51 protein-coding genes and 2 pseudogenes (2 of these 53 only partly in view) are annotated in these 55,118 nt (G+C 73.5%); 25 read left to right on the top strand and 28 right to left on the bottom strand.

What is annotated here, in order from left to right; all coding sequences use genetic code 11:
* Positions 1-68 carry the 5' end (the start) of a hypothetical protein gene (locus ACZ7EC_RS12690; protein ID WP_471061650.1) on the bottom strand. It extends 736 nt beyond the left edge of the window, so only the first 68 of its 804 coding nucleotides appear in the window; its start codon is at positions 66-68; its stop codon lies beyond the left edge, outside the window.
* A gap of 318 nt (positions 69-386) precedes the next feature.
* Between ACZ7EC_RS12690 and ACZ7EC_RS12685 the strand changes: the two are divergent.
* A pseudogene (locus tag ACZ7EC_RS12685) lies at positions 387-481 on the top strand.
* Positions 482-494: 13 nt separating this feature from the next.
* Here the strand turns inward: ACZ7EC_RS12685 and ACZ7EC_RS12680 are convergent.
* The gene (locus ACZ7EC_RS12680) at positions 495-1,373 is read right to left on the bottom strand and encodes a universal stress protein (RefSeq protein ID WP_471061648.1); all 879 of its coding nucleotides are present in this window, start codon (positions 1,371-1,373) and stop codon (positions 495-497) included.
* A 385-nt stretch (positions 1,374-1,758) separates the two neighbouring features.
* Between ACZ7EC_RS12680 and ACZ7EC_RS12675 the strand changes: the two genes are divergently transcribed.
* Positions 1,759-2,394: a CBS domain-containing protein gene (locus tag ACZ7EC_RS12675; protein ID WP_471061644.1), complete on the top strand. Its 636-nt coding sequence runs from the start codon at positions 1,759-1,761 to the stop codon at positions 2,392-2,394.
* A 44-nt stretch (positions 2,395-2,438) separates the two neighbouring features.
* Here ACZ7EC_RS12675 and ACZ7EC_RS12670 read toward each other — a convergent pair whose 3' ends face one another.
* Positions 2,439-3,131 carry a helix-turn-helix domain-containing protein gene (locus tag ACZ7EC_RS12670; protein WP_471061642.1) on the bottom strand — a complete coding sequence of 231 codons (693 nt, stop codon included), beginning with the start codon at positions 3,129-3,131 and terminating at the stop codon, positions 2,439-2,441.
* A 257-nt stretch (positions 3,132-3,388) separates the two neighbouring features.
* Between ACZ7EC_RS12670 and ACZ7EC_RS12665 the strand changes: the two are divergent.
* Together ACZ7EC_RS12665 and ACZ7EC_RS12660 are read left to right on the top strand one after the other, a co-directional pair.
* Positions 3,389-3,483: pseudogene (locus tag ACZ7EC_RS12665) on the top strand.
* Between the two features lie 99 nt (positions 3,484-3,582).
* Positions 3,583-3,975, top strand: coding sequence for a VOC family protein (locus ACZ7EC_RS12660; RefSeq protein WP_471061639.1), 393 nt, complete (start codon positions 3,583-3,585; stop codon positions 3,973-3,975).
* 144 nt (positions 3,976-4,119) lie between these two features.
* On the opposite strand, the gene bla is transcribed toward ACZ7EC_RS12660, so the two are convergent.
* A complete protein-coding gene (gene bla / locus ACZ7EC_RS12655; protein WP_471061637.1) occupies positions 4,120-5,031 on the bottom strand; it encodes a class A beta-lactamase in 912 nt (303 codons plus the stop codon).
* 126 nt (positions 5,032-5,157) lie between these two features.
* Between bla and ACZ7EC_RS12650 the strand changes: the two genes are divergently transcribed.
* Together ACZ7EC_RS12650 and ACZ7EC_RS12645 are read left to right on the top strand one after the other, a co-directional pair.
* Positions 5,158-6,138 carry a LysR family transcriptional regulator gene (locus ACZ7EC_RS12650; RefSeq protein ID WP_471061634.1) on the top strand — a complete coding sequence of 327 codons (981 nt, stop codon included), beginning with the start codon at positions 5,158-5,160 and terminating at the stop codon, positions 6,136-6,138.
* The gene (locus ACZ7EC_RS12645) at positions 6,135-7,103 is read left to right on the top strand and encodes a serine hydrolase (protein WP_471061631.1); all 969 of its coding nucleotides are present in this window, start codon (positions 6,135-6,137) and stop codon (positions 7,101-7,103) included. The genes ACZ7EC_RS12650 and ACZ7EC_RS12645 overlap by 4 nt, the downstream gene beginning before the upstream one ends.
* Positions 7,104-7,262: 159 nt before the next feature.
* Here ACZ7EC_RS12645 and katG read toward each other — a convergent pair whose 3' ends face one another.
* The 4 genes from katG to ACZ7EC_RS12625 all read right to left on the bottom strand — a co-directional run bounded on the left by katG (position 7,263) and on the right by ACZ7EC_RS12625 (position 11,948).
* Complete coding sequence (gene katG, locus ACZ7EC_RS12640; protein WP_471061628.1) at positions 7,263-9,491, bottom strand: catalase/peroxidase HPI; 2,229 nt, start codon at positions 9,489-9,491, stop codon at positions 7,263-7,265.
* A 33-nt stretch (positions 9,492-9,524) separates the two neighbouring features.
* A complete protein-coding gene (locus tag ACZ7EC_RS12635) occupies positions 9,525-9,962 on the bottom strand; it encodes a Fur family transcriptional regulator (RefSeq protein WP_471061626.1) in 438 nt (145 codons plus the stop codon).
* A 430-nt stretch (positions 9,963-10,392) separates the two neighbouring features.
* Positions 10,393-11,130 carry a hypothetical protein gene (locus ACZ7EC_RS12630; RefSeq protein WP_471061623.1) on the bottom strand — a complete coding sequence of 246 codons (738 nt, stop codon included), beginning with the start codon at positions 11,128-11,130 and terminating at the stop codon, positions 10,393-10,395.
* 116 nt (positions 11,131-11,246) lie between these two features.
* On the bottom strand, positions 11,247-11,948 hold the full coding sequence (locus ACZ7EC_RS12625; RefSeq protein WP_471061620.1) for an acetate uptake transporter: 702 nt from the start codon (positions 11,946-11,948) through the stop codon (positions 11,247-11,249).
* 486 nt (positions 11,949-12,434) lie between these two features.
* Here ACZ7EC_RS12625 and ACZ7EC_RS12620 point away from each other — a divergent pair, with 486 nt between their 5' ends.
* Both ACZ7EC_RS12620 and ACZ7EC_RS12615 read left to right on the top strand, forming a co-directional pair.
* The gene (locus ACZ7EC_RS12620; protein WP_471061617.1) at positions 12,435-13,316 is read left to right on the top strand and encodes a trypsin-like serine peptidase; all 882 of its coding nucleotides are present in this window, start codon (positions 12,435-12,437) and stop codon (positions 13,314-13,316) included.
* 102 nt (positions 13,317-13,418) lie between these two features.
* On the top strand, positions 13,419-14,702 hold the full coding sequence (locus ACZ7EC_RS12615) for an alpha/beta hydrolase family protein (protein ID WP_471061615.1): 1,284 nt from the start codon (positions 13,419-13,421) through the stop codon (positions 14,700-14,702).
* A 34-nt stretch (positions 14,703-14,736) separates the two neighbouring features.
* Here ACZ7EC_RS12615 and ACZ7EC_RS12610 read toward each other — a convergent pair whose 3' ends face one another.
* Together ACZ7EC_RS12610 and ACZ7EC_RS12605 are read right to left on the bottom strand one after the other, a co-directional pair.
* Complete coding sequence (locus ACZ7EC_RS12610) at positions 14,737-15,048, bottom strand: hypothetical protein (protein ID WP_471061612.1); 312 nt, start codon at positions 15,046-15,048, stop codon at positions 14,737-14,739.
* A gap of 103 nt (positions 15,049-15,151) precedes the next feature.
* Complete coding sequence (locus ACZ7EC_RS12605) at positions 15,152-15,739, bottom strand: TetR/AcrR family transcriptional regulator (protein WP_471061609.1); 588 nt, start codon at positions 15,737-15,739, stop codon at positions 15,152-15,154.
* 86 nt (positions 15,740-15,825) lie between these two features.
* Here ACZ7EC_RS12605 and ACZ7EC_RS12600 point away from each other — a divergent pair, with 86 nt between their 5' ends.
* On the top strand, positions 15,826-16,755 hold the full coding sequence (locus ACZ7EC_RS12600) for an SDR family oxidoreductase (protein ID WP_471061607.1): 930 nt from the start codon (positions 15,826-15,828) through the stop codon (positions 16,753-16,755).
* A gap of 242 nt (positions 16,756-16,997) precedes the next feature.
* Here the strand turns inward: ACZ7EC_RS12600 and rox are convergent, their stop codons facing one another.
* Complete coding sequence (rox, locus tag ACZ7EC_RS12595) at positions 16,998-18,431, bottom strand: rifampin monooxygenase (RefSeq protein ID WP_471061604.1); 1,434 nt, start codon at positions 18,429-18,431, stop codon at positions 16,998-17,000.
* 328 nt (positions 18,432-18,759) lie between these two features.
* Here rox and ACZ7EC_RS12590 point away from each other — a divergent pair, with 328 nt between their 5' ends.
* Positions 18,760-19,566: an SGNH/GDSL hydrolase family protein gene (locus tag ACZ7EC_RS12590; protein WP_471061601.1), complete on the top strand. Its 807-nt coding sequence runs from the start codon at positions 18,760-18,762 to the stop codon at positions 19,564-19,566.
* 27 nt (positions 19,567-19,593) lie between these two features.
* On the opposite strand, the gene ACZ7EC_RS12585 is transcribed toward ACZ7EC_RS12590, so the two are convergent.
* The 9 genes from ACZ7EC_RS12585 to ACZ7EC_RS12545 all read right to left on the bottom strand — a co-directional run bounded on the left by ACZ7EC_RS12585 (position 19,594) and on the right by ACZ7EC_RS12545 (position 27,870).
* Entirely contained in the window at positions 19,594-19,842 is a 249-nt protein-coding gene (locus tag ACZ7EC_RS12585) for a hypothetical protein (protein WP_471061598.1), read from the bottom strand.
* Positions 19,829-20,086 carry a DUF6400 family protein gene (locus ACZ7EC_RS12580; RefSeq protein WP_471061596.1) on the bottom strand — a complete coding sequence of 86 codons (258 nt, stop codon included), beginning with the start codon at positions 20,084-20,086 and terminating at the stop codon, positions 19,829-19,831. The genes ACZ7EC_RS12585 and ACZ7EC_RS12580 overlap by 14 nt, the downstream gene beginning before the upstream one ends.
* Positions 20,087-20,281: 195 nt before the next feature.
* A complete protein-coding gene (gene rpmG / locus ACZ7EC_RS12575; RefSeq protein ID WP_019330754.1) occupies positions 20,282-20,446 on the bottom strand; it encodes a 50S ribosomal protein L33 in 165 nt (54 codons plus the stop codon).
* 174 nt (positions 20,447-20,620) lie between these two features.
* The gene (locus ACZ7EC_RS12570; RefSeq protein ID WP_471061593.1) at positions 20,621-21,577 is read right to left on the bottom strand and encodes a hypothetical protein; all 957 of its coding nucleotides are present in this window, start codon (positions 21,575-21,577) and stop codon (positions 20,621-20,623) included.
* A gap of 77 nt (positions 21,578-21,654) precedes the next feature.
* Complete coding sequence (locus ACZ7EC_RS12565; protein ID WP_471061590.1) at positions 21,655-22,950, bottom strand: FAD-dependent oxidoreductase; 1,296 nt, start codon at positions 22,948-22,950, stop codon at positions 21,655-21,657.
* 94 nt (positions 22,951-23,044) lie between these two features.
* Positions 23,045-24,184, bottom strand: a complete 1,140-nt coding sequence (locus ACZ7EC_RS12560) for an XdhC family protein (protein ID WP_471061587.1) — start codon at positions 24,182-24,184, stop codon at positions 23,045-23,047.
* Positions 24,177-26,312, bottom strand: coding sequence for a xanthine dehydrogenase family protein molybdopterin-binding subunit (locus ACZ7EC_RS12555; RefSeq protein ID WP_471061584.1), 2,136 nt, complete (start codon positions 26,310-26,312; stop codon positions 24,177-24,179). The genes ACZ7EC_RS12560 and ACZ7EC_RS12555 overlap by 8 nt, the downstream gene beginning before the upstream one ends.
* Positions 26,309-27,301 carry an FAD binding domain-containing protein gene (locus ACZ7EC_RS12550; protein WP_471061581.1) on the bottom strand — a complete coding sequence of 331 codons (993 nt, stop codon included), beginning with the start codon at positions 27,299-27,301 and terminating at the stop codon, positions 26,309-26,311. Before ACZ7EC_RS12550 ends, ACZ7EC_RS12555 begins: the two co-directional genes overlap by 4 nt.
* Complete coding sequence (locus ACZ7EC_RS12545; RefSeq protein WP_471061578.1) at positions 27,298-27,870, bottom strand: (2Fe-2S)-binding protein; 573 nt, start codon at positions 27,868-27,870, stop codon at positions 27,298-27,300. Before ACZ7EC_RS12545 ends, ACZ7EC_RS12550 begins: the two co-directional genes overlap by 4 nt.
* Positions 27,871-28,146: 276 nt before the next feature.
* Here ACZ7EC_RS12545 and ACZ7EC_RS12540 point away from each other — a divergent pair, with 276 nt between their 5' ends.
* The 3 genes from ACZ7EC_RS12540 to ACZ7EC_RS12530 all read left to right on the top strand — a co-directional run bounded on the left by ACZ7EC_RS12540 (position 28,147) and on the right by ACZ7EC_RS12530 (position 30,341).
* Positions 28,147-28,716: a TetR/AcrR family transcriptional regulator gene (locus ACZ7EC_RS12540; protein ID WP_471061575.1), complete on the top strand. Its 570-nt coding sequence runs from the start codon at positions 28,147-28,149 to the stop codon at positions 28,714-28,716.
* A gap of 142 nt (positions 28,717-28,858) precedes the next feature.
* A complete protein-coding gene (locus ACZ7EC_RS12535; protein WP_086807291.1) occupies positions 28,859-29,014 on the top strand; it encodes a DUF6131 family protein in 156 nt (51 codons plus the stop codon).
* 223 nt (positions 29,015-29,237) lie between these two features.
* The gene (locus ACZ7EC_RS12530) at positions 29,238-30,341 is read left to right on the top strand and encodes a PP2C family protein-serine/threonine phosphatase (protein ID WP_471062057.1); all 1,104 of its coding nucleotides are present in this window, start codon (positions 29,238-29,240) and stop codon (positions 30,339-30,341) included.
* Between the two features lie 38 nt (positions 30,342-30,379).
* Here the strand turns inward: ACZ7EC_RS12530 and ACZ7EC_RS12525 are convergent, their stop codons facing one another.
* Complete coding sequence (locus tag ACZ7EC_RS12525; RefSeq protein ID WP_471061572.1) at positions 30,380-32,893, bottom strand: SpoIIE family protein phosphatase; 2,514 nt, start codon at positions 32,891-32,893, stop codon at positions 30,380-30,382.
* 177 nt (positions 32,894-33,070) lie between these two features.
* Between ACZ7EC_RS12525 and ACZ7EC_RS12520 the strand changes: the two genes are divergently transcribed.
* The 4 genes from ACZ7EC_RS12520 to ACZ7EC_RS12505 all read left to right on the top strand — a co-directional run bounded on the left by ACZ7EC_RS12520 (position 33,071) and on the right by ACZ7EC_RS12505 (position 39,892).
* On the top strand, positions 33,071-34,720 hold the full coding sequence (locus tag ACZ7EC_RS12520) for a penicillin-binding transpeptidase domain-containing protein (RefSeq protein ID WP_471061569.1): 1,650 nt from the start codon (positions 33,071-33,073) through the stop codon (positions 34,718-34,720).
* A gap of 228 nt (positions 34,721-34,948) precedes the next feature.
* On the top strand, positions 34,949-37,831 hold the full coding sequence (locus tag ACZ7EC_RS12515) for a lectin (protein WP_471061566.1): 2,883 nt from the start codon (positions 34,949-34,951) through the stop codon (positions 37,829-37,831).
* Between the two features lie 129 nt (positions 37,832-37,960).
* A complete protein-coding gene (locus ACZ7EC_RS12510) occupies positions 37,961-38,812 on the top strand; it encodes an SCO2400 family protein (RefSeq protein WP_471061563.1) in 852 nt (283 codons plus the stop codon).
* 78 nt (positions 38,813-38,890) lie between these two features.
* Complete coding sequence (locus ACZ7EC_RS12505) at positions 38,891-39,892, top strand: NAD-dependent epimerase/dehydratase family protein (protein ID WP_471061560.1); 1,002 nt, start codon at positions 38,891-38,893, stop codon at positions 39,890-39,892.
* Positions 39,893-39,943: 51 nt separating this feature from the next.
* On the opposite strand, the gene ACZ7EC_RS12500 is transcribed toward ACZ7EC_RS12505, so the two are convergent.
* A complete protein-coding gene (locus ACZ7EC_RS12500) occupies positions 39,944-41,053 on the bottom strand; it encodes a sensor histidine kinase (protein ID WP_471061557.1) in 1,110 nt (369 codons plus the stop codon).
* A 2-nt stretch (positions 41,054-41,055) separates the two neighbouring features.
* Complete coding sequence (locus ACZ7EC_RS12495) at positions 41,056-41,883, bottom strand: response regulator transcription factor (RefSeq protein WP_471061554.1); 828 nt, start codon at positions 41,881-41,883, stop codon at positions 41,056-41,058.
* A 113-nt stretch (positions 41,884-41,996) separates the two neighbouring features.
* Between ACZ7EC_RS12495 and ACZ7EC_RS12490 the strand changes: the two genes are divergently transcribed.
* The 3 genes from ACZ7EC_RS12490 to ACZ7EC_RS12480 are packed head-to-tail and all read left to right on the top strand — an operon-like array spanning position 41,997 to position 44,058.
* Positions 41,997-42,695: a glycosyltransferase family 2 protein gene (locus ACZ7EC_RS12490; protein ID WP_471061551.1), complete on the top strand. Its 699-nt coding sequence runs from the start codon at positions 41,997-41,999 to the stop codon at positions 42,693-42,695.
* Positions 42,692-43,309 (top strand): TIGR04282 family arsenosugar biosynthesis glycosyltransferase, encoded by a 618-nt coding sequence (locus ACZ7EC_RS12485; protein WP_471061549.1) that lies wholly within the window; start codon positions 42,692-42,694, stop codon positions 43,307-43,309. The genes ACZ7EC_RS12490 and ACZ7EC_RS12485 overlap by 4 nt, the downstream gene beginning before the upstream one ends.
* Positions 43,306-44,058 (top strand): class I SAM-dependent methyltransferase, encoded by a 753-nt coding sequence (locus ACZ7EC_RS12480; RefSeq protein WP_471061546.1) that lies wholly within the window; start codon positions 43,306-43,308, stop codon positions 44,056-44,058. The genes ACZ7EC_RS12485 and ACZ7EC_RS12480 overlap by 4 nt, the downstream gene beginning before the upstream one ends.
* 322 nt (positions 44,059-44,380) lie before the next feature.
* Here the strand turns inward: ACZ7EC_RS12480 and ACZ7EC_RS12475 are convergent, their stop codons facing one another.
* On the bottom strand, positions 44,381-45,640 hold the full coding sequence (locus ACZ7EC_RS12475; RefSeq protein ID WP_471061543.1) for a molybdopterin-dependent oxidoreductase: 1,260 nt from the start codon (positions 45,638-45,640) through the stop codon (positions 44,381-44,383).
* 114 nt (positions 45,641-45,754) lie between these two features.
* Between ACZ7EC_RS12475 and ACZ7EC_RS12470 the strand changes: the two genes are divergently transcribed.
* Together ACZ7EC_RS12470 and ACZ7EC_RS12465 are read left to right on the top strand one after the other, a co-directional pair.
* Complete coding sequence (locus ACZ7EC_RS12470; protein ID WP_471061540.1) at positions 45,755-47,128, top strand: hypothetical protein; 1,374 nt, start codon at positions 45,755-45,757, stop codon at positions 47,126-47,128.
* Between the two features lie 147 nt (positions 47,129-47,275).
* Positions 47,276-47,977, top strand: coding sequence for a dienelactone hydrolase family protein (locus ACZ7EC_RS12465; RefSeq protein ID WP_471061537.1), 702 nt, complete (start codon positions 47,276-47,278; stop codon positions 47,975-47,977).
* Between the two features lie 87 nt (positions 47,978-48,064).
* On the opposite strand, the gene ACZ7EC_RS12460 is transcribed toward ACZ7EC_RS12465, so the two are convergent.
* Together ACZ7EC_RS12460 and ACZ7EC_RS12455 are read right to left on the bottom strand one after the other, a co-directional pair.
* A complete protein-coding gene (locus ACZ7EC_RS12460; protein WP_471061534.1) occupies positions 48,065-48,451 on the bottom strand; it encodes a DUF2267 domain-containing protein in 387 nt (128 codons plus the stop codon).
* Positions 48,452-48,484: 33 nt separating this feature from the next.
* Positions 48,485-49,354 carry an MBL fold metallo-hydrolase gene (locus ACZ7EC_RS12455; RefSeq protein WP_471061531.1) on the bottom strand — a complete coding sequence of 290 codons (870 nt, stop codon included), beginning with the start codon at positions 49,352-49,354 and terminating at the stop codon, positions 48,485-48,487.
* Positions 49,355-49,551: 197 nt separating this feature from the next.
* On the opposite strand from ACZ7EC_RS12455, the gene ACZ7EC_RS12450 reads away from it, so the two are divergent.
* The 3 genes from ACZ7EC_RS12450 to ACZ7EC_RS12440 all read left to right on the top strand — a co-directional run bounded on the left by ACZ7EC_RS12450 (position 49,552) and on the right by ACZ7EC_RS12440 (position 52,975).
* Positions 49,552-50,751 carry a mannosyltransferase family protein gene (locus ACZ7EC_RS12450; RefSeq protein WP_471061529.1) on the top strand — a complete coding sequence of 400 codons (1,200 nt, stop codon included), beginning with the start codon at positions 49,552-49,554 and terminating at the stop codon, positions 50,749-50,751.
* 188 nt (positions 50,752-50,939) lie between these two features.
* Entirely contained in the window at positions 50,940-52,628 is a 1,689-nt protein-coding gene (gene ctaD / locus ACZ7EC_RS12445; protein ID WP_471061526.1) for an aa3-type cytochrome oxidase subunit I, read from the top strand.
* Positions 52,625-52,975 (top strand): cytochrome C oxidase subunit I, encoded by a 351-nt coding sequence (locus ACZ7EC_RS12440; RefSeq protein ID WP_471061524.1) that lies wholly within the window; start codon positions 52,625-52,627, stop codon positions 52,973-52,975. The genes ctaD and ACZ7EC_RS12440 overlap by 4 nt, the downstream gene beginning before the upstream one ends.
* An 18-nt stretch (positions 52,976-52,993) precedes the next feature.
* On the opposite strand, the gene ACZ7EC_RS12435 is transcribed toward ACZ7EC_RS12440, so the two are convergent.
* Both ACZ7EC_RS12435 and ACZ7EC_RS12430 read right to left on the bottom strand, forming a co-directional pair.
* Positions 52,994-53,458, bottom strand: a complete 465-nt coding sequence (locus tag ACZ7EC_RS12435; protein WP_471061521.1) for a hypothetical protein — start codon at positions 53,456-53,458, stop codon at positions 52,994-52,996.
* A gap of 103 nt (positions 53,459-53,561) precedes the next feature.
* Positions 53,562-55,118, bottom strand: partial view of an MMPL family transporter gene (locus tag ACZ7EC_RS12430; protein ID WP_471061519.1) — the 3' portion only. 600 nt of this gene lie beyond the right edge of the window; the window shows 1,557 of its 2,157 coding nt (coding positions 601-2,157); its start codon lies off the right edge, out of view; the stop codon is at positions 53,562-53,564.

The following is a 55,118-nucleotide window of genomic DNA, read 5'->3' as shown; positions in this document are numbered from 1 at the left end:
GCGAGCACCACGCAGACGGCCGCGAACATCGCGGCCCGTACGACGCGGAACAGCCCACAGACAGACATGACGCCCCATCTTGGCATCCGGTGACCGGACCTCGACGAGCGGGATACGCACCACGCAGCATCCGTGCCCGACCCCGCTGGCGCAAGGCAACCCGCCGAGATCGCGGACGCGGCGGGGCACTTGGGCCGGGGCGTCGGCACGGTGCCGGTTCCGGAGGCGCGGTCGGCCCGGTGGTCCGGTGGTTCCCGCATCCCGCCCGCTGACGACTGTTCGGGGCCGGCCGTACGCGTCCGGGGTCAGCCGTGTGTCAGCCCTCGGTCAGCGCCTCCTGGCACTGTTGTTCCTGTGAGCGGGACGGGAAGCCGGACCGGTCACGGGGAGAGGTGCCCGGAGTGGTTTATCGGGGACCAGCGAGCACGGCTCACGGTCGGGCCCTCCGGGGCCCGCGCAGGTTCGAATCCTGCCCTCTCCGCCTGTCAGTCCGCTCAGTTGTGCGGTACGACCGCGACCGGGCACTCCGCGTGCTGGACGACGGCGTGGGCGACGTGTCCGAGGCGTTCGCCGAGCCTGTCGCCGCTGATCCGGCGGCCCACCACGACGAGTCCGGCCCCGTCCGTGGCCCGCACGAGTTCGTCGCCCGCCCGGCCCTCGGTGACGGTGGTGGCGACGGAGACGTCCGGGTACTTCTCGTGCCAGGGCCGCAGGAGCGCGACGACGGCGTGCTCGGCGGCGGCCGCGCCCTCGGGACCGGCACCGCCGTCCGGCTCGTGGACATGGCACACCCGCAGCTCGGTGTGGCGGCGCCGGGCGGCCTCGAAGGCGAACCCGATCGGCTCGTCGCACGGGCTGTCGGCGTCCAGGCCGAGCAGGACGGCGCGGTACGGGATGCTCGGGATCTCGTCCGGCGCGAGTCCGGGAGCGGTCGGCAGATGCTCGTCGGCGGCGCTGCGGCCGGCCCGCACCAGGACCACCGGGCAGGGAGCGCGGCCCGCGACCCGCAGCGAGACCGAGCCGACGAGGACACCGGCGGCCCGGCCGAGCCCGAGGGTGCCCACCACCAGCGTGTCCGCCCCGGCGGCCACGGACAGCAGCGCGGGCACGGGCGAGTCGGCGATCAGCCGTCCGGTCAGGGCCAGCGTCGGATGCGCCGCCCGCACGCTGTCGACCGCCTCCCGCAGCACGCGCTCCGCCCAGCCGCGTTCCGTGCTGTCCCGCGTCGCCAGCGGGGCGGGCCGTGTATGTGCGGCCCACGCGTGCGCCACGAGCAGCTCGGCGCCCCGGCGCACCGCCTCCTGCGCCGCCCAGTGGGCGGCGGCCACGCTCTGCGGGGACCCGTCGACTCCCACCGCGATATGACCAGCCATGACGTGTCCCTCCGGATCCGACCCGACGCTTCCCGCCGTCCACCGAGGCTCTCCCGTACGACAAGCGTGCCTCGTCGAGGTGACGCGCGCCCGTGGGCCGGACGGGTCGCCGCGGGGCCGGTGCCTCCGGAGAAGCAGCCCGGCAGCCGTCGCGGCGGTGCCGGCGGGGGCGGGGCCAGGACCGAAGGTCCCGTTAACGGGGGCGCCCGGCCCTCGGCCGGAGGTGAAGGAGGCGGCACGCTGGCGGTACCGGCTCGAAACGGACGGCGGGGACGCGTGTGACCGGGGCGTCGGGCGGCCCCGGTGAAGGTCGCGCGGGCCCGGTGAAGAGGAAGCCGACCGCACCGGCCGGCGAAGGGCCGCCCACCCCGGCAGGAGGAGAGCCGTGCTGCGCACCACGATCGGCGAGGTGATGACCGGCGATGTCGTCACCGCGTCGGAGACGACGTCGTCCACGGCCGTGGCCCGGCTGCTGGACCGGTACGGGATCGGCGGGCTGCCGGTGATCGACCACGACGACAGGGTGCTCGGCGTCGTCTCGGCCTCCGACCTGGTACGTGACCGGGCCGCCCGGCAGCCGCAGGGCCCCGACGAGCCGGTACGCGAGCCGTCGGCACGCGAGCTGATGTCGACGCCCGCCGTCACCGTCCATCCCGAGCAGCGGATCCCGGACGCGGCCCGGCTGATGGAGCGGCGCGGCGCGCGACGGCTGCCCGTGGTGGACGAGGAGGACCGGCTGATCGGCATCGTCACCCGCCGCGACCTGCTCCGGGTCTTTCTGCGCGAGGACGACGAGATCCGCCGTCAGGTGTCCGAGGAGATCGTGTCGGGCGAGCTGGGCCTGCCACCCCGGGCCGTCACCGTGTCCGTGCGGGACGGCATCGTCACCCTGGCGGGCGGCGCGGAACTGCGCGGTGCCCTCGCCCGCGCCGGTTTCGCCGCCTGGCGACTGGACGGGGTCGTCGGCGTGGTCAACCTGGTGCCGGCCGGGACGCCCGAGGGCGTGGCGCGACCGGGATGACGGGGGGTGCCGCCAGGCCCCGGCGGCGCACGTGACGCGGGCCGTCACCCCGCTTCGATACGACGCCCCGTGTACGCCGTGGACTCGATCCGCACCCACAGGTCGCGGTCGCCGCCGGCCCACGGGGTGCTGTAGGCCAGCTCGGTCAGCCGCTCCGCCTCGACGGGGTCGCTCACCAGGCGGGCGGTCCCCCGCACCAGCACGCTCCATCCCTCGCTCAGCGCGTCGTCCACCCGGTCCACCTCGAAGGCCACCTCACGGTCGAGTCCCCCCGTGATCACCGACTCCGCGCGGGTCCGGAACACGATCGCGCCGTCCACGACGCTGTAGTTCACCGGGAGGACGACGGGCGCGCCCTCGGTGCTGAGGGAGAACCTGCCGACGCCGTGTGTCGACAGCAGTTCCCTGCACTCCTGTTCGTCGAGTTCGCCCAGTCGGGGGTTGCGGGCGGCCTGCCCCAGTCCGGAGGGCAGCCCCGAGTATCCGCCGCCGAGTTCCTGCGGGCTGGTGCGCAGCGCCCCGGCGAGCCGCAGCAGGGTGCCGGAGTCGGGCGCGGCGGTGCTGTGCTGCTCCAGATGGGCGACGTACGCCTCGGCCATGCCGGCGCGTTCGGCCACCTCTTCCCGGCTGAGTCCGAGTTCCGCGCGGCGCCGTTGGAGCCGGCGCCCGAGGTCGCCCCGCGCGGGGAGGTCCTCCGGTTCCGGCGCGCGGTGGCCGGATGGGGGGCGTTCTGCCATGCTCGCTCACTCCTCGCCGGGATCTGGACCGCCGGTGTGCACGGTGTCCGCCCCTCGGGCAGCGTCCTGGCCTCGGATCGGCGTTTTCGCCCCGCGGGCAGCCGGGCCCCTGGCTCACACCACGTCTACCACCGGGGCACCCCGGCTACCACTCGGGTGCGCCAGAGCGTCCGGGGTCAGCCGTGTGTCAGCCCTCGGTCAGCGCCTCCTGGCACTGTTGTTCCTGTGAGCGGGACGGGAAGCCGGACCGGTCACGGGGAGAGGTGCCCGGAGTGGTTTATCGGGGACCAGCGAGCACGGCTCACGGTCGGGCCCTCCGGGGCCCGCGCAGGTTCGAATCCTGCCCTCTCCGCTGCGCCGGACGGCTGACTACACTGGACGGCGGCATCGCGTGCCGGTCACCGTCCGGGTGAGGCATGGAGGTGCCGGGAGTTGCCTCTGGAGGCATTCCTTGTCGGTCGAGTTGAACCACACCATCGTCCACGCGCGGGACAACCGCGAATCCGCCCGCTTCCTCACCGGGATCGTGGGCCTGGAGATCACCGGGGAGTGGGGCCCGTTCGTGGCCGTCGCCCTGGGCAACGGCGTCACACTGGACTTCGCCACCGTCCCCGAGGACGAGATCACCCCGCAGCACTACGCGTTCCTGGTCTCCGAGGAGGAGTTCGACGCCGCGTACGCCCGCATCACCGAACGGGGCATAGAGCACTACGCCGATCCGCACCGGAAGCACCCCGGCACCATCAACCACAACGATGGCGGCAAGGGCGTGTACTTCATGGACCCGGTCGGACACGCCATGGAACTGCTCACCGTCCCCTACGGCGGCTGGCCCGCCCCCTGAGCAAGCCGCCGTACCAGTCGAAGGCCGAGTCCTCGGGCGCACCACACCGGCGCGCCTGATCCCGGCGGCCTCGGTCGCGGTGACCGCGATCGCGGTGACCGCGGTCCTGGCGGGTCCGGTCCCGGCGGACCGGGGCGGCCGGGCTCACTCGCCGGGTGCCACCGTTCGGGCCGCGACGCGGGCCGCCTCCGCGATGAGGGCCTCGTCGACCGGGGCGTCCTTGTCGTTCTCGCCCTCCTTGGTCGTCAGGACGGCCAGCACCACGGGGGTGCGCCGGGTGGTCCAGGCGACGCCGAGGTCGTTGGCGCTCGCGTAGTCACCGGTCCCGGTCTTGTCGGCGACGGTCCAGCCCGCGGGCAGTCCGGCGCGGAACCGTGCGCCGCTGGTGGTGTTGCCCTTCAGCCAGCCGACGAATCGCTCGCGGTCGGGGGCGGCCAGGGCCCGGCCGAGGACAAGTCGCCCGATGCCGGTGGCGAGGGCCTCGGGGGTCGTGGTGTCGCGCGGGTCGCCGGGGATCGCCGTGTTCAGTTCGGGCTCCCACCGGTCGAGCCGGGTCACCTCGTCGCCGAGCGAGCGGAAGAACCGGGTGAGGCCGGCCGGGCCGTCCAGCTCCCGCAGCAGCAGATTGCCGGCCGCGTTGTCGCTGTACTGGATCGCCGCCGCGCACACGTCGGCCACGGTCATGCCGGTGGCCTGATGCTCCTGTGTGCGGGGCGAGTTGGGCAGGAGGTCGTGCGGCGGGTAGTGGATCACCTTGTCCATCGGCGCGCAGCGCGCCTCGTCGCGCAGCACGGCGGCCGCCGCGAACGCCTTGAACACCGAGCACATCGCGAACCGCTCCCCCGCCCGGTGGGCGAGCACTCGTCCGGTGCGCACATTGCGCGCGTACACGCCGAGCCGGGCGCCGTAGCGCTGCTCCAGATCGGCCAGCTCGCCGGGGGCCGGGGCGGCTGGGGCGGCGGCGGCCCGCCCGGTGGACGCCATGGCGGCGGCGGAGGTGAGCGCGATGCCTGCCTTCAGCAGGCCACGGCGCGCGAGCGGTCCCGAAGCGGTCATGGTGAAGTCCTCCCAGGTCATGCCCTGTCGGGCGGGGTGATCCGTGGGAACAGCGAAACAGCGGGGACGCGCTCATGTCCAAGAGTGAATTGTGCCGCTCCCATGCCTTATTGATATGACTGCTGGATGGATCTGCTGGCGCATCTGGAGGCGTACGTGGCGACCGCCGACGAGGAGAGCTTCTCCCGCGCGGCCGAACGTCTGGGTATCGCCCAGCCGTTGCTCAGCCGCCGGATCAAGACGCTGGAGGGCCACTTCGGCGGCTTGCTGTTCGACCGTTCCCGGCGACAGGTCGCCACCACCGAACTGGGCGTCCTGCTCCTCCCCTACGCCCGCGACGTCCTGGACCGCGCCGAGCGGCTACGGCAGGCCGCCCACGCGGCCCGGCAGGCGCGGGTGCGTGCCGTCGGCGTACCCGCGGACTGCGCCCCGGCCGCCCTGGCCCGCGCGCTGCACGCCGGCATCGAGCACGGGATCACCCTCGGCATGCGTGAACTACCGCCACTGGAACGGGAGTCGGGCGTCCGCGACGGCTCGCTCGCCTACGCGCTCCTGCGCGTCGTACCGGAACACGCCGCCCTCCGGGTGCCGTTGGGCCTGGCGTCGGCGCCGGCCGGCACGGGGGCGCGGGAGGCGCCACGCGCCCTCCACCTCGAACAGCTGCGGCCGCGTCGCCGCCGTACCGGCGGGCCGCCCGCTTCCCCGCCACTGCCCATCCTCATCCTCGCGGAGGACCAAGTCCCTTGCTTCGAGGACCGGTTCGCCCGAGCCGTCGCGCGCGCCGGGCTGCCCGAGGGCCTGATCGGGGCGGCCGGTCCGGCGGCCGACGCGCTCACCGAGACCCTGGCCGGGCGGGCCCTGCTGCTGTGCACCGAGTCCTACGCCCGCCGGTACGACGCCCGCTGGGCACCGCTGGGCGACACGGCTCTGCATCGCGGGTACGACGTGAGCGCGCCACCCGGCCCGCACGGCACGGCGGACGTGCCGGAGTGGCTGACGCGGCTGCTGGCCAAGGCGGTCGGGGCGGCAGAGGTGGCACGGCACGGCGACTCCGGTGGCTTCCGGGCCGCCGGTGACACCGCCTCGCGGCTGGCGGCCCGCGGATGAGCCCGGCGGAGGCCGGCGGCACCCGGAACCGGCCCGCCCGCGTCGGCGACCGGCCCGTCTGCGCCGGCGACGACGGTGCCCTGCTGGACGTCGCCGAGGCGATCGCGGCGGACTGGGCGGCGCTCGGTGTGCGCGGCTCCTTCCTCGCCCTGAACCTGGACACCGGTGCCCGGCTCGGCTTCGGCATCGAGGAGCCGGTGCCCCTCGCGTCCGTCGCGAAGGTTCCGCTCGCGCTGGTCGTGCTGGACCGGATCGCGGTGGGAGAGCTGGACGCGGCACTGCCGGTGACCCTCGACCCGGCCCGCAGCAGCGTCGGCTCCACCGGTCTCGCGGCGTTCCGGCACCCGGCCACCGTGGCCGTCGGCGATCTGCTGCTGATGGCGCTGTCGGTGAGCGACAACGCCGCCGCGGACGCGCTGTTCGACCTGGTGCCGGTGGCGGAGGTGGACGCGCGGCTGCGCGCGTGGGGGTGCGACGGCATCCGGATCCGGCACCGGATGAACCACATGTACGAGTGCGCGGCCGGTGCCGCCGGCGACGACTTCTCGCTCGCGCTGGAACTCGCCGTACGCGACGAGCGGGCCGGCCTGCCGACCCTGGGCACCCTGGACCCGGCGCACGCCAACACCGGCTCGGCCGCGGCGCTCGTCGGCCTGCTGCGGCGGGTGTGGTGCGACGAGATCGCCGTACCCGAGGCGACCGCCGGGCTACGGCGGCTGATGGGCTTCCAGGTCTTCACCCAGCGGCTGGCGTGCGAGCTGCGCACGGACACGCTGCGGTGGAGCGGGAAGACGGGCACGTTCCTGCATCTGCGGCACGAGATCGGCGTGGTGGAGGCGGAGTCGGGCGACCGGGTGGCCATGGCCGCGCTGACCCGCGCGGGACGGCGGGCCGCGCTCGCCGCCGACATCGAACTGGCGATGGGCACGGCAGCGCGCGACGCCTTCGAGGCGCTGCGCAGCTGAGGGCGCCGGCCGAGCCGCTGCGCCGCTGAAGGTGTCGGCCGGGGCGCTGCGCCGCTTGAGGGCGTCGGCGTGGCCGGGCCGTCGTGCCCGCCGCCGCGGGCGGGCACGGCGGTGTCCGGGCCGCCCCGGTCGGGGCGGCCCGGACACCCTGTCGGTGGATCAGACGAGGTCGAACCGGTCCAGGTTCATGACCTTGTCCCACGCGGCGACGAAGTCCCGCACGAACTTCTCCTTCGCGTCGTCGCTGGCGTAGACCTCGGCGAGGGCGCGCAGCTCGGAGTTGGAGCCGAAGACCAGGTCGGCACGGCTGCCGGCCCACTTCAGCTCGCCCGTTACGGCGTCGCGGCCCTCGAAGGTGGTCTGGTCCTCGGAGGTCGACTTCCAGGTCGTGCCCATGTCGAGCAGGTTGACGAAGAAGTCGTTGGTGAGGACGCCCGGCGTCTTGGTGAGGACGCCGAGCTGCTGGGACTGGGCGTGGTTGGCGCCGAGCACCCGCAGGCCGCCGATGAGGACGGTCATCTCGGGGGCGCTGAGGGTGAGCAGGTTGGCGCGGTCGAGCAGCAGGTACTCGGCCGGCAGCCGGTTGCCCTTGCCGAGGTAGTTGCGGAAGCCGTCCGCGGTCGGCTCCAGGGCCTCGAAGGACTCGGTGTCGGTCTGCTCCTCACTGGCGTCCACCCGGCCCGGTGTGAACGGCACCCGGACCTCGAAGCCGCCTTCCTTGGCCGCCTTCTCGACCGCGGCGACACCGCCGAGGACGATCAGGTCGGCCAGCGAGACCTTCTTGGCGCCGGAGGAGGCGTTGAAGTCCCGCTGGATGCCCTCCAGGGTGCGCAGCACCTGGGCCAGCTCGTCGGGCTGGTTGACCTCCCAGCCGCGCTGCGGGGCGAGGCGGATGCGGGCGCCGTTGGCGCCGCCGCGCTTGTCGCTGCCGCGGAAGGTGGACGCGGAGGCCCACGCGGTGGTGATCAGCTGGCCGACGCTGAGCCCGGAGTCGAGCAGCTTGGTCTTCAGGGCCGCGATGTCCGCGTCGCCGATCAGCTCGCCCTCGCGCTCCGGCAGCGGGTCCTGCCAGATCAGGGTCTCCTCGGGGACCTCGGGGCCGAGGTACAGCGACTTCGGGCCCATGTCGCGGTGGGTGAGCTTGTACCAGGCGCGGGCGAAGGCGTCGGCGAACTCCTGCGGGTTCTCGTGGAAGCGACGGGAGATCGGCTCGTAGATCGGGTCGAAGCGCAGGGAGAGGTCCGTGGTGAGCATCGTGGGCAGACGCTTCTTGGACGGGTCCTGCGGGTCGGGGATCGTGGGCTCGGCGTCCTTGGCGACCCACTGCTTGGCGCCGGCCGGGGATTCGGTCAGCTCCCACTCGTAGCCGAACAGGTTGTCGAAGAAGCCGTTGCTCCAGCGGGTCGGGGTGGAGGTCCAGGTGACCTCCAGGCCGGATCCGATGGCGTCCCTGCCCTTGCCGGTGCCGTAGGTGCTCCGCCAGCCCAGGCCCTGCTCCTCCAGACCGGCCGCCTCGGGGTCGAGGCCGACGTGGTCGGCGGGGCCGGCGCCGTGGGTCTTGCCGAAGGTGTGGCCGCCGGCGATCAGCGCGACGGTCTCCTCGTCGTTCATCGCCATGCGGCGGAACGTCTCGCGGATGTCGCGGGCCGCGGCCAGCGGGTCGGGGTTGCCGTTGGGGCCCTCCGGGTTGACGTAGATCAGACCCATCTGGACGGCGCCGAGCGGACTCTCCAGCTCGCGGTCGCCGGTGTAGCGGCGGTCGTCGAGCCAGGCGGTCTCGGGGCCCCAGTAGACGTCCTCCTCCGGCTCCCAGACGTCCGTGCGCCCGCCGCCGAAGCCGAAGGTCTCGAAGCCCATGGACTCCAGCGCCACATTGCCGGCGAGGACCATCAGGTCGCCCCAGGAGATCTTCTGACCGTACTTCTTCTTCACCGGCCACAGCAGGCGGCGGGCCTTGTCCAGGTTGACGTTGTCGGGCCAGCTGTTCAGCGGGGCGAAGCGCTGCTGGCCGTGGCCGGCGCCGCCGCGTCCGTCGCTGATCCGGTAGGTGCCGGCCGAGTGCCAGGCCATGCGGATGATCAGACCGCCGTAGTGGCCGAAGTCGGCGGGCCACCAGTCCTGGGAGGTGGTGAGCACCTCCTCGATGTCCCGTTTCACCGCCGGGAGGTCGAGGCTCTGGAAGGCGGCGGCATAGTCGAATTCCTCGCCCAGCGGGTTGGCCGCGGGCGGGTTCTTGGCGAGAATCTTCAGATTGAGCCGCTCCGGCCACCACTGGCGGTTGCCGCCGCCCTGGGTCGGGTGCAGGGCCCGGTCGTGAACGACGGGGCAGCCGCCGCTCCCCTCCTCCGACTTCGCGTCTGTGACGATCGCGTCGTGGTTGTCAGTCATGGCAATCCTTCCGAACTAAGCGGAACCAGGTGCTCAGGAACTGCGGCCGGTGGAACAGTCGGGGCACACGCCCCAGTAGACGACCTCGGCTTCGTCGATGGCGAAACCGCGGTCGTCGGCAGCGGTCAGGCAGGGCGCTCCGCCGACGGCGCAGTCGACGTCGACGACGGCCCCGCACGACCGGCATACGAGGTGGTGGTGATTGTCGCCGACGCGCCCCTCGAACCGGGCCGGATGGCCGGCCGGCTCGATGCGGCGCACGAGACCTGCCGCTGTGAGCGCGTGCAGTGCCTCGTAGACGGCTTGCAGGGATATATGGCCTACGCGGTCACGGACCCCGGAGGCGATCGCCTCGACACCGAGGTGGTCGCCGTCCCGGACCGTCTCCAGCAGCGCGACGCGAGCCGCCGTCACGCGCAGGCCGACACCGCGCAGCTCCTCCGCGGTGCTCGGAGTCGGGGAGGCGGTCATGGGGCCGAACCTACTCTCACAAACACGAGGGATTCAAGAAAACGAAGGATGCAATTCTGGTCGTCCGCCGGTGTACGGCGTTCACCTCCGCGTTCACAGCTGTGGGCTTTGCTCCGCGTGCGGGCCGCCCTCGGTCGGCGGCCGCGCGGGCACGCGCGGATCATGCGCCCCATCCCACTCTCCCCGGACGGGACGAGTCGAACCGTCCACCGATCGGGTGAGAGGGATTCAGCCGCTGCCGGCGCAACTGCCTCCCGGCGGCACCGGTCGGCGCGAAGCGACGGATGGGCGCCCCCGCCTCCTGCCGCACCGCCGGGGCGGCCGGGTGCGCGGCCGGGTGTGGACGGGTGCGCGGCCGGGTGTGGACGGGTGCACGGGCGGGGGTGGCCGGGTTGCGTGATGGAGGGTGGCCGGCCGACCCGCCCGCCGCTCATCTGAGGACGTTGACGGCGCGGGCCACCACGAGCCCGACGGTCACCAGGGACACCATCGACTGGAGCATCATCAGCATCTTGGACCACCTGGACAGGGGCATCACATCGGTCGGGCTGAAGGCGGTGGCGTTGGTGAAGGAGAGGTACAGGTAGTCGAGGAACTGCGGCTCCCAGTCCGGAGGCGCCATGTCGGGACTCTGCATCTGGACGAAGAGGAAGTCGGCGTACTGCCGCTGCCCGCGCACCCGCGCCATCGGGCCGCCGCGGTCCGACTCCCAGTACCAGAGGGCGAAGACGATGACGTTGGTGAACCAGATGACGCCGCCGGCCCGCAGCAGCGACACCGCGTCCTGGCCGCCGATGCCATTGACCAGGTCCCACACGAGCCGGCCCGCCGACCAGCCGTTGGCCAGGCTGATGACGCCGATCAGGAGCAGCCCCAGCCCCCGCCACCATGTCGCGCTCGGCTCCACCCGCCGGGGGTTGGCCGCCACGAGGGCGGCCAGCAGGACCAGTTCCAGCACCGGCAGAACCCAGACCGGACGCAGCAGCACGAGCCGGTGCGGCAGGACCAGTTGCAGGGCGACCGCCGCCAGCATGACGGTGGTCACGGCCCAGCGCGTCTCGCCCCGCGTCGCCCGCCGCCACGCCGGCTGAAGTTCACGTTCGCCGCTCTGCAGCAGCCGTTCGATCCTGGCCAGTCGGCCCTCGGCGTCGCCCTTGTCCTCGCTCATGACGGACATTGTCGCGGGCGCGCGGGGCGGGTGACGGCCGGGTCGGCGCGACGCGCGCGGTTACGGCGGGTGCGCCGGCGCACCCGTGGCGGGGTACGGCGGTCACGCCGCCCTCGTCAGACGGGTCGCTCGTCGTGCCGCATCCGTTCGCCCGGCGCGGTCCGGCCCGGAACCGAGCCGACCGGGAGCACGGTGCGCCCGTGCTTCTCGTTGATGACGCCGGCCGCCGACGCGTACCAGGCGGCGAGTCCCGTGAGGATGCCGAACCAGCCGCCCACCTCGGTCATGACGTGCCCGGCCCCGCCCTGGAACGATCCGATGGCCAGGAACAGGAAGGTCAGGGTCAGCAGCACGAACACCGCGAGCACGGGAAGGCTGACGCGCAGGGCGCCCACGGTCATGTAGGCGGTGAAGATCGCCCATCCGAGCAGGAACAGGCCCAGCGCGTTGTGCGCGTCACCGGCGAGCGCCACACGCGGCGCGATCCACCAGTAGGACAGCCAGAACGCGGCGAAGGAGACGAACGCCGTCGCCCCGAAGGTGTTGCCCCGGCGGAACTCCATGAGGCCCGCGGCGAACTGCGCGAGGCCGCCGTAGAAGAGGGCGAGGCCCAGGACCGGCAGGATGCCGGCGGTCTCCTTCAGCAGATTGGTGTTGAGGATCGACAGCAGCAGAGTCGTCAGGGCGAAGCCGGCCAGGCCCAGGGGGGCGGGGTCGGCCCAGGCCGACGCACGCGGGGCCGCCTCGGTCGCCGCCGCGCGGGGCGGGACCGCACCGGGCGGTTGCTCCGGGTGCGGGCTCCTCATGTCCTCGTTCATAACCGGCATCCCTTCGACCAATGGTCAGCAGGGCCAAAGGCCCTTGCTCGCCGAGCCCGCAAACATGCTGGTCGCGCCCCCGAGGCGGGCTGTGACACTCGCGTGCCACGTAGATACACCTGTACAGAATGTACCCATTTAGACCGCTTCATAGCATTCGCGCCTCGTATGGTTCCTCCGCCGACCGGTTCCTCCGCCGACGACGCTCCGCGGGGCGAGGCGAGGTCGCAGCCGCCGCCGCGCGGGCGGACCGGCGTCATGGACTTCCGTCATGCGTTCTTTCGCCGCGCCGCCCCCGGACCTAGGGTGAACCGTCATGTGCCCCCGCCGAGAAGGGAACTGATGGTGCGGAGGATTCCCGGCTTACGCCACCTCGCCGTCTGCACGGCCGCACTGCTGCTGGTGGGCGGCCCCGCCGGGGCGGCGGCAACCGCGTCGGCATCTCCGGTGACCCCAACGGCTTCGGCGGCTTCGGCGGAGGGTACGGTGACCGGCCCGAACCCGACCGCCGCCCGGCTCGACGCCTACTGGACGGCGGCCCGTATGACGGCCGCTCTGCCCGCCGACACCGGGAAGAGTTCCGGGGCCGACCCGGCCCTCTCCCCCGCGGTGGACGGACCCTGGCCGGGCGAGTACATTCCGCCCAGCCGGAGCTTCGACGGCATCCCGCAGGCCGGCACCTTCTTCTGGACCGACGCCCACGGCACCGGCCGTACCTGCAGCGGCTCCGTCGTCCGCAGCCCCGGCCACGACCTGGTCCTCAGCGCGGGCCACTGCCTGAAGGGCTATTCCGGCACCGCACCGCAGCGCCACCTGGCCTTCGTCCCCCAGTACCACGACGGGGTCAAGCCCTACGGGGTCTTCCCGGTCGGGGCGAACGGCGTCTACGTGCCGCAGCAGTACTACGACCTGGGCGAACACGCGGGTGCCGCCTACGATTTCGCCTTCGCGGTGACGGAACCCGACCAGGACGGGACGCGCTTGCAGGACGCTGTCGGCGGGGTACAGCTGCTCACGGGGACGGGGTACTACCACGCACCGGTCCGGATGATCGGCTACCCGGCGGGAGCGGACAAGCCGCTGGAGTGCTGGAGCTGGACCACGAGGTGGGCCAGTGACGACCCGGACGATCCCGGAACGTTCCCGCGGATCGCCTGCGACGCCTTCGTCGGCGGCACGAGCGGTGGCCCCATGCTCGTACCGTGGTTCGGCGGGTGGGCGGTCGTCGGTGTGATCGGCGGGTACCACACGGGCGGCAACACCCCGCAGGTCTCGTACAGCGCGTACTTCGGGTCCGCGACCCGCGCGTTGTACGACGCCGCCGTCACCGGGGCCCCGCCTGCGGGACCGGGCGGCGCGCGGGGGTGACGCGGGGGTGCCGGTGTCCGGCGTCCCCTACGGATACCCCGAGCCGAAAGACCGGGGTTCGTCCCTGATGTGCGGCCGGTGACGGGCTGTCACTCTCGGATCATGACCGATGAACAGCCGCGCATCCGCCTCGGGGCCAGGGGGCTGCGGACGCTCCTCGCCTGCGCGGTCGCCGCACTGTGTACCCTCGTGGCGGCCCTGCCGGCCGCCGCCACACCCGCCGACTCCGCCTCCGACCCCAACTCCCCTCCGCCACCCACGCATCGCCTCACGCTGCCCTTCCCGACAGGACCGCATCCCGTCGGGGAGACGACATTGCACCTGGTGGACCGCACACGCCCCGATCCCTGGCAATCAGGCGCCATACACCGCGAGTTGATGGTCAGCCTGTTCTACCCGGCGACGCGCACGGCCGACGGGCCGCCGGCCCCGTACATGCTGCCCGCCGCGGCCGCCCACTTCGACCAGGTCACCGCCGACGACTATCTCCAGCTCGGCACCCCGAAGGGCCGGGCCGACTGGGCCGGCACGGTCACCCACGTGATGCGCGACGTTCCCGCCGCCCCCGGACGGAGCGGGCGGCTTCCCGTGGTGCTCTACTCCCCCGGACTCGGCGAACCCCGCACCTGGGACACCGTATTGGCAGCCGACCTGGCGAGCCGTGGCTACGCCGTGGTGACCGTCGACCACACCTACGAATCACCCGAGGTCCAGTTCCCGGACGGCTCGCTCGCCACGATGGTGCCGCCCGGCGACCCCGACGCCTTCATCCGCAAGGCGCTGGCGGTCCGGGTCGCCGACACCGGCTTCGTCCTGGACCGGCTCCGGCTGCTCGACGGCGGACACACCCCCGACGCAGACGGGAAACGCCCGCCGAAGGGGCTGGCCGGTGCGTTGGACCTGTCGAGGGTGGGCATGTTCGGCCACTCGATGGGCGGGACCGCCGCCGCGCTGGCGATGGACGCCGACCACAGGATCACCGCCGGCCTCGACATGGACGGCAACCTGACCTACCTGGACGGTTCGCTGATGCCGGTGGCCCGGCATGGTCTCGACCGGCCGTTCCTGCTGCTCGGCAAGGACGGCGAGACGGACACCGGACCCGGCTGGCAGGCGTTCCGCGCCCACACCTCGGGCTGGACGCGTCAACTCACCCTGCGCGGCTCGGAACACGCCTCGTTCACCGACGCGGAGGCGCTTCTGCCCCGACTGGGCCTGCCGGCGTCCGTCCTGACCGGTGACCTCGGCACGATCGCTCCGGCCACCGCGATCCGTACGACCGAGGCGTACGTGGCGGCGTACTTCGACCACTGGTTGCGCGGCCACGACGGACGGCTGCTGGACAGACCGTCACCGAGATATCCGGCCATGGAGTTCGTGCGCTGACGGCACCGGCGGCCGGGGACGCGGGGAGCCGGTGTCAGCCCTGACCGCAGGAGGCGGGCACGTACCGGGCGAGCTGGTCCTTCACCCACGGGTCGTACACGGCAAGCCGGTGCCTGGCCGCGGGCACGAACTGCGCCAGCTGCCCCTCGATCCAGGAGTCGAGCCGGTGGGTGCCACGGTGCGCGGAGCAGACGCGGCCGCCGGTCTGACTCGCGGCGGTGCGGGCGGGGAGGTGTGCGGCGCTCTGCGGAGCCGCCGCCGCGGTCCCGGCCGTGGCGAGCAGAGCCCCGCCGAGCAGCGCCGCCGAGGCGCCGGCCGTACCCGCGTGGCGTACCAGCTTGATCATGACGTTCTCCTTTCTGTACGGCCGGTGACGAGCCCTGGGCGCCCTGTAGCGGTCTGCCCTGCTTTGTCGCTCGACCGGCCGGTGGAGGCGCCTACCCCACCAGTCACACCTCACTCATCGGAGCGTTCCCGCCCATGGCCACGGACCTGAGGTCGTCGAGCGACTCCCGCGCGAGCAGGGCCAGCGAGCGCGACTCGTCGGCGGTGATCCAGCGTTCGAAGGCCACCTTGAAGACGGCGACGCCGGTCTCGGCGGTGAGGCTGGCGGCCGGATCCGGGACGCCGCGGCGGCGGAGGGTGCCGGTGAGGGCAGCGGCCAGGGAGGCGAGTTTGATCAGTTCGCGTTCACGCAGTTCCGCGGTGGCCGAGATCACGGCCTGTCGCTTGCGGGCGAAGTCGCGCCGCTCCTCGAACCCCGCGCAGATCGCGTCCAGGCCCGCCGCCATCGCCTCGATCGGCGCGGCCGAGGGCGGGGCGCCGGCGACCGCCTGGGTGAACACCTGCTCCAGTTCGCCGGCGCCGGAGAACAGCACCTCGCGCTTGTCGGCGTAGTGCCGGAAGAACGTGCGCTCGGTGAGTCCCGCGGTCCTGGCGATCTCCGCCACGGTGGTCTGCTCGTATCCGCGCTCGCCGTACAGGTCCAGCGCCGCCTTCGCGAGGCGCTCGCGCGTGTTCGGCTCCCATCTGCCCATGGCGCGCATCCTACGCGATGACAGCGACTGACATCAGTGCTAGCGTTGATGTCAGTAACTGACATCAACGTGTCTGGGGATCTCTCATGCGCATCTTCGTGACCGGGGCGTCCGGCTGGATCGGTTCGGCCGTCGTCCCGGAACTCATCGACGCGGGTCACCAGGTCGTCGGCCTGGCCCGCTCCGACGCCTCCGCCGACGCGCTCACCGAGGCCGGCGCCGAGGTCGTCCGCGGCACCCTGGACGACCTGGACGTCCTGCGCGCCGCGGCCGCCGACTCGGACGGTGTGATCCACCTCGCGTTCAAGCACGACGTGGCCTTCTCCGGCGGCTTCCAGAGCGCGGCGGAGGCCGACCGCAGGGCCGTCGACGCGCTCACCGAGACGCTCGCCGGCAGTGACCGTCCGTTCGTCCTCGCCTCCGGGCTGGCCGGACTCAAGCCGGGGCAGCTGGCGACGGAGCAGGACATGCCGGTGATCGAGGGCGACTCGCCGGTCCTGATCCGCGCGATCACCGCGCAGGCCGTCCTGGCGTGTGCGGAGCGCGGTGTGCGCTCGTCCGTGGTCCGGCTCTCCCCCACCTGCCATGGCGACGGGGACAACGGCTTCACCGCCGCCCTGATCGGCATCGCACGGGACAAGGGCGTCTCCGGCTATCCCGGTGACGGCGCCAACCGCTGGCCGGCCGTGCATCGGCTGGACGCGGCGCGGCTGTTCCGGCTCGCGGTCGAGAAGGCCCCGGCCGGCACCGTGCTGCACGGGGTCGCCGAGGAGGGCGTGCCGCTCCGCGAGATCGCCGAGGTGATCGGCCGCCGGCTCGAGCTGCCGACGAAGTCGGTGGGGGCCGAGGAGCTGGCCGGGCACTTCGGCTGGATGAGCGGCTTCGTCGGTCTCGACGCGCCCGCGTCGAACGCCGCCACCCGCGCGCTGCTCGGCTGGGACCCGACCGGGCCGACCCTCCTCGCCGACCTGGAGGCGGGGCACTACTTCCAGGCCGCCGGGGACAGCACCGTCTGACACCGGGAGCGGCCCCCTGGGCGTGCGCACCCGCGGGGCCGCCTCTCCCTCCTCCCTCGACGGACGCCATCCGCGCCGGGCTGCGGCACCGGAGCCCGGCGGTCCGCGCGGATGATTGCCGGCCCCCTGACCGCCTGATCGACACCGGCCCGATGGACGACCTCGTCGCCATGGCCGACGATCCCGGCACGGGCGCCGGGGTCGCCGCGCAGGTGTCCCCCTCGCAGCGGTCGCAGGCGCTCCTACCGGGCCGAGCCGGGGGCACCGAACCACACCGGGAGACGTTCGGCGAGGTCGGCGGGGTCCTCGCCCGCCCAGGCCACATGGCCGTCGGGCCGCAGGAGCACGGCGGGTACGTCCAGTTCGTCGCTGCCGTCGACGACGTGGTCGATCCGGTCCGCCCAGCCGGTCACCGACAGCCGGCCGGTCCGGTCGAGCAGCAGGCCGCGGCCCTGGTGCAGCAGCTCGTACAGGCGTCCCTGCTTCAGGGGCAGGTCCGGGAGGCGGCGCCCGAGGAGTTCGTGGCCGTCGCCGAAGTCGTAGCGGACGCCGGTCGCGATGATCTTCTCGGTCAGGCGGCGGTTCACCTCCTCGATGTCCATCAGTTCCGTCAGCAGCCGGCGCACCGCTTGGGCTCCGGGTTCGAGGGAGACCAGTTCCATCTGGGCGCGGGTGTTGTCGAGCACATCGGCGGCGACGGGATGGCGTTCGCGCTCGTAGGTGTCGAGCAGCCCCTCGGGGGCCCAGCCGGCGAGCGCGGCGGCCAGTTTCCAGCCGAGGTTGAAGGCGTCCTGGATGCCGAGGTTGAGGCCCTGTCCACCCATCGGCGGGTGGACGTGGGCGGCGTCGCCGGCCAGCAGCACGCGGCCGGACCGGTAGCGCTCGGCCTGCCGGGTGCCGTCGCCGAAGCGGGAGAGCCAGCGCGGCTCGTGGATGCCGAAGTCGGTGCCGGCGACGGCCCGCAGCCGCTGTCGTACCTCGTCCAGGGTCGGCGGGGCCGTGCGGTCCTCGGCCACGCCGTCGGCCGGTACGACGAAGCGGTACACGCCGTCCGCGAGCGGTCCGGCGCCGAACCGCAGCTGGGTCTTGCGGACCTCGGCCACCACCGCCTCCACCTCCTCCGGCGAGGCGGTCAGCCGTGCCTCGCCGAGCAGCGTGTCGACGCGGGAGGGCTCGCCGGGGAAGGCGATGCCGAGCAGCTTGCGGACGGTACTGCGGCCGCCGTCGCAGCCGACGAGGTAGCGCGACCGCAGCCGGGTGCCGTCCGCCAGTGCGGCGGTCACCCCGTCCTCGTCCTGGCTCAGGGCCACCAGTTCGCGGCCCCGGCGGATCTCGGCGCCCAGCTCCGTGGCGCGCTCGGCCAGCAGACGATCGGTGGTGGGCTGCGGGATGCCGAGGACGTACGCGTGCGCGGTGTCCAGGCCCGTCGGCGACGGCTTGCGGATGCCCGCGAAGAAGCCGCCGAGCGGGTACTGCTTGCCCTGGGCGAGGAAGCGTTCCAGCAGGCCGCGCTGGTCCAGCACCTCGATGCTGCGCGCGTGCAGCCCGAGCGCCCGGACGATCCGGGTGGGTTCCGCCTCCTTCTCCAGCACGACGGTGCGGACGCCGTGCAGCCTCAGCTCGGCGGCCAGCATCAGACCGGTCGGTCCGCCGCCCGCGATGATCACGTCGATCATGAAATTCCCCCACTCACAGCAGGCGTCCCACCTGCGGTTCGCCGTCCAGAGCGGAGATTGTGCGGCATGGGAGGGGCCTTGCCGCAAGGCCCCCCATCCGCTATAAGTTGAGAGTGGCAAGGAGTACGCGCTCCTTGCCTTTTCCGTTTCCGCTGGGCCGTCCGGGTGGCGTCCTTTCGGGTGAATGCCGGGCGGGCGGCCGACCGACGGCACGACACCCCCAGGCCGTCCATGCCGAGCCAGGGACCCGGCGGCATCGACGGAGCGGATTGTCAAGGTCGCGGACCGTGACGAGGCGGGGGTTTCGCGGGTCCGCGATAAACGGGGCATGAGACCGTTCCGCATCCAGTCCTGGGCCGCCGCCGTGCTCCTCGCGGGCGCCTGCACCCTCGCCGGGCCCGCCAGCGCACCGGCGGCACCGAACCGGGCGGCCCTGGACTACGTGGCGCTCGGGGACTCCTACTCGGCCGGCGTCGGCGCCGGGGACTACCTCCCCGAGGGCGCGAGCTGTCTGCGCAGCAGCCGGGCCTACCCCGCCCTGTGGGCCGCGGCGCACGCCTCGTCCTTCGCCTTCGCCGCCTGCAACGGCGCCAAGACCGGCGATGTGCTGAGCAAGCAACTCGGGGCGCTGAGCGGCCGTACCAGTCTGGTCAGCATCACCGTCGGCGGCAGTGACGCGAGCTGGGCCAAGGTGATGGGGATCTGCGCGCTGCCCGGCACCACCGCGTGCCTCAACGCCATCGACACCGCGCGCGCCTACGTCGACAAGACGCTGACCGGGGACCTGGACCGGCTCTACTCGGCGATCCGGGGCAAGGCGCCGGCCGCCCGTGTGGTGGTGCTCGGCTACCCGCACTTCTACCAGCTCCACGGCACCTGCACGCGGGGGCTGGAGGACAAGGAGCGGGCGGCGCTCAACGCGGCCATCGACCATCTCGACGGCGTGATCGCCCAGCATGCCACCGGCCACGGATTCGCGTTCGCCGATGCCCGGAGCGCGTTCGGCGGGCACGAGATCTGCTCCGCGGGACCGTGGCTGCGCAGCGTCGAGGTGCTGGACCTCACCGAGTCGTACCACCCCAACGCCTCCGGGCAGTCCCTCGGCTACCTGCCCCTCTTCAGCCGCGCGGCCTGAACCCGGCGCGCTCGGCGGCAGGAGGAGTCAGCGCTCCCGCGGGGCCCGGTTCGAGCGGCCCCGGCTCGCGCCGAAGCCCGTCTCGTGGTCCCAGACGTGGGTGCAGGTCGGGCACTGGAGGTGGAGCATGCTGCCGGTGTTCGACAGGAGATAGCGCCAGTGCCGCGTGCACCTGCGGCGTTCCCCGCAGGTGGCGCAGCCCTGGTGGTCCGAGCAGTTCGGGCAGGTCACCCAGGCGCGCCGGCCGATGTCCGCTTGGGGATCAAGCGGCAGCACGGCCGTCTCCGCGCTCGGGCAGGACGCCGGCGGCCACCAACTGGTCGTAGATGCGCTGCTGCTCCGCGTCGAGGCCGGAGTAGAGCAGGTCCCGCGCCGCGTCCTCGTCCCGCAGCGCCGTGACGGGGTCCCACGTGGGGCCGACCGCGTCCATGACGTGGGCGCGCCGGAGCATCTCGTGGGCGGTGAGATCGACGGAGAACTCGACCGGCTGATCGGACGGGGCGGAGTCATAAGCGGACATACATACGAACTTAGGTAGCCCTTCCCCGTCACGACAAGGGCGGGTGGGGGACATCACAGCGCGTCGGGTGCCGCCCGACGGCGACCGGCCCGGTGCCGCAGCTCGCGGGACCGGGCCGGTGGGCCATCGGGAATGCCGGGGTCACCCTCGAAGGGTCGGCAGCCCTCCGCGAACGCCGGGGTCACCCCCGGACGGTCAGCGCTCCTCGCGGAACGGGACGTGTTCCCCGGCGACCGGGTCGTACTTGCGCAGGACGAGCCGGTCGGGGTCGTTGAGACGGTTCTTCCGCGTCACGTAGGTGACGCCGGTCCCGGCCGTCGACTTCAGCCTGACGACGGGACGCGCGGTGCTGCGTGCCATGGGTTGCCTTTCCGCCCGGCCCTTGCTTGCGCCCTTTCCGGGCTCTGCGCCGGGCATGTCGATCACGGACATGACAACGAGCCTCCGGCCCCGGATATTCCGGCCACGCACGGCACGGGATTTCACCGGACGGCACCGGCGCGTACGCACCGGCAGTTCCCCGGCGCCCCACCCTCACAGGCCGACGGTCGCCCTGCGCTGCGCCTGGTCGAACTCGGTGACGGCGTCGCCGCCGGTGTCCCAGGGCCAGGACGTGACGATGCCGCCCAGGGCCTCGAAGACGGGGGCGGCGTCGCGGCGCCGGTCGGCGGCCATCAGGGCGTAGGCGAGCAGGTTGAGGTCGGCGAGCGCCCTGGCGTGGCGGAGGAATCCCGGCTGGGGCCAGGTGTGGGCCACGCGGTCGAGGGCCTGGGCGGCCATGGCGTGGGACCAGTGGTTGCGGGCGACCAGGGCCTCGAAGCCACCCCGGCCGAGGACGGAGTGGTACTGGAGGACCTGGGCGGTGAGTTCGACGCCGGCGCAGGGGGCGTTCGCCGGCATGCGGGCGCACAGGGTGTCCACGAACTCCAGGACCTGGATGCGCGAGCCGCCCTCCTCGGGGCTGAGGTAGCCGAGCATGGCGAGGTAGGCCTCGCGGTTCCAGCGGTCGCGGGCGAGCACCTCGTTCCAGACGCCGAACGCCTGCGGCTGGGCCCAGCGCTGGAGGCGGGCCACCTCCAGGAGCGCGATCCAGGGGGTGGGGTCGTCGGGGGCTGTCTCGGCGGCCCGCAGGCACAGGTCGGTGGCCTCGGAGGCGGCCTCCGGGCGGCCCTGGGCGCGGGCGTCGGCCACCATGGTCCAGGCGTGCAGCACGAGCGCGTCGGCGCTGCGGGGCTCGCGCGCGGCCCAGGAGCGCGGCAGGTGCGACGAGGTCAGGAAGTCCGCCAGCACGCCGATGCGGTGGGTACGGCGGTCCCAGTCACCGGGGTCCTGGTCGAGCAGACGGGTGATCTGCGCCGCGCACAGGTCGGTCGTCGCGATCGTCCCCGTCCGGGTGGTCGCCCGCAGGGACTTGAGAAGTCTGCCCAGCTCCTGGTCGTCCAGCTCGGGAGCCAGACGGGTTCTCCTGCGGCGACTTGAAAGAAAAGCCATGGGGGGAGGCTAGGGGTGTTCGCCCCTTGCACAAGGGCTGCGCCAAGATCGTTATGGATTACCCCGCTTACCCGCGGTTACCTGTGTGCCCGCTTGGCGTCGCCTCTCCGGATCGCCGCCGCGGGCGGCCGCTCGCGCCGGGCGCCGTACGCGATGAAGTAGGCGGGCACCTTGCGCAACCGCCGTGATCCGGCGAGCAGATGGGCGATGCGCCGGGCCCGGTCCGCGTCGCCGAGCGGTGGCCGCCCTTCCAGCACGGGGCGGATGAGACGGGCGTGGGCCAGCCGCTGCAGCGTCTGGGTGGCGACCGTGGTGGGGCGGCGGCGGCGCTGCACCCCGCGCAGTTCCCGTTCGCTCACGGCGCCCCGGCGCAGCGGACGGGCGAGATGGCGGGCGGTGGCCACGGCGTCCTGGACCGCGAGGTTGATGCCGATGCCGAAGACCGGGGACATGGCGTGGGCCGCGTCGCCGATGCACAGCAGTCCGGGGCGGTACCAGCGGCGCAGCCGGTCCAGGCGTACGTCGAGAAGCTTGACCTCGTCCCAGGAGCGCAGGGCGGCGGTGCGGTCGGCGGCCCAGGGCACGGCGGCGGCGAACTGGGCCCGGAACCGGTCGAGTCCGGCGGCGCGGCGGCTTCCGTCGGCGCCCTTGGGGATGAGCACGGCGCACTGCCAGTACTCGCCGCGGTCGATCATCGCGGTGAGGAAGCGGTCGCCCGCGCCGCCGACCAGCCCGCTCGGATCACCGGTGCGGCGCGGCAGCCGGAACCACCAGGCGTCCATCGGGCAGGCGAAGGAGCGGGGGCCCAGCTCCGGCCGGGCGCGGGCGAGCGAACCGCGCCCGTCGCAGGCGACGGTGAGCAGGGCGCGCAGTTCGCCGGTGCGGCCGTCGGCGGTGCGGTAGCGCACCCCGGTCACCCGTCCCGCCTCGGTCAGGAAGCCGGTGGCCTCCGTGTTCATCCGCAGCCGGAAGGTGGGTTCGCGGCGGGCCTCGTCGGCGAGCAGGTCGAGGAGGTCCCATTGGGGCACCATCGCCACGTAGTTGTAGGGGCCGCGCAGTACGGACAGGTCGGCGACGGTGACCTCCGGGCGGCCGGGGTCGACCGGCAGCCGCACGGTGCGCACCCGGCGCTGCGGCAGCCGGGCGAACCGCTCGGCCAGGCCCAGGTCGTCCAGCAGCGCCAGGGTGGAGGGGTGGACGGTGTCGCCGCGGAAGTCGCGCAGGAAGTCGGCGTGTTTCTCCAGCACCGTCACCTCGACGCCGGAGCGGGCCAGCAGCAGGGCGAGCACCATGCCCGCCGGGCCGCCGCCCACCACACAGCACGTGGTCCGCTCGACCGCGCTGCCGGTGCCTTCGGTGCCGCCCGTGTCCATGCCGGTCCCGCCCTTCGCCGGAGCAGTGATTCACCGTTGCAGTAATTCATCGTTCGATGAAAACCCTATCCGTCGTGTACCCACCGTCCTCGTCTCACACGCCCGCCGCCACGGCGGGCGGCCGGTCCCGGTGGATCGGCGCCCGGCCGCCGGTCAGCGGTGCCCCGGTGCCGCCCCGCCGGGCGGCGACGATCTCCGCCACGATGGACAGGGCGGTCTCCTCGGGTGTGCGGGCGCCCAGGTCGAGGCCGATCGGCGAGCGCAGCCGGGCCAGCCGGCGCTCGCTCACGCCCTCTGCGCGCAGTCGGCGCGCCCGGTCCTCGTGGGTGCGCCGCGAGCCCATCGCGCCGACGAACGCCACCGGCATGCCGAGGGCCACCTTGAGCAGCGGTACGTCGAACTTCGCGTCGTGGGTGAGCACGCACAGCACGGTCCGCGCGTCGGTCGCGGTACGCCGCAGATACCGGTGCGGCCAGTCGACCACCACCTCGTCGGCGTCGGGGAAGCGGGCCGGGGTGGCGAAGACGGGGCGGGCGTCGCAGACGGTCACATGGTGGCCGAGGAACTTCCCGGCCCTGGCCAGCGCCGAGGCGAAGTCCACCGCACCGAAGATGATCATGCGCGGGGGCGGTACGTCCGACTCGACCAGCAGGGTGAGGCCGCCGGGGCAGTGCGAGCCGTCCGCGGAGACCTCCACCGTGCCGGTGCGGCCCGCCTCCAGCAGGGCGCCCGCCTCGGCCGCCGCCGTCCGGTCGAGGTCCGCGTGCCCGCCGAGCGTGCCCTCGTGCGCGCCGCCGGGCCGCACCAGCAGGGCCCGGCCCAGCAGGTCCTCCGGGCCGCGGGCGACCCGGACGAGGGCCGCGGGTTCGCCGCGGGCGGCGCGCGCGAGGGCCGCGGCGAGGACCGGCCGCACGGGCGAGCGCGCGCCCACCGGAGCGACCAGGACATCGATCACTCCGCCGCAGGTCAGCCCCACGGCGAAGGCGTCCTCGTCGCTGTACCCGAACCGCTCGACGACGCTCCGCCCGCTCTCCAGCGCCTCCTGGCACAGGTCGTAGACCGCGCCCTCGACGCAGCCGCCGGAGACCGAGCCGATGACGGTGCCCGCGCGGTCGACGGCGAGGGCGGCGCCGGGCTCGCGCGGGGCACTGCCGCCGACCGACACCACGGTGGCGACGGCGAACTCCCGCCCCTCCTCCAGCCAGCGAGTCAGCTCGGCGGCCAGGTCAAGCATCCGGCGCCCCCGCGGCGAGGACGCGCTCCGGGCTGATCGGCAGGGAGCGGTGGCGGGCGCCGGTGGCGTGCCAGACGGCGTTGGCGACGGCGGCCGCGGCACCCACGACGCCGATCTCACCGATGCCCTTGACGCCGACCGGGTCGTCCGGGTCCTCGTCCTCGATCCAGTCGGCTTCGAGGCGCGGGACGTCGGCGTGGCTGGCGACGTGGTAACCGGCGAAGTCGGCACCGACGAGGCCGCCCGAGGCGCGGTCGCGCAGCGCCGCCTCGTGCAGGGCCATGGAGATGCCCCAGACCATGCCGCCGAGGAACTGGTTGCGCGCGGTGAGCGGGTTGATGATCCGGCCCGCCGCGAAGATGCCCAGCATGCGCCGCACACGCACCTCGCCGGTGGTGACGTCCACGGCCACTTCGGCGAACTGGGCGCCGAAGGAGTGCCGTTCGGCGGCGGCGAGCGCGCCGATGGCCGCGGTGGTGTCCGAGCGGACGGTGATGCCCTCGGCCGGGATACCGGCGCCGAGGGCGAGCCGCTCGCGCAGTTCCTCGGCCGCGAGCTTGACCGCCCAGGACCAGGAGCGGGTGCCCATCGAGCCGCCGGCGATCATGGCCGGTCCGAAGGCGCTGTCGCCGATGCGGACCCGGACCCGCTCGGGGGCCGTGTCCAGCGCGTCCGCGGCGACCAGCGTGAGGGCCGTACGGGCCCCGGTGCCGATGTCGGCCGCGGCGATCCGGACGGTGAAGGTGCCGTCCGGGTGGGCGGTCGCGGTCGCGGTGGAGGGTCCCGCGCCCGCATGGAAGGAGGCCGCCGCGGTGCCGGTGCCCAGCAGCCAGCGCCCGTCCCGGCGGACTCCCGGTCGCGGGTCGCGGTCGGCCCAGCCGAACCTGCGGGCGCCCTCGCGGAAGCAGTCGGCCAGCCGCCGGCCGGCGAACGGCAGGCCGGAGACCGGCCCCCGCTCGGCGTCGTTGCGCAGCCGAAGTTCCACCGGGTCGAGCCCGCACTTCTCGGCGAGTTCGTCCAGCGCGGACTCCAGGGCGAAGGACCCCGGTGCCTCGCCCGGAGCGCGCATGAAGGTCGGACTCGGCACGTCGAGCCGCACCACGCGGTTCTCGGTGCGGTGGGCGTCGGCGTCGTACATCACCCGCGCCACCCCGGCGCTCGGTTCCACGAACTCGTAGACGGTGGAGGTGTGGCTGAGGGCGCGGTGCTCCAGGGCGCGCAGCCGTCCGCCGGCGTCGGCACCGAGCCTGACCCGCTGGACGGTGGGGCTGCGGTGGCCGGCCAGCGTGAACATCTGACGGCGCGTCATGACCACGCGTACGGGCCGCCGCAGCACGCTCGCGGCCATCACGGCGGCCACCTGGTGGGCGCGTACGCCCTTGCTGCCGAAGCCGCCGCCGACGTGTTCGGAGCGCACCCGCACGCTGGCGGGGTCCAGCGAGAACAGGTTGGCGAGGTCGCCCACCACCCAGTTGGCGCCCTGGTTGGAGTCGAAGACCTCCAGGCGGCCGTCCTCCCAGTGAGCGGTGGCCGCGTGCGGCTCCATCGGGTTGTGGTGCTCCTCGGGGGTGGTGTACTCGGCGTCCAGCACCACTGCGGAGGCGGCGAGTTCGGACTCGATGTCGCCCTTCTCCGTCACCGCGGGCATGACGCCGTCCGCCGGGTAGGCGTCGGGGTGCTCCGCGGTGAACTCCGTTGCGTGCGGCTCCGGTTCGTAGTGCACGACGAGCGACTCGGCGGCTTCGCGGGCCTGTTCGGAGGTCTCGGCCACGACGAGCGCCACCGGCCAGCCCAGGTGCGGCACCCGGTCGTGCTGGAAGACGGCGCAGGTCGGGTCCGGCCGCATGCCCAGCAGACTGCCGAACTCGGTGTTCAGGCGCAGGGCGTTGCGGTGGTCGAGGACCGCGAGGACGCCGGGCATGGCGAGCACCGCGTCGGTGTCGAGGGCGCTGATGCGGCCGCGGGCGACCGTGGAGAGCACCAGCCAGCCGTGGGCGAGGTCGGCGAAGGGGATCTCGCCCGCGTACCGGGCGGCGCCCGTGACCTTCTCCACGCCCTCCACACGGGTGCGGGCGGTGCCGACGGACGGCGTGCGGGTGGCCGTCCCGGTGTCGGTGACGGTGGTCATCGGGCGGCCTCCTCGGCGAGTTCGGTGAGCACGGCCACGACGAGGTTGCGCATCAGGGTCACCTTGTATCCGTTGTGCGGCAGCGGCCGGGCCGCGGCCAGTTCGGCGTCCGCCGCGGCGGCGTAGGTCTCGGGCGCGGCGGGCGCCCCGGTCAGCACCTCTTCGGCGGCCAGGGCACGCCAGGGCCGGGAGGCGACCGCGCCGAAAGCGAGGCGCGCCTCGCGCACGACGCCGTCCCTGACGTCGAGCGCGGCCGCGAGGGAGCCGATGGCGAACGCGTACGAGGCGCGCTCGCGCACCTTGCGGTAGCGGGAGCGGGCCGCTACCGGCGCGGGCGGCAGAACGACGCCGGTGATCAGCGCCCCGGCCGGCAGAGCGGTCTCCAGGTGCGGGGTGTCGCCGACCGGGAGGTAGAACTCCGCGAGCGGCGACTCGCCCGGCCCGTCGGCGGTCTCGTAATGGACGACGGCGTCGAACGCGGCGAGCGCGACGGCCATGTCCGAGGGGTGTACGGCCACGCAGTGCTCGGAGGCGCCGAGGATCGCGTGGTTGTGGTGCTCGCCCTCGACCGCGGGACAACCGCTGCCCGGAATCCGCTTGTTGCAGGGCTGGGCGACATCGGTGAAGTAGCCGCAGCGGGTGCGCTGGAGCAGATTCCCGCCGACCGTCGCCATGTTGCGCAGCTGCCCGGAGGCACCGGCCAGCACCGCCTGGGCCAGCGCCGGGTAGCGGCGGCGCACCTCGGGATGGGCGGCGAGGTCGGCGTTGGTGACGGTGGCGCCGACGCGCAGGCCGCCGTCCGGCGTCGACTCGATCCGGTCCAGCGGGAGTTCACGGATGTCGACCAGCCGGGTCGGGCGTTCGACACCCGTCTTCATCAGGTCCACGAGGTTGGTGCCGCCGCCGAGGTAGCGGGTGTCCGGGTCGGCGCCGAGCAGCGCCACGGCGCCGGCCACGTCGGCGGCCCGCCGGTAGTCGAACTCCCTCATGCCAGAGCCTCCTCGGACTCGGTCGCGGCGCCCGCGCGCTCGCCGTCCGCCGCCGCCCTGGCCACCGCCTCGACGATGGCGACGTAGGCGCCGCACCGGCACAGGTTGCCGCTCATGCGCTCCCGGATCTCCTCGGCGGTCAGCGGGGGTGGCCCCGCCTCCGGCCGGATATCGTCGGTGACGGCGCTCGGCAGGCCCTCCGCGTGTTCCCGGAGCATCCCGATCGCCGAGCAGATCTGTCCGGGGGTGCAGTAGCCGCACTGATAGCCGTCGAGTTCGAGGAACGCCTGCTGCACGGGGTGCAGCCGGTCTCCCTCGGCGACGCCCTCGATCGTGGTGATCTCCCGCCCCTCGGCCGCCACGGCCAGTTGCAGGCAGGCGAGCGTCCTGCGCCCGTCCAGCAGGACGGTGCAGGCACCGCATTGGCCTTGGTCGCAGCCTTTCTTGGTGCCCGTCAGCGTGAGGCGTTCACGCAGGGCGTCGAGCAGGGTGGTGCGGTGGTCGACGGGCAGTGTGAACTTCTCGCCGTTGATATGCAGGGTGATGACACTGGACGTCGAGGGGGCCATGGCAGCTTCTTTCGCATTTCCAGAGAACACATGGGGTGCAGAGCACGTTGTATGCCGAGCCGTTGGTATGCGGAGCCGTGAAGTACAGGGGCTGTGGAGGGCCGGTGCGGATCGCCGTGGTGGGGGCGGCGGCCTGATGGCTGCCATGCTGGCGGTTCCGCGGCTATCGTGGAGTCAACCGGACAAGCGTCCGTTACCTTGAAAACGTAACGGACACTTGTCCGCTTAGCAAGGGCGAGGTTCGGCCACGACCCTCGGAGAGGACGAGTGCCGCACATGAAGGACTCACCACGGCGCTCGGACGCACAGCGCAACCGCGAGCGCATCCTGGAGGTGGCCCTCACCGAGCTGTCGCGCTGTCCGGACGTCCCGCTGAGCGCCATCGCCCGCGAGGCGGGCGTCGGGCAGGGGACCTTCTACCGCAACTTCCCCAACCGCGAGGCGCTGGTCCTGGAGATCTACCGCCACGAGATGGGGCAGGTCGCGCAGAGCGCGGCCCGGCTGCTGGAGACCCGGCCGCCCGCGCAGGCGCTGCGCGCCTGGATGGACCGGCTCTCCGAGTTCGCCATGGCCAAGGCCGGTCTGGCCGCCGCGATCCGGCAGGTCACCGGCGCGCCGGGCGGCCCGGCCAAGCCCGCGCACACCCCGGTGACCGACGCGGCCACGCTCCTGCTGCGGGCCGGCGAGGAAGCCGGCGCCATCCGGCCCGGCGTCACCGCGGACGACTTCATGCTCGCCATCGCCGGCCTGTGGCAGCTCGACCCCCGCGAGGACTGGCGGCCGCGCGCCACCCGGCTCCTCGACCTGGTGATGGACGGCCTGCTCCGGGGCGCGCCCGGGAACTGAACGCCGGGTGCCGCGCTCACGGCCCGGCGGGAGAGCACGGGCCGCCCGGCGGAACCCGCTCAGATTTTCGCGTCCCGGATGATGACTCGGCCCGGTTCGGGGCACCCGGTCACCAGGAACATTCGTCGACAGGAGGCGGGCCATGATCGCCCTCGGCATCATCTTGCTCATCGTCGGATTCCTCACCGGGATATCCATTCTCTGGACCATCGGGATCATCCTTCTGGTGGTCGGCGCGGTGCTGTGGATCCTCGGGTCGATGGGGCACGCGGTCGCCGGCCGCCGGCACTACTGGTGAACCGTTCCCCCGGTCGGGCACCCCGGTTCCCCGGCACGGCCCGATGGCCCCCGGAAGCCGGAACATGCCGCTGAGTGGAGCAATGACCGGTGCGGCGTGGACCCGCGCACCAGGCTGGATGCTCGTCCAGCCCGTGTGACAGGAGTCCCGTGTGCGCAGTCCACGTCGCCAGCCGGAGGTCGGTGCCGCCACGCGGACCGGACTGCCGGCGCCTCCGGGCTGGATGCGCTGGCTTCCGTTGCTCTACGTCGCCGCCGTACTCGTCCTCGAACCGATCACGCCCGTCGACTGGCCCGTGAGCTTTCTGCTGGTCGCCCTCCCGCTGGTGACCGCGTTCGCGCACGGGCCGCGTGTGGTCGCGGGCGCCACGGTCTTCGCCGTCGTCATAGAGGGGGTCCTGGCCGGCACGCCGTGCTGCGCGGGCCGCCCGGTCGGCTATCTGTGGGACCGCCACTACGTCGCCGACTACGTCTGCACGGCGCTGGTGGGCGCCCTCGGCACGATCCTCGCCGCGCACCGCATCCGCCGCGAACGCACCCTGGCCGACGTGCGGTTCGTCGCCGACATCGCACAGCGCGTGCTGCTGCGGCCGCTGCCGCAGCGAATCGGCAACCTCCTCCTGGAGAGCCTCTATCTGTCCGCCGCCGCCGAGGCGCGCATCGGCGGCGACCTCTACGAGGCGGTCCCCACCGCCTTCGGCGTACGGCTGCTCATCGGCGACGTGCGCGGCAAGGGGCTGCTCGCGGTGGAGACGGCCGCGGCGCTGCTCGGCGCGTTCCGCGAGGCCGCGCACGACGAGCCCGATCTCGCCGCGCTGGCCCACCGCATGGAGCGCAGCATGACGCGCCGGGCCGAGCACCTCGGCGGCAGCGAGATCGGCGAGCGGTTCGTCACCGCGGTCTTCGCCGAGATCCCCGCCGGCGGCCGGGTCGTCCGGGTCGTCAACTGCGGTCATCCGCCGCCGCTGCTGATCCGCGCCGACGAGGTGCGGGAGCTCGATCGCGGTTGCTCCGGTCCCCCGCTCAACCTCGGTGTGCTGCTTCCGGAGCCGCACCACGTCGACAGCTACCCCTTCCAGCCCGGCGAACAACTGCTGCTGTACACGGACGGCGTGACGGAGACCAGGAACGCGTCCGGCACCTTCTACCCCCTGGCGCAGCGCCTGCACTCCTTCGGCCCGCTGCCCCCGCACGAGCTGCTGGAGCGGCTCCACCACGACCTGCTGGAGTACAGCGGCGACAGCCTCCAGGACGACACCGCGGCCCTCGCGGCATGCCTGCTCGCCGACGACGGGATCCACGCCGCGGACCAGCCGCGCCCGCGATAGCCGAGCCATCGGCCCCTTAGGGGCTCTCCCCCACGCCCTTACGGGCTCTCCCTCTCGCCGGGCATCCGGTACTCGGCGGAGATCCGCTGGTCGGCGGGGATCTCCTGCTCGGCCCAGATGATCTTTCCCTCGCCGGTGTAGCGGGCGCCCCAGCGCAGCGACAGCTGGGCGACGAGGAACAGTCCGCGGCCGCCCTCGTCGGTGCTGCGGGCGTGCCGGAGGCGGGGGGCGGTGCTGCTGGCGTCGGCGACCTCGCAGGTCAGCCGGGAATCGCGGAGGAGGCGGACGCGGATGGGCCCGGCGGCGTAGCGGAGGGCGTTGGTGACCAGCTCGCTCACCAGGAGTTCCGTCGTCATGGCCAGTTCCCCGAGGCCCCAGTCGGCGACCTGGCGGGCGGCCAGGGCGCGGACCTCGCCGACGGCGGCCGGGTCGTCGGGGACGTCCCAGGAGACGGCGTGGTCGGCGCCGAGGGCGTGGGTGCGGGTCAGCAGGAGCGCGATGTCGTCGGGCTGGGGGCCAGGGACGAGATCGCGTACGGCGGCGGCGCACAGCGTCCCGAGGTCCTGCTCGGGTCGGGCCAGGGCCTCGGCGAGCCGGGTCATACCGCGCTCGACGTCGTCGGACGCCTGGATGAGACCGTTGGTGAACAGTCCGAACAGGCTGTGCTCGGCCAGTTCGATCTCGGTGGCCTCGAAGGCCATCCCGCCCAGGCCCAGCGGGGGCCCCGCGGGGATGTCCGGGAAGTACGCGGGGCCGTCCGGGGGGACGACGACGGGTGGCGGGTGACCTGCGCGGGCCATGCTGCACCGCCGGGTGACGGGGTCGTACACGGCGTAGAGGCAGGTCGCGCCGGTGAAGGCGGCCGTGCCCCGCACGTCGGCGCCGCAGAAGCTCTCCTCGCCGCTCAGCCGCAGCACGAGGTCGTCCAGATGGGCGAGCAGTTCGTCCGGCGGCAGCTCCATGTCGGCGAGGGTCTGTACGGCGGTGCGCAGCCGGCCCATGCTCGCGGCGGCGCTGATGCCGTGTCCCACGACGTCCCCGACGACGAGCCCGACCCGCGCCCCGGACAGCGGGATCACGTCGAACCAGTCGCCGCCGACGCCGCCGGCCGCGTCGGCGGGGCGGTAGGAGGAGGCCACGTCCAGGGCGGTGCCGCCGGTCAGCGCCGGGGGCAGCAGGCTGCGCTGGAGGGTCAGGGCGGCCGTGTGCTCCCTGGTGTAGCGGCGGGCGTTGTCCAGGCAGACCGCCGCGCGTGCCACGATTTCGCGGGCCAGCAGCACGTCGTCGGGGCCGAAGGGGGACGGGTTGGTGGTACGGGCGAAGGTGGCGAGGCCGAGGGCGGTGTCGCGGGCCCGCATGGGGACGGAGATCAGCGAGTGCATGCCGAACTCGCGGATGCGGTCGGCCCGCAGCGGCTCGGCGGTGGCCCAGGGCCCCTGCCGCGCGTCGAGGACCGGGATGAACAGCGGGTCGCCCTTGACGAGCGTCCTGGCGTCGTGCGGCGGGCCGAGGAACCCGACCCGGTCGCCGACCCGGTAGACGGCCTCGGGGCAGCCCTCGCGCACCGAGCGCAGGGCGGCGCGGCGCAGCATGGGCCGGGCGTGCGCGGATCCGGCGTCGTCGAGCAGGCTCTCGTCGGTGTCGCCGCCGAGCACGGGTTCGAGCAGGTCCACCACCACGAAGTCGGCGAAGCGCGGGACGGCGAAGTCGGCCAGTTCCTCGGCGGTGCGCAGCACGTCCAGGGTGGTGCCGATGCGGGTCCCCGCCTCGTTGACCATCGACAGGACGCGGCGGGCGGCCCAGCGTTCGGTGACGTCGAGGACCATGTAGCAGACGCCGGTGGCGGTGCCGTCGGCGTCCGCGAGGGGGAAGAAGGAGGCCGAGTAGGCGTGCCCGCGGTGCGGGTCGGCCCAGCTCCAGCCTTGGTACTCGTAGTCGGTGACGGGCACGCCGGTGGCGAGCGCCTTGCGCATCAGCTTTTCCAGGGCCTCCGCCTGCAGTCCGGGCAGCAGTTCGCTCATGCGTCGGCCGATGCGCTCCTCGCGGGGCACCCCGCCGAGCCGTTCCAGCATGCCGTTCAGCCATACGTAGCGCAGTTCGCGGTCCAGGACGGCCATGCCGACCGGTGAGCGGGTGAGGAAGCCGTCGAGGACGGACTGGGCCACCGTCCACCGCTCGCGCTCCTCGCGCGCCGACATCAGGAAGCAGTCCTGGCCGCCCATGCGGAAGGCGGGCGAGACACGCAGCAGGAGGTCGAGCGGGCGGCCGTCGCGGTGCCGGGCCCGGACCGTGCCGCTCCAGCCGTTGCCGCCGCGGCAGCGCGCCGCGATGCCGTGGACGCGCGCGGGGTCCTCGGACGCGGCGAGCAGGCGGCCGGCCGAGTCCCCGACCACCTCCGGCGCACCGTAGCCGAGCAGTGCCTCGGCGCCGCGGGTCCAGCCGACCACCGCACCGTCCTGGGCGATCACCGCGGCCGCGTCCGTGGACGCGTCGAAGAGGTCCGCCGACCCCACGGACGCGGCTGCCGTACCGCTCGTGCGCGATGGTTCCATCAGTCTCACTTTTACACCAGTATCGACTGGTTTAATCGTCCGGGGGCCGGGGGTGGTGGCGCCGCCGGCCGACCGGTCCCCTCACGCCGGATTTTTGAGCAGTCCGCATTGACATTCCGGTAACGATCCCGACGTAGTCGCCTCGTCACTTCATGGAACGTACATACGATCCGGCGCATGAACAGAGCTGTGAAGATCGGCATCGCCGGTACGTCCACCGCGCTGCTCGTTCTGGGGGGAATAGGCACCTACAACCTCCTGCACGGGCTGACCGGAGGTACGGCCGACCGGACGCAGGACGCGGGCTTCGACCCGTCGGCGGCGTCGGACACACCACCCTCGGGGACCGAGGCGGTGAAGCTGGCCCGGTCGTTCCTGGACCACTGGTCCGGGCAGAACGTGGGCGGCGCGGCCGGTGAGACCGACGCGCCGGACGCGGCGGCCCCGGCCCTGCGGCAGTACAAGGACGGCCTGCACCTGAAGCAGGTGACCTTCGACAACGTTCTCGCGGCCGGGCCGTCGAGCGTGACCGCCGGGGCCACCAAGGTCACCTTCACCGTCACCGCGCAGGTCGCGGGCGGGAGTTGGAGCTACCCCAGCGCGGTGGCCGTGCGCAAGAGCGACAACGGCGCGATGGCGGTCCACTGGAACAACTCGGTGCTGTATCCGGGCCTCGGGGACGACCAGTCGCTGACCGCGGGCACCCTGCCCGCGGGCGCGAGCGACGCGAAGGTGGTGGCCGCCGACGGCAGGACGGACCTGTCGGAGTTCGGCTCGCTGCGGGACATCGCGTCCACGATCCGGCAGAACGGCAGGGCCACCGGCGGTCGTGCGGGCACCGGGGTGGCCGTCGTGGACGCCGCCGGGGCGGGCGTGAAGACGCTGAAGACGTTCAAGAAGGGCACCGCGCCGGTCATCAGGACCACGATCGACGCCCGGCTCCAGACGGCGGCGGAGCAGGCGGTGAAGGACCCGCACCTCGAAGGCAGGCCCGCGGGATCGGTGGCCGTCGACTGGAGCAACGGGCACATCCTGGCGGTCGCGCACACGGGCGCGGACGGGGACATCGCCATCAACGGCATCAAGTCCCCCGGCTCCACGATGAAGATCATCACGTCGGCGGCCCTGTTCGACAAGGCGGGCCTGACCCCGGCCAGCCCGGCTCCGTGCACCGACTCCCTGATGGCCAACAGTCAGCTGTTCCACAACGACCCCGGTCTGAAGGCCGATCCGCGGTCCAACCTGGCGCAGGCCTTCGCCGTGTCCTGCAACACCTCCTTCATCAAGGACGGTTTCCACTACCTGGTGCACGACGGTGACGCTTCCGCGCTGCACGACGAGGCCGTGGACGTCTTCGGCATGGGCAGCTGGTCCATCGGCGGCGGCGTCGCCACCACCGACCCGAGCATTCCGGAGGACGCGCAGGGCGGTGACCAGGCGGCCCAGTTCATCGGGCAGGGCAGGGTCTCGGCCACCCCGCTGTTCCTGGCGTCCGTGGCGGCCACCGTGCGCGGCGGTGCCTTCCGGCAGCCCATCATCGTGCCGGGGCAGCCGCAGGCGAACGCGCCGCGGCCCATCACGCCCCGCACGGCCGGCTACCTCCGGTCGATGATGCGCGCGGCCGCCACCGGTGGCACCGCCGCGCCCCGGCTGAGCGGCCTCGCCGGGGTCGGCGCCAAGACCGGCACCGCCGAGGAGGGCGACCACACCAACGGCTGGCTGACCGCGTACAACGCGCACATCGCGGTCGCGGCCCTGGTCGAGGGCGGCACCTCCGGCGTGGACTCCGCCGGTTACGTCGTACGACGCCTGCTGACGACCGACTGAGCGGCGCTCCCGGCCCCGGTGGACGCCACCGGGGCCGGGAGCCCGTCGCGATCTCGGCCGATTCCGGTGGGCCCGTGCTTGACACATGACGCCGGAAGGCTCAACGTTCCCGGACGTAGGGCGTGTTGACCGCCGCCCGACCGGAACAACGTTGTCATGTGTCTCCTTGCGTCTCGCGAAGCCATCCGTTTCCGGCTGTCCGGCCTGCCGATGAAGGGACTGGTCGCCATGGCACGACCGAGAGGACGGGGACTGCTCGCCGCCGGCGCCCTGCTGGTGGCGCTCGGGGCCGCTCCGGCACATGCCGCTCCCAAGGCGCCGGTGCCGGTCGCCGACCCGGCCGCCCTGGTGGACCCGTTCATCGGGACGGCCAACGCGGCCGACGACTTCCCCGGCGCCGACGCCCCCTTCGGGATGGTCCAGTGGAGCCCCGACACGCCCCACCGGCCCTACGGCGGCGGTTACGCGTACGGCGACTCGGCGATCACCGGCTTCAGCCTGACCCATATCGCGGGGCCCGGCTGCCGCGCCGCCGGTGACATCCCGGTGCTGCCGACCACCGGAGCGCTCGACACCGGGGCCACGGCCGGCTTCTCGCACACGGCGGAGTCCGCCTCCCCCGGTTCGTACGCGGTCGACCTGGACAACGGGGTGCGCACGGAGCTGACCGCGACCACCCGCAGCGGCATGGCGCGGTTCACCTTTCCCTCGACGGACCGGGCGAACCTGCTGTTCAAGCTGATGGGCAGTCAGGCGGGCGACTCGGGCGTGACGTTCGACGTGGTGAGCGACGACGAGGTGAGCGGGCAGGTCACCAGCGGCAACTTCTGCGGGATGCACAACGCGTACACCGTCTACTTCGACATGGTCTTCGACCGGCCGTTCACCGGGAGCGGCACGGTACCGGTCGCCGCCGCGCCCACCGCCCCCGCGGCCGTCGCCCCGCCCAACGCCCCCGAGGCCCCCAACAGGCCGGTGCCGCACGGCCGGCTGCCGCACTCCGGGCGCACCTTCACCCCGGCCGCGACCGGGAGCGACGGCTACGTCACCTTCGACACCACCGCGCACCGCACGGTCCAGGCCAAGGTGGGCCTGTCGTACGTGTCGGTGGCCGGCGCGGTGCGCAACCGCGTCGCCGAGAACCCCGGCTGGGACCTGGACCGGGTGCGCGACGCGGCGCACCGGGACTGGAACGCCCTGCTCGGCCGGGTGCGGATCGCCGGGGGCACGCCGAGCCGGCAGACGGTCTTCTACACCGCGCTCTACCACTCCCTGCTGCACCCGAACGTGATCAGCGACAGCGACCGCCGCTATCCGGGCTTCGACGGCACCGTGCACACCGTGGACACGGGGCACGGCGCGGCCTACGCCAACTACTCGGGCTGGGACGTCTACCGCTCCCAGGCCCAGCTGGAGGCGCTGCTCGCGCCGGGGACCGCCGCCGACACCGCGCAGTCGATGCTGGACGACTACCGCCAGACCGGCCTGTTCCCCAAGTGGTCGGAGAACAACGGCGAGACGCATGTCATGGTCGGCGACCCGGCGGACGGGATGATCGCCGGGTACTACGCTTTCGGCGCCCGGCACTTCGACGCCGCCGAGGCCCTGCGCGGGCTGGTCCACGAGGCCACCGCCGTCAACGACAACCGGCCCGGCCTCGCCTATCTCCAGCAGCTCGGCCGGCTGCCCCGCAACGGCAGCTACGGCTGCTGCAACGCCTACGGTCCCGTCTCCACCACCCTGGAGTACGGCGCGGCCGACTTCGCGGTCTCCGCGCTCGCCGGCTCCCTCGGCGACCGCGCCGACCAGCGCCGGTTCGAGAACCGTGCGCGCGACTGGCGCAACCTGTTCCACTACGGCACCGGCTTCCTCCAGCCGCGCGACGCCTCGGGCACCTGGACGGCGGGGTTCTCGCCGACCTCCGGGGCGTCCTTCGTGGAGGGCGACTCCTGGCAGTACACGCCGATGGTGCCGTTCGACGTGCACGGGCTGGCCACCGCGATGGGCGGTGACGCGGCGCTGGCGACGTTCCTCGACACCGACCTGTCCTCGCTGACCGGCGCCGGCGGGCACACCGATCTGCGCAACGAGCCCAGCCTCGGCATCCCCTGGGAGTACGACTACATCGGCCTGCCCTACCGCACCCAGCAGGTGGTGCGGCAGGTCCAGGACCAGATCTGGACCGACGGCCCGGCCGGTCTCGCCGGCAACGACGACCTGGGCGAGATGAGTTCGTGGTACGTGTGGTCCGCGCTCGGGATGTACCCCGAGACGCCGGGCACCGCCGATCTCGCCCTCGGCAGCCCCCTGTTCCCGCGCGTCCGGGTCACCCTCCCGTCCGGCCGTACCCTCACCATCGACGGCAAGGGCGCCGCGGACGACGCCCCGTACGTGCGGTCGGCCACCTGGCGCGGCGCGCCCTGGAACAGGGCGTACGCCCCGGTGGGCGCCCTCACCTTCGGCGGCACCCTCGCCTTCACCCTGGACTCCTCCCCCGACCCGGCCTGGGCGTCGGGGAGTCCGGCGGCCCCGCCCTCCTATCCGGGCGCCGAGGGCTACACCGACATCGGCACCTCCGCCGACACCGCGGCCGACTCGGCCGACTTCGACGGCGCGGGCCACAGCTACTCGGCCGCCGCCCTCGCCGCCGCGGGCATCACTCCGGGCGCCCGGCTCACGGTCGGCGGGACCACCTTCACCTGGCCCGGCTCGGCGCCCGCCACGGCCGACAACTACCTGGCGAACGGCCAGACGCTGCGCGTGCGCGGCTCGGGCACGCTGTCCTTCCTGGGCGCGGCGAACAACGGCCCGTCCTCGGGCACGGCACTCGTCACCTACACCGACGGCACCACCCAGACGGTGCCCGTCGGCTTCTCCGACTGGACGCTGAACGGCGGGCGCGCCACCCCGCTGCCCGGCACCACCGTCGCGGTCACGACCCCCTACCGCAACCACGCCAAGGCCGCGCCCGAGGATGTCACCACGGACGTCTTCGCCACGGCTCCGGTGGCCCTCGCTCCCGGCAGGACGGTGCGCAGCGTCCGGCTGCCGTCCGATGTCGGCGGCGGTGGCCTGCATGTGTTCGCGCTGGGCTTCGGCTCCGGATCCTGACCGGCGGAGCGGGCCGCACGACCGGCGGAGAATCTGCGCAGGAGTGACACACCGGCCGCACACAGCCTGCCGAAAGCCCCGTTAGCGTGACTGGCCGCTCGATCCTCCGTACGAGACCGGAAGAAGCAGATGGACTACTGCTCCGAGTGCCGTCGGCACCTCAACGGCGCGCTGGTGTGCCCCGGCTGCGGCGCCTACGCCCCGGACATCGCCCCGCCCGGCACCGGCCGATCCCCGGCGGACACCGCCAGGACGGCGAGCCGGGGTCCGGTGCCGGACGGCGGGTGGTACGACGACCCGATATCCGCCGGGCCGGAGCGCACCGCCCGCCAGGCGGAGTCCGAACCGGCGTGGGCCCCCTCCCCCGACGAATCGGACATGCCCGCCGGCATCGCGGACGCGCCGCCGGTGCGGCAGGGCCGCGCCGCGCGCCGCAGGCAGCTGGCCCGCTGGAAGAAGAGCCAGCGCCGGGCGGTGGTCGCCACCGCCGTCGCCCTCGTCGGGGGCGGGCTGACCTTCGCCTCATTGGACCGGCACACCGCGGACCGCGCGCAGGCGGCCGCGCTGCCGGACGACCCGGCCACGGGCACCGCGCCACAGGACGAGGCGTCCGCTCCCGCCTCCGATCCGTCGGCCCCGCCCGGCACGCGCCCGGCCCGGCGCTCCGCCCCGGCGCCCCGGACACCGGACGGCACGAGCCCCGTACGGCAAGCCGTCGTGACCCACTCCGCGGCGCCCTCGCACACCCACCCGGACTCCGCCGCCCCCGCCGCCCCGGTCACCCGGCCCGCACCCGCGCCGCCGCCCCGCACGACCACCCCCGCGCCCCCGGCGACCGGCCCCACCGCCCCACCGGCCCCCACCACGCCGTCCGCCCCCGCGCCCGCCCCCACCACCGGCGGCTCGGACGAAAGCACGCCCCCCGCTCGCGCGTCGACCTCGCCGGAGCAGCTCTGCGTGCTGGTGCTCTGCATCGGCTGAGCACGGCACGCCTTACGGAGTCGTGACATGATCCGCGTTTTCCCGAGGCGTGGCGCGGGCCCCGTCTAGCGTGGCCGTATGCGTGTACTTGTCACCGGCGGCGCCGGGTTCATCGGTTCCCACATCGTCGAGGCGCTGCGGGCGCGCGGGCACGAGCCGGTGGTGTACGACGTCCGGGCGGACCCCGGCGCGGATGTGCGGGACGCGCGGGCGGTCGCGGACGCGCTGGCCGGGGTGGACGCCGTGTGCCATCAGGCGGCGATGGTCGGTCTCGGCAACGGCGTCGCGGACGCCCCCGAGTACGTGTCACGCAATGATCTGGGTACGGCCGTGCTGCTCACCGCGATGGCGGAGGCGGGCGTGCGGCACCTGGTCCTCGCCGGTTCCATGGTGGTCTACGGCGAGGGCCGCTACACCTGCCCGGACCACGGCGGCGTGCGGCCGGGCCCGCGCGCCGTGGCCGACCTCGACGCGGGCCGGTTCGAGCCCCGCTGCCCGCAATGCGGGGCCGCGCTGTCACCGGGACTGGTCGGGGAGGACGCCCCGCCCGATCCCCGCAATGTGTACGCGGCGACCAAGCTCGCCCAGGAGCATCTGGCCGCCGCCTGGGCCCGTGCCACCGGGGGCACGGCGGTCTCCCTGCGCTACCACAACGTGTACGGGCCGCGAATGCCCCGCGACACCCCCTACGCCGGGGTCGCCTCCTTCTTCCGCTCCGCCCTCGCCCGCGGTCAGGCTCCGCGGGTCTTCGAGGACGGCGGCCAGCGGCGGGACTTCGTGCACGTCCGGGACGTGGCGGCGGCGAACCTGGCCGCGCTGGAGGCGGAATCCGCGCCGGGCGCCCTCACGGTGTACAACACGGGCAGCGGTGAGCCCCGTACCGTCGGCGAACTGGCGCGGGCGCTCGCCGAGGCGTGCGGCGGTCCGGCACCGGTGGTCACCGGGGAGTACCGGCTGGGGGACGTACGGCACATCACCGCCGACTCGTCCCGGCTGCGGGCCGCGCTGGGGTGGCGGCCACGGGTCGGATTCGCGGACGGGGTGCGGGAGTTCGCGCGGGCCGGGCTCCGGGAGGACTGATCTCCCGGCTCCCAGAGCCGCGCTTTGCGGACCGTGGCGGGGTCGCGGCGCCTAGCGCGCGGCGGGCAGGGTCACCTCGAAGCGGCAGCCACCGGGGATGTTGCGGACGGTGGCCCGGCCCCGGTGGGCCTCCACGATGCCGCGCACGATGGCGAGACCGAGGCCCGCACCCGCCGGGGGGGTCCGGGCGTCGGTGCCGCGCCAGCCGGTGTCGAAGACACGCGGCAGGTCCTCCTCCGGGATGCCGCCGCAGCCGTCGGTGACGGACAGCACCACGCCCTCGTCGGTGTGTTCGGCCGCGACGGCGACCGTGCCGTCGGCGGGCGTCCGGCGGATGGCGTTGACCAGCAGATTGCCCAGCACCCGGCTCATCTCCCGCCCGTCCACCTCCACCGGCACGGGCGCGACGCCCTCCCCCACCAGCCGCACCCCGTGCTCGCGGGCCAGCGGGTCGGCGCCGGCCAGCGCGTCGCCGACCAGGTCGTACAGGGACATCCGGGCGAGGCTCAGGGAGAGGGTGCCCGAGTGGATGCGGGAGAGTTCGAAGAGGTCGCCGACCATGCCGTCCAGGCGTTCCACCTCGGCACGGATCTGCCGCAGATAGCGGTCGGGGTCGGCGGCCACCCCGTCCTCCAGGGCCTCCGCCATGGCGCGCAGTCCGGCGAGCGGGGTGCGCAGATCGTGCGAGATCCAGGCGACCAGTTCCCGGCGGGACGTCTCCAACGCCCGCTCGCGCTCGCGGGATTCGGCGAGCCGGGCACTGGTCGCGGCCAACTCACGGCTGAGTTCCTCCAGTTCGGCGGTCGCGGGTCCGCCGGGCGCGGCGAAGGCACCGCCGTCCCCGAAAGAGCGTGCGGCGTCCGCGAGTTCGCGGCTGCGGGCGACCACCCAGCGGCCCAGCAGCAGCGCGGTGGCCAGGGAGACGACGGCCGCCATGGCGACGACGGTGGTGACGGCGGTCAGGTCGTGCGGGGACAGGAACATCGCCCAGGCGACGGCGAGGGTCCCGGCCAGCATGGCGAGGACCCCGACGGCGGCGACGACGGTGAGGGAGGCGGTGAGCGAACGCCGCCGGATCAGCCGCAGCACGCCCGCCCCGGCGAGACCGGTGGCGGCCGCCGCGGCGAAGGCGTACAGGGCGATGAGGAGGATGTCGCGCACGGTCAGTCCTCCGCGCCGTCCGGCTCGAAGCGGTAGCCGACGCCCCAGACGGTCCGGATCAGCCGGGGCCGGGCGGGGTCGTCCTCGACCTTGCCGCGCAGCCGGCGGACATGGACCGTGACGGTGGACAGGTCACCGAAGTCCCAGCCCCAGACCTCGCGCATCAGGTCCTCGCGGGCGAAGGCCCGGCCGGGATGGCGCAGGAAGAAGGCGAGCAGGTCGAACTCCCGGAGCGTGAGGGCGAGTTCACGGCCGTCCTTGGTGGCGCGGCGGGCCTCGGGGTCGAGCGCCAGACCGGCGGCGGCCAGCCGGTGCCCGGTGGCGGCGGGACGGCTGCGGCGCAGCACCGACTCCACGCGGAGCACGAGTTCGCGGGGGCTGAAGGGCTTGGTGACGTAGTCGTCGGCGCCGATCTCCAGGCCCAGGATCCGGTCCTCCTCGTCGCCGCGGGCGGTGAGCATGATGACGGGCACGGGCCCCTGTTCCCGCAGCCGCCGGCACACCTCCAGGCCGTCCATGCCGGGCAGCATCAGGTCGAGGACGACGAGATCGGGCCACCGGTCACGGGTGCGGCCGAGTGCGGTCGGACCGTCGTCGGCGCGGTCGACCGTGTAGCCGGCGCGGTCCAGATATCCGGCGACGACCTCGGAGACGGTGGGGTCGTCGTCCACGACCAGGATCCGGGCGCGGGCTGCGTCCCGGTCCGGCTCTCGCGCCTGGTCGTCCGTGTCGCGCACCCGGTCGTCCCTGTCGCGTACCGGGTCGTCCGTGCCTCGTACCGGGTCGTCGTCCGTGGTGGGGGCCCGGTCGGGCCCGTACTGCGCTCGCATGCCCCAAGCGTCCCACCGCCCGCGGCGAGCGGGTGCTGCGGCGGGTGCGGTGTCCGCGTTTCGTAAGGACCGCCAGTCCGTTATGCCCGGTTCGCGTTCGTAGGGTGAGAGGCATGACGATCTCTTCTCCGTCCGTCGACGTGGTGCTGCCCTGTCTGGACGAGGCCGAGGCCCTGCCCTGGGTGCTCGGCCGGATCCCGGCGGGCTGGCGTGCTCTCGTCGTCGACAACGGCTCCAGCGACGGCTCGGCCCGCATCGCCCGGACGCTGGGCGCCACCGTGGTGGACGAACCGCGGCGCGGCTTCGGTGCCGCGTGCCATGCCGGGCTGACCGCCGCCACGGCCGGCATCGTGTGCTTCTGCGACTGCGACGCCTCGCTGGACCCGGCCCTGCTGGTGCCCTTCGTGCAGCGGATCCAGGAGCGCAGGGCCGATCTGGTGCTGGGCCGCAGGCGCCCGGTGGCCCGAGGGACCTGGCCGGTACACGCCAGGGCCGGGAACCTCGCGCTGGCGCGGATGCTGCGCCACCGCACCGGTCTTCGGCTGCACGACCTGGGGCCGCTGCGTGCCGCCCGGCGCGAGGCGCTGCTCGGGCTGGGTCTCACCGACCGGCGCAGCGGGTACCCGCTGGAGATGGTGGTACGTGCCGCGGACGCCGGCTGGCGGATCGCCGAGTACGACGTGCCGTACCTCCCTCGCACCGGTACGTCCAAGGTGACGGGCACCTGGACCGGTACCTGGCACGCGGTGCGGGACATGCGCCGGGTGCTGACCGAGGCCCCGGCCCGCGCCCAGGAGAGGACGGCGCAGTGACCACCTTGCTCGTCATCGCCAAGGAGCCCCGTCCCGGCAGGGTCAAGACCCGGCTGACCCCTCCGTTCAGCCCGCCGGAAGCGGCGCGGCTCGCCGAGGCGGCGCTCGCCGACACCCTGCACACCGTGGCGCGGACACCCGCGTCCCGGCGTGTCCTCGTGCTGGACGGGGCGCCCGGACCCTGGCTGCCGCCGGGCTTCGAGGTCGTACCGCAGTGCGCGGGTGGCCTGGACGAGCGGCTGGCGGACGCCTTCGCGCACTGCGCCGGCCCCGCGCTGCTGATCGGCATGGACACCCCGCAGGTCACGCCGGAGCTGCTCACGGTGGACTTCACCGACTGCGACGCGTGGCTGGGACCGGCGCGGGACGGCGGGTTCTGGGCGCTGGGGCTGGCCGAGCCCGATCCGGCGCTGCTGCGCGGCGTCCCCATGTCCACGCCCGGTACCGGCGCCGCGCAGCGGGCCCGGCTGACCGCCGCCGGGCTGCGGGTGCGTGACCTGCCCCGGCTGCGGGACGTCGATGTCGCCGCGGACGCTCGGGCGGTCGCCGCACTGGCCCCGCGCAGCCGGTTCGCCGCCGAGATGGCCCGCTGCGCCGCGGGGCTGCCCCGATGAGCGGCTCCGTCGCCTGGGCCGCTGCCGACCCGTACACCACCGCGCTGCGCACCGGCCGGGGTCCGCTGTTCCTGCGCCGCGTCGACGGCTGGCTGCTGCCGCTGGAGGTGGAGCGCTGGTGCGGCCGGGCCGACGCGGTCGACCGCGCGGTGCTGGACCGCTGCGAGGGCACCGTGCTCGATGTCGGCTGCGGGCCGGGCAGGCTGGTGGCGGAACTCGCCGCCCGAGGCCGTCCCGTGCTCGGCATCGACGTCAGCGACGCGGCCGTGGCGCACACCACGGGGCTCGGCGGTCCGGTGCTGCGCCGCTCGGTGTTCGAGGCGCTGCCCGCCGAGGGCCGCTGGGGCACCGTGCTGCTGATGGACGGCAACATCGGCATCGGCGGGGACCCGGCCGCGCTGCTGGAGCGGGTGGCCGCGCTGCTTCGGCCGGGCGGCCTGCTGATCGCGGAGACCGTGCCGGTCGACGTCGATGAACGCGCTCATGTCGAGGTGGTCGACGTGACCGCGGGGCCGGGCGCCGGCGGTGCCCCTTTCCCATGGGCCCGGCTCGGCACCCCGGCCCTGCTGCGCCATGCGCGCCGGGCCGGATGGCGGCGCGTCGCTCACTGGGGCGCAGGCGGCCGGTGCTTCGCCGCCCTGCGCACCCGCCACGCCAGGAGCACGGCGGAACCACCGAACAGTACGGCGGTGATCAGCAGCCAGCGGGTGAGGAAGCCGTCCGGGGACAGGCCGGTCGCCGATCGGTAGCGCTCGGCCGTCATACCGCTGATCAGCGGGAACCACACGAGGAGCAGCAGCGCGGACAGCACGGCCGGGACCCGTACGTAAGGGGTCCAGCCGCGCCGTCCGGCCGCCGCGAGGCCGTGGGTCACCGCGCGGTCGGCCGCCGCGTACAGGGGCACCAGCACGAGGTCGTGCAGCAGGGCGGCGCCCACGATCCACAGCGCCACCGCGCGCCAGTCGCCGGCCAGCAGCCGGATCCCGGCGTAGGCGGCGAGCGCGAAGGAGCAGGCGAGCAGCAGCAGTTGGAAGGGGCTGCCGAGCGCGAGGCGCATCCGGCGGGGCGTCATCACAGGGCTCCGAAGGTCAGCCGGGCCACCCATTTGGTGTTGAGCACACCGGGTGCGGCGGGCACGATGACCCGCGCCGGGTGGCCGTGGTCGGGGGACAGTTCCTCGCCGTTGACGTACAGGGCGAGCAGGGCGCGCGGATCGGCCACCTGGTTGGCGCGCAGGGCCGCGCGGCGGAAGGCACCGTGTCGTTGCAGGGACTCCACCAGCACGTCCGGCGGATCGCCGTCGTAGCCGACCAGCGCGGCCAGGTCGCGCAGCCGTACCCCGCGCCACCACTGGTCGGCGGTCGACCAGCCCTCCACGCAGGCGATGGGCAACGAGGCGCTGTGCAGCGGCAGTCGGAGCAGCTCGGCGCGGCTGAGGCGGACGGTGCCGGTGCGGCCGGTGACGACGAGCCGCCAGGCGTCCTCGTGGGTGTCGGCCGTGGTGATCCCGGCGTAGGCGGCGGTCTTGTTGATCTGGAAGCCGTTGGGTCCGCCGTTCGGATCGGCCGTGCCGTGGGGTGCGAGCAGGGCGGTACGGCGGAAGGGGCCGCCGAGGCTCTGTCCGACCGTGGTCAGGAGCAGCAGCAGCGAGCCGCCGCCGACCAGTCCGAGAGCGCCGCGCCGGCTGACGGTGGGCGGGTCGGGACGCGGGGCGACCAGGGTGTCGGGTGCGGGCGTGCCGCCTTTCTCGGGTTCGCCGCGCAGCCGCCGCCGTACGGTGCGCAGCGCCTTGGGCGTCTTGAGCGCGGCGTGGACGGCGAAGGCCGCGAAGAACACCCAGGCGCCGTAGAAGTGCAGCGGGTAGAAGGAGCCCGGAAAGACGTAGTCCAGCTGGATGTTGAGCACGCCGGTGGTGAACTCGAACAGGCCGCCGCCGACCAGCAGCAGCAGGGAGACCCGCTCCAGCGCGTGGGCGACGGAGCGGGCCGGGGGCAGGGCGAACAGCCGGGGCACCACCGACCACAGCTTGGCCAGCAGGACGGGGATCAGGGTGACCCCGAGGGTGACGTGGACGCCCTGGGTGAGGCGGTACAGCCACACGGGGTCGGTCGGCCAGGCGAACAGGTAGAAGCCGAGCAATCCCTTGTCCGGCGTCGTGTCGTTCACGGGGGACAGGTTCGGGTTGTAGGCGGCGTACGACACCAGGCCGGTCACGAACAGCACGGTGACGCCGACGAGGAGGACGAGGCCGAGCACCGAGGTGAACCACGGGCCGCGCAGGGGGCTGCGCCAGAAACCCGGTGAGCTGGGGAGGCGGTCTTGGTCGCGCATGTGCCGACCGTAAGCCGCAAGACGTCCGGGACAAGCGGTACGACCGGTGACGAAACCCTGACGTCCGGCCCGGACGGCGGCCCGGCGCCGCCCGCCCGGCCTAGCGTTCCGGGTGTGACCCTCCTTCCCCACCGAGACCCCGCTCCCGGCACCGCGGCACATCCCTCCCGTGCCGGGCGCCGCGATCTGTACGCCGCCGCTGCCGCCGCCCTGCTCGTGACGGCGGCGGTCCTGGTCGGCCGCCACATCCAGGCCGTGCACCGTACGCTGTTCGTGCACTGGCCCCCGCTGTTCGCCGACTGGGACCCGCACGCCGGCCCCGGCACCCCCGCCGCACTGGCCGTGGCGGCGGCGACCGTGGCCCAGGGTCCCGTGCTCGCGGCCCGGCTGCCCTGGCGCGGGCTGCTCGCGGCGGCCTGGGCGACCGCACTGGCGTGGATCGTCTCGCTGGCGCTGGTGGACGGCTGGCAGCGGGGCATCGCCGGCCGGCTGACCGCCCGTGAGGAGTACCTCCGGGTGATCGGCCGCTTCCACGACATCCCGGCCACGCTGCACGACTTCACCCGGCACATCGTCAGCGGCACACCCCGCCCCTGGCCCGCCCATGTCGCGGGGCATCCCCCGGCGGCCACGCTCACCTTCGTCCTGCTCGACCGGATCGGGCTGCGGGGCGGCGGCTGGGCCGGGATGTTCTGCGTCGTCGTCGGCGCGAGCGGATGCGTGGCGGTGCTGATCGCCGTGCGCGCCCTGGCCGGCGAGGCGCTCGCGCGGCGGGCGGCCCCGTTCACGGCACTGGCCCCGGCCGCGGTGTGGCAGGGCGTCTCCGCGGACGGCTACTTCGCGGCGGTCGCCGCCTGGTCCGTGGCCCTGCTCGCCCTGGCCCTGACCCGCCGCTCGCTCCGGGCGGCGGCCGGCGCGGGCCTGCTGTCCGGGCTGACCTGCTACCTCTCGTACGGCCTCACGCTTTTCGCCCTCGTCGGCGCGGCGGTGCTCCTCCTCGCCCGGCGCGAACTGCGCGCCCGCCCCGTCCTGTTGCTTCCCCTGTTCGCCGGGCTGGCCGTCGTGCCGGTGGCGTTCACGCTCGCCGGTTTCAACTGGTGGCACGGGTACCAGCTCCTGACGACCCGCTACTACCAGGGGGTGGGCGGCGTACGCCCCTACGGCTACTGGGTGTGGGCGAATCTCGCCTGCGCCGTGCTCATCACCGGACCGGCCACCGCGGCGGCCCTGCGCCGCACCGGCACCGGGCTGCTGCACCGCCGCACCGGCCCGCGGGCCCGGCTCGCCCTCCTCGTCTGCGCCGCGCTGCTCGCCCTGCTGGCGGCCGACCTGTCCGGTATGAGCAAGGCCGAGACCGAGCGGATCTGGCTGCCCTTCGCGCTGTGGCTGCTGCCCGCCTGCGCGCTGCTGCCCCGCCCCCGGCCCTGGCTCGCCGCCCAGGCCGTGCTCGCGCTGCTGCTCAATCATCTGCTGCTGACCGGCTGGTGACGGCGGTCCTCCCGGTCCGCGGCCCTGCGGGTGCCGGGGGCGTGCTGCCGTGGGCATCATGGGAGGTGGACATCCGGGCCGTATCGCTCGGCGGGATCCGGGCCGTATCGCTCGGCGGGAACGGCGCCCCGGAAAGGGTTGAGGCCGATGATCTCCGAGATGGTTCTCGTCCGCATGGACGACGCCGCGCTCCACGGCGACCTCGTGGTCCAGGCACCCTCGCCCGCGGTGGTGCTGTTCGCGCACGGCAACGGCAGCTCCCGGCACAGCACGCGCAACCGGACCGTGGCCGCCGAGCTGCGCACGGCAGGGTACGGCACGCTGCTCCTCGACCTGCTCAGCGAGCGGGAGGAGCGGCACGACGCGCTCAACGGCGAGCACCGCTTCGACATCCCGCTCCTCGCGCACCGCCTGGTGGGCGCGATCGACTGGCTCGACGAGCAGCCGGACACACGGGGGACGCCGGTGGTGCTGTTCGGCGCGAGCACGGGCACCGCCGCCGCGCTGACGGCCGCGGCCGAACGTCCCGACCGGGTGCTGGCCGTGGTGTCGCGGGACGGGCGGCCCGATCTGGCGGGCGAGGCGCTGGAGCGGGTGCGGGCGCCGGTCCTGCTGATCGTCGGCGGGCAGGACCACGAGGTGCTGCGGCTCAACCAGGGTGCGGCCCGGCGGCTGCGGGCCCCGCACGCCCTGCACGTCGTACCGGACGCCACCCATCTGTTCGAGGACCCGCGCGCGCTGGCCCAGGTCTCCGAGGCGGCCAGGCGGTGGTGCGACGAGCGGCTGCGAGCCGTGCGGGAGGAGCGGGAACGGGGGCCGGTGACGGAGACGCACGGGAGTGAGGCGTAGGCGGGGGACGCACAGGGGCAAGTCCGCGCCCCACTCACCCGCCCCGCTCCCGAGCCCCCGGCCCCGCTGACCGGTCCCCTTCCCCGCTCAGGCGGGCTGCGGCCTCCCGAACAGGTCCGCGTAGTCGACCGGGAGCCGGGCCAGCAGGCCGTCCAGCTCGCCGCCGGGGACGGAGTCGGCCACGGTGGAGAGCACCGCGCCCGCGTCCCACTCCGCCGTGCGCGGCCGGGCGCCGGTCTGCTGGGCCACCCGCCGCAGGAACTCCTCCCGGCCGAAGGACTCGGCGCAGCCCCGGTCCCGGTGCAGCGCCTCGTCCAGCGGTGCGGGCAGCCGGGCCGCCAGCTCGTCGGCCTCCTCAGGGGTGATCCGGGTGGCCAGCGTCCACAGCACGGCCTCGCTGACGTGCTCGGCCTCCTCCTCGCTCCGGTACTCCCCGCGGTCCTGGACGCGGGTCAAGAACTCCGCCAGCCGCATGGTGACCTCCCGCTGCCGAACGCCGTCCCCCTCTCACCACCGTACGGCCGTGAAGTCCACGGGACGCGGGCGCAGGGTGCGGGCGTGCTCGGTCAGGGCGCGCAGGCGGCGGGACATCTCGTCGGCGGGCAGGTGCCTGCGGTCGCCATGACCCGGCAGGACCCACTCGAAGCGCAGCCGGTCCGCGGTCCGGGCCAGGGAGGCGGCCAGCTCCTCGATGGAGTACCAGGTGACGCAGTCCACGACAGCGAGGTCGCCGAGCGAGCGCGACCAGTGGAAGCTGTCGCCGCTGAAGCAGTACCGGTCGTCCGCGAGGTAGAGCACGCTGCCGCGGGTGTGGCCGGGCAGCGGATGCACGGTGACCCCCGGTCCGACCTCGACCGGATCGAGGCCCCGGACGACCTGGTCCGCGTCGGGCGCGGCGTCGAGGTCGCCCTCGTGGATCCACAGCCGGGCGCCGAGGTGGTCGGCCCAGCGGCGGCCGTGGGCGGCGTGGTCGCGGTGGGTGAGCAGCACGTCCGTGATCCGGCCCCTGGCCGTGTACCGGTCGGCCAGGACGGGACTCCAGCGGGGGGTGTCGATCATCATCTGGGTGCCGTCGGGCCGGCGCAGCAGATAGGAGTTGGCGGCCGCGGTGCGCTGCGAGTTGTGGCCGCACAGCAGCACGCCGTCGTCCAGGGCGAGGGGGAACGGGTCGAGCGCCTGGTCGACGCGCCCGTCGGCGGGGCGGATCGAGCGGGTGTGGCAGGCGAAGACGGCCGCGTACAACCGCCGGTTCTCCTCCTCGGTCTCCGGTTGGCGCACGATCCGGGACGTGCCGTTCTCCTCGGCGATCAGATCCGGCGCGAGTTGCCGGGCGACGTCGCAGTTGGTGCAGCGGTCGTCGACGTACCAGCCGTCCACAGGGGCTCCTTCCGCGGGGCGCGGCCCGGTGCGGGCCCGCCGTTCCAGCATGACCCGCCCGAAGCGGGACAGGTAGGGGCGAACGGTCTTGTGTTTTCCCGGATGTGGCGCTCTGACCAGCAAAGAGAACAAGCCAGAAGTGGTGTGAACGGCGTGGTCCCATTGCACGGACGTGCGGCTGCGATGAAGGTCGAGGGGTGAGTACGTTCTCCCCGCAGCACGGTGCTGCCCCCGCCCCCGAACGGCCCGGTCCGTCCCTTCGGGGACCCGAGCGGCGGACCTGGCCGCCCGGCATCCAGCGGGCGCTCGTCCTCTTCGGCGCCGTCCGGCTGGCCGGGGCCGGCCTCGTCGTCGCGGTGAACCTGCTCACCGGCCGGGCGATACTCAAGGGCCTGGCCCATTCCTGGGACTCCGTCTGGTACCTGCACATCGCCACGCACGGCTACGGCACCCGCGTGCACATCACCGCCTCGGGCGCGGTGCAGACCGACTGGGCGTTCTTCCCGCTGTATCCGGGGCTCATCCGGGTACTCGACTGGATCCCGCTGCTGACGCCGGGCGTGGCGGCGCTGCTGATCGCCTGGACCGCGACCGCGCTGGCCGTCGTCGGCATCTACGCGATCGGGTACCGGCTGTACGGCCGCGCGGTCGCCACCGCCATGGTCGCCCTGTGGGCCGTGCTGCCGCACTCGGTCGTCCTCACCCTCGCCTACACCGAGCCCCTGTTCATCGCGCTCGCCGTCTGGTGCCTGTACGCCCTGCTGGACGAGCGCTGGCTGACGGCCGGCGTGCTGGCCGCGCTCGCCGGCCTGACCCGGCCGAACGGCTACGCCGCCGCCGCGGCCGTCCTGGGCATGGCCGCCTTCGAGGTCGTACGGCGGCGCGGGCGGGTGCCGCTCAGCCTGTGGGCCGGTGCCCTCGCCGCCCCGCTCGGCTGGACCGCGTACCTGCTGCTGGTGGGTGCGCGCACGGGCGCCCTGCTGCGCGGCTACTTCCAGGTGCAGAGCGCCTGGGAGTCGCGTTTCGACGGCGGCCTGGGCACCCTGCGCTTCCTCGCGACGGTGCCGCTCACCGACGGTGTCGTCTACCCGGTGGCGCTGGTGGTCGTGGCGGCCGGCGTCTTCCTCTTCGTCCGGCTGTGCCGGATGCGCGTCCCCCTGGCGCTGCTGCTGTACACCGCCGCGCTGCTGCTGCCGGTCGTGCTGGTCTCGGGCCCCTTCGAGTCCAAGCCGCGCTTTCTGCTGCCCGCGTTCCCGCTGCTCGTCCCCGCGGCACGGGCGCTGGTCCACCGGTGGCGCACCGACCCCGACAGCACCCGGAGGCTGTGCGGGTACCTCGCCGCCTTCTCCCTGCTCTACGGCACCTATCTGGCGACCTTCGCCAACCACTCCCCCTGATCGCCCAGGCCGCCGCCGCGCGCTTCACCGCTGCTCCGATCGGGGCACGCGGATGCTCCGTTCGGGTGTGAGCGTCAGCCGTTCGGCCGTGTCCCGGCCGCCGGCGGCTCCGGCGGCCACCCCGGTGCCGCAAGGATGTCGGATGACTGACGTCGGCGAACCTGCGAGCGCCGGGAGGCGTACCAGCTGTGAGCATTCTGAACGAGCCCAAGGGGCCGGCCGACACCTACGACAGCGAGGTGCCGGTGCGGCGCAAGCAGCCCGGCAATGTCGTGGTGCGGTGGCTGACGACCACCGATCACAAGACGATCGGCACGCTGTACCTGGCGACGTCGTTCGGGTTCTTCCTGGTCGGCGGCCTCATGGCGCTCATCATCCGCGCGGAGCTGGCCCGGCCGGGGCTGCAGATCGTCTCCAAGGAGCAGTACAACCAGCTGTTCACGATGCACGGCACCGTGATGCTGCTGATGTTCGCGACGCCGCTGTTCGCCGGTTTCACCAACTGGATCATGCCGCTCCAGATCGGCGCGCCCGACGTGGCCTTCCCGCGGCTGAACATGCTCGCCTACTGGCTGTACCTGTTCGGCTCGCTCATCGCGGTGGGCGGCTTCATCACCCCCGAGGGCGCGGCCGACTTCGGCTGGTTCGCCTATGCCCCCCTGCACAGCGAGGTCTTCTCGCCCTATGTCGGCTCCGACCTGTGGATCATGGGGCTGGCCTTCTCCGGGTTCGGGACGATCCTCGGCTCGGTCAACTTCATCGCCACGATCATCTGCATGCGCGCTCCGGGCATGACGATGTTCCGCATGCCGATCTTCGTATGGAATGTCCTGCTGACCGCTGTTCTGGTGCTCCTGGCCTTCCCCGTGCTCGCGGCCGCGCTGTTCGCCATCGAGGCGGACCGCCAGTTCGGCGCCCACATCTACGACTCGGCCAACGGCGGGGCACTGCTGTGGCAGCACCTGTTCTGGTTCTTCGGCCATCCCGAGGTCTACATCATCGCGCTGCCGTTCTTCGGGATCGTCTCCGAGATCATCCCGGTCTTCTCCCGCAAGCCGATGTTCGGTTACATGGGCCTGATCGCGGCGACGATCTCCATCGCCGGTCTGTCCGTGACCGTGTGGGCGCACCACATGTACGTCACCGGCGGTGTGCTGCTGCCGTTCTTCTCGTTCATGACCTTCCTGATCGCGGTACCGACCGGGGTGAAGTTCTTCAACTGGATCGGCACCATGTGGAAGGGCTCGGTGTCCTTCGAGACGCCGATGCTCTGGGCGACCGGCTTCCTCGTCACGTTCCTCTTCGGCGGTCTGACCGGTGTCATCCTGGCCGCGCCGCCGCTGGACTTCCACGTCTCCGACTCGTACTTCGTGGTGGCCCACTTCCACTACGTGGTCTTCGGTACGGTCGTGTTCGCCATGTTCGCCGGCTTCCACTTCTGGTGGCCGAAGTTCACCGGCAAGATGCTGGACGAGCGCCTCGGCAAGATCACCTTCTGGACGCTGTTCATCGGCTTCCACACCACCTTCCTCGTCCAGCACTGGCTGGGCGCCGAGGGCATGCCGCGCCGGTACGCCGACTACCTGGCCGCCGACGGCTTCACCGCGCTGAACACGGTCTCCACCATCGGTTCCTTCCTGCTGGGCCTGTCGATGCTGCCGTTCCTCTACAACATCTGGAAGACGGCGAGGTTCGGGGTGCCGGTCGGCGTGGACGACCCGTGGGGCTACGGCCGCTCCCTGGAGTGGGCGACCTCCTGCCCGCCCCCGCGCCACAACTTCCTGACCCTGCCGCGGGTCCGCAGCGAAGCCCCGGCGTTCGATCTGCACCACCCGGACATCGCGCTGGCCGAGGCCGAGGCACAGGGCACGGTATGAGCGACCCGACTCTGCGGCCGGAGGTCGCCGAGGGGGAACTGGGCAACCAGGTGGAGGGATACCTGCTCTGGCAGGCCCGCATCGCGGAGGCCGAGCAGCGTGCGCGGGATTTCGTCCGGCCGATGGACTGGCTGACGACCTCCCAGCGCGCCGAGATCGAGCAGAGCTACGTCGAGGACGCCCTGCGCCGCGCCAGGAAGGACCTGGAACGCATCGCCGCCCGCTGCGCCTCGCTGCGCGCGGAGTACGAGAACCGGTACCGGGAACTGCGGCGGCGGTGCGTGGCCTGGACGCTGGGCGTCTGCGCGGGGCTGGCCGCGGCGGTGACGCTGCTGCTGCTTCGCTGAGGGCACCGCCGGCCGCGGTCAGCGGTGTCGGTGGGCCGCGGTGATCAGTCCGTAGGTGACCAGGCCGTAGGCCAGGTGCGGCAGGGCGTCCGCGGTCCAGTCGGCCGGGGACCACGTACGCGGGTCGCTGACGCCCAGACCGGCCATCGGGGCGTCGGTCAGGACCATGGCCAGGGCCCCGGTGGCAGGACCGCCCAGCCAGCCCGGCGGGCGGAGCCCGGCCCGGTGGAGCAGGGCGACGGCGGCGCCGGTGCCGACCCCGACGGCGATGCCCGTGAGCGCGCCGAGACCGGACAGCCGGTTGTCCCGGCCCGCCGTCTCCGGGACCGGGTGCCCCGCCTTCTCGGTGACCTTCTCCACCACGTCCTCGGGCGCGCTGCTGGAGGGCCGGCCGCGCAGCGCCATGTCCAGGTAGGTCATGGCGTTCAGTGCGGTGGTACCGGCGGCCCCTGCGGCGCAGCCACGCACGATGCTGCGGAACATGGGCCTGCGGGTACCGCGGCGCGTCCGGTGCGAAACGTTCGGCGGCAGCGGGGGCGCACCGGGGCCTGTGCCCTGGTGCGCCCCCGCGGAGCGGTGGCCGGTGTCAGCGGCCGTGGCCCGCCGGGTCGCGTTCGCCCTCGGCCTGCGCGGGGATGGTGCCGGGGGTCTCGGCCGCCCGGTCCCCGTGGCCCGGCCACCAGGCCGCGTGGCCGATGAGCGCGGTGAGGCTCGGCGTGAAGAACATCGCCATGACGAACGCGGCGATCGCGATGCCGAAGGAGACCGCGAAACCCATCTCGGTGAGCAGCGAGTTGCCCGCCAGCATCATGGTGGCGAAGGTCGCCGCCAGGATGAAGCCGGCCGCGGCCACGGTCGGCCCGGCGTGCCGCAGGGCCTGACCGGCCGCCTCGCGCGGCTCGCGGCCCTCGCGGGCCTCCTCGCGCAGCCGGGCGATCATCAGGATGTTGTAGTCGGTGCCGATGGCGACCACGAACAGATACATGATCACCGGGAGCATGAACATCAGACCGGAGTGCCCCTCCCCCTTCTGGAAGATCCACACCGTGGCGCCGAGGGTGGCGCCGAAGCCGAGGCCCACCGAGGCCATCAGATACCAGGGCGCCACGACGCTGCGCAGCAGCAGGCCGAGGATGATCATGATGAGGACGGCGGCGACGGGGAACACCGTGCGGTAGTCGTGGTTGACCGCCGTGTCGATGTCCTTGTAGATCGAGGACATGCCGCCGACCAGCGCCTCGGTGCCGGCGGGCGCGTCCGCGTGCGCGACGTCGCGCACCCGCTGCACCGCGTCGATCGCCTGGTCCGTGGACGCCTCGTACTTCAGGGTGACGGTGAAGTCCGCGGTGGTGCCGTCCTTGTTGAGCTGGGTCATCCGGGCGCTCGCGACGCCGTCGACCGCGCTCAGTTTCCGCGCGTACCCGGCGAACGCGCTCTTGTCGAGCGGCTTGCCGCCGGTGCTGGAGAGAAAGACGTCGGTGGGCGCGGCGGCACCGGCCGAGTACGCCTTCTGCATCCGGTCCTGGACGACCATCGACTCCTTGGTCTTGGGCATCGAGCCCGAGGCCAGGTCGAAGGTGGCCTTGTAGCCGAGCGTGCCCGCCGACAGCGCGAGCAGCACCAGACCCGAGGCGACGGCGGTGAGCGCCGGACGGCGCCGTACCGCGCGGCCGAGCGCGGCGAACCGGGCGTTCTCCGGCTCCTTCTGCCAGGACTTGGAGGGCCAGAAGACCTTCGGGCCGATGAGGGAGACCACGGCCGGGATCAGGGTGAGACCGGCGACCAGGGTGGCGGCGACCGCGATGGCGAGCGCGGGGCCCATCTGCTTGAGGAAGCCGAGGGTGGACAGGACCAGCGCGAGGAAGGCGATGATGACGGCGCCGGCGGCCGAGGCGATGGCCTCGCCGACCCGGCCGACCGCGTTGACCATGGCCTCCTTCGGCTCGTCACCGGCCCGCAGGCGTTCGCGGTAGCGGAACATCAGGAACAGGAAGTAGTCCGTGCCCACGCCGAACAGCACCACGATCAGGATGGACGAGATCGAGCTGTTGGCCTGGAGCCCGAACAGCTTGGTGGCGTAGGCGATCAGCCCGTTGGCGACGGCCGAGACCAGGCCGATGAGGACCAGCGGCAGGACGGCCAG

The sequence above is a fragment of the Streptomyces sp. NPDC037203 genome (genome assembly GCF_055605065.1).
The sequence above is the reverse complement of the archived record's forward strand: the minus strand, read 5'-3'. Positions and strand labels throughout refer to the sequence as shown.

Excerpts from the sequence above, each read along its gene's own strand:
- ACZ7EC_RS12645 (WP_471061631.1), top strand. The coding sequence starts at position 6,135 with ATGAGCCCGGCGGAGGCCGGCGGCACCCGGAACCGGCCCGCCCGCGTC.
- rox (WP_471061604.1), bottom strand. The coding sequence starts at position 18,431 with ATGATCGACGTGATCATCGCGGGCGGCGGACCGACCGGTCTGATGCTG.
- ACZ7EC_RS12555 (WP_471061584.1), bottom strand. The coding sequence starts at position 26,312 with ATGACCACCGTCACCGACACCGGGACGGCCACCCGCACGCCGTCCGTC.
- ACZ7EC_RS12515 (WP_471061566.1), top strand. The coding sequence starts at position 34,949 with ATGGCACGACCGAGAGGACGGGGACTGCTCGCCGCCGGCGCCCTGCTG.
- ACZ7EC_RS12680 (WP_471061648.1), bottom strand. The coding sequence starts at position 1,373 with ATGGCTGGTCATATCGCGGTGGGAGTCGACGGGTCCCCGCAGAGCGTG.
- ACZ7EC_RS12550 (WP_471061581.1), bottom strand. The coding sequence starts at position 27,301 with ATGAGGGAGTTCGACTACCGGCGGGCCGCCGACGTGGCCGGCGCCGTG.
- ACZ7EC_RS12475 (WP_471061543.1), bottom strand. The coding sequence starts at position 45,640 with ATGCGCGACCAAGACCGCCTCCCCAGCTCACCGGGTTTCTGGCGCAGC.
- ACZ7EC_RS12460 (WP_471061534.1), bottom strand. The coding sequence starts at position 48,451 with ATGCGGCTGGCGGAGTTCTTGACCCGCGTCCAGGACCGCGGGGAGTAC.
- ACZ7EC_RS12490 (WP_471061551.1), top strand. The coding sequence starts at position 41,997 with ATGACGATCTCTTCTCCGTCCGTCGACGTGGTGCTGCCCTGTCTGGAC.
- ACZ7EC_RS12610 (WP_471061612.1), bottom strand. The coding sequence starts at position 15,048 with ATGATCAAGCTGGTACGCCACGCGGGTACGGCCGGCGCCTCGGCGGCG.
- rpmG (WP_019330754.1), bottom strand. The coding sequence starts at position 20,446 with ATGGCACGCAGCACCGCGCGTCCCGTCGTCAGGCTGAAGTCGACGGCC.
- ACZ7EC_RS12510 (WP_471061563.1), top strand. The coding sequence starts at position 37,961 with ATGGACTACTGCTCCGAGTGCCGTCGGCACCTCAACGGCGCGCTGGTG.
- bla (WP_471061637.1), bottom strand. The coding sequence starts at position 5,031 with ATGACCGCTTCGGGACCGCTCGCGCGCCGTGGCCTGCTGAAGGCAGGC.
- katG (WP_471061628.1), bottom strand. The coding sequence starts at position 9,491 with ATGACTGACAACCACGACGCGATCGTCACAGACGCGAAGTCGGAGGAG.
- ACZ7EC_RS12520 (WP_471061569.1), top strand. The coding sequence starts at position 33,071 with ATGAACAGAGCTGTGAAGATCGGCATCGCCGGTACGTCCACCGCGCTG.
- ACZ7EC_RS12590 (WP_471061601.1), top strand. The coding sequence starts at position 18,760 with ATGAGACCGTTCCGCATCCAGTCCTGGGCCGCCGCCGTGCTCCTCGCG.
- ACZ7EC_RS12540 (WP_471061575.1), top strand. The coding sequence starts at position 28,147 with ATGAAGGACTCACCACGGCGCTCGGACGCACAGCGCAACCGCGAGCGC.
- ACZ7EC_RS12505 (WP_471061560.1), top strand. The coding sequence starts at position 38,891 with ATGCGTGTACTTGTCACCGGCGGCGCCGGGTTCATCGGTTCCCACATC.
- ACZ7EC_RS12435 (WP_471061521.1), bottom strand. The coding sequence starts at position 53,458 with ATGTTCCGCAGCATCGTGCGTGGCTGCGCCGCAGGGGCCGCCGGTACC.
- ACZ7EC_RS12635 (WP_471061626.1), bottom strand. The coding sequence starts at position 9,962 with ATGACCGCCTCCCCGACTCCGAGCACCGCGGAGGAGCTGCGCGGTGTC.
- ACZ7EC_RS12545 (WP_471061578.1), bottom strand. The coding sequence starts at position 27,870 with ATGGCCCCCTCGACGTCCAGTGTCATCACCCTGCATATCAACGGCGAG.
- ACZ7EC_RS12650 (WP_471061634.1), top strand. The coding sequence starts at position 5,158 with ATGGATCTGCTGGCGCATCTGGAGGCGTACGTGGCGACCGCCGACGAG.
- ACZ7EC_RS12525 (WP_471061572.1), bottom strand. The coding sequence starts at position 32,893 with ATGGAACCATCGCGCACGAGCGGTACGGCAGCCGCGTCCGTGGGGTCG.
- ACZ7EC_RS12615 (WP_471061615.1), top strand. The coding sequence starts at position 13,419 with ATGACCGATGAACAGCCGCGCATCCGCCTCGGGGCCAGGGGGCTGCGG.
- ACZ7EC_RS12560 (WP_471061587.1), bottom strand. The coding sequence starts at position 24,184 with ATGCTTGACCTGGCCGCCGAGCTGACTCGCTGGCTGGAGGAGGGGCGG.
- ACZ7EC_RS12625 (WP_471061620.1), bottom strand. The coding sequence starts at position 11,948 with ATGAACGAGGACATGAGGAGCCCGCACCCGGAGCAACCGCCCGGTGCG.
- ACZ7EC_RS12495 (WP_471061554.1), bottom strand. The coding sequence starts at position 41,883 with ATGCGAGCGCAGTACGGGCCCGACCGGGCCCCCACCACGGACGACGAC.
- ACZ7EC_RS12480 (WP_471061546.1), top strand. The coding sequence starts at position 43,306 with ATGAGCGGCTCCGTCGCCTGGGCCGCTGCCGACCCGTACACCACCGCG.
- ACZ7EC_RS12530 (WP_471062057.1), top strand. The coding sequence starts at position 29,238 with ATGCGCTGGCTTCCGTTGCTCTACGTCGCCGCCGTACTCGTCCTCGAA.
- ACZ7EC_RS12600 (WP_471061607.1), top strand. The coding sequence starts at position 15,826 with ATGCGCATCTTCGTGACCGGGGCGTCCGGCTGGATCGGTTCGGCCGTC.
- ACZ7EC_RS12605 (WP_471061609.1), bottom strand. The coding sequence starts at position 15,739 with ATGGGCAGATGGGAGCCGAACACGCGCGAGCGCCTCGCGAAGGCGGCG.
- ACZ7EC_RS12535 (WP_086807291.1), top strand. The coding sequence starts at position 28,859 with ATGATCGCCCTCGGCATCATCTTGCTCATCGTCGGATTCCTCACCGGG.
- ACZ7EC_RS12565 (WP_471061590.1), bottom strand. The coding sequence starts at position 22,950 with ATGGACACGGGCGGCACCGAAGGCACCGGCAGCGCGGTCGAGCGGACC.
- ACZ7EC_RS12670 (WP_471061642.1), bottom strand. The coding sequence starts at position 3,131 with ATGGCAGAACGCCCCCCATCCGGCCACCGCGCGCCGGAACCGGAGGAC.
- ACZ7EC_RS12570 (WP_471061593.1), bottom strand. The coding sequence starts at position 21,577 with ATGGCTTTTCTTTCAAGTCGCCGCAGGAGAACCCGTCTGGCTCCCGAG.
- ACZ7EC_RS12440 (WP_471061524.1), top strand. The coding sequence starts at position 52,625 with ATGAGCGACCCGACTCTGCGGCCGGAGGTCGCCGAGGGGGAACTGGGC.
- ACZ7EC_RS12580 (WP_471061596.1), bottom strand. The coding sequence starts at position 20,086 with ATGTCCGCTTATGACTCCGCCCCGTCCGATCAGCCGGTCGAGTTCTCC.
- ACZ7EC_RS12465 (WP_471061537.1), top strand. The coding sequence starts at position 47,276 with ATGATCTCCGAGATGGTTCTCGTCCGCATGGACGACGCCGCGCTCCAC.
- ACZ7EC_RS12630 (WP_471061623.1), bottom strand. The coding sequence starts at position 11,130 with ATGAGCGAGGACAAGGGCGACGCCGAGGGCCGACTGGCCAGGATCGAA.